Raw genomic sequence first — 56,482 nt, 5'->3', positions numbered from 1 at the left:
CCCCGCGCCTGCCCGACGACCGCATGGTCGACGCCCAGCTCGACCATGACGTCCATGCGGCATCGGCGCCGACGGTGCCCATCCTGATCGGTCGGTAGGCCATAGGTTTTCCCATAGGCTTTCTGGGTGCGGTACTTCTACGACACGGAATTCATCGAGGACGGCCGCACCATCGAGCTGATCTCGATCGGGGTGGTCGCCGAGGATGGCCGCGAGTACTACGCCGTGTCCACCGAATTCGATCCCGAGCGGGCCGGAAGCTGGGTGCGCACCCACGTGTTGCCCAAGTTGCCGCCGCCGGCCTCCCCGTTATGGCGCTCGCGTAAGCAGATTCGCCTGGACCTGGAGGAGTTCTTCGACGTCTTCGGGGCCACCGAGCCGATCGAGCTCTGGGCGTGGGTGGGCGCCTACGATCACGTCGCCCTCTGCCAGTTATGGGGCACGATGCCGGGCCTGCCGAAGGCATTGCCCCGCTTCACCCGGGAACTGCGGCAACTGTGGGAGGATCGCGGGTCGCCCCGGATGCCACCGCGCCCGCGCGAGGTCCACGACGCCCTGGTCGATGCCCGCGACCAGCTACGCCGATTCCGGCTGATCATGGCGGCGGATGAGCGTTCGCCCTGATCAGTCGAGATCAGCGCCGCGCCGTCCCCAGTTACCATGGACCGATGAACTGGACCGTCGACATCCCGATCGAGCAGCTGCCGCCGCTGCCGCCGCTGCCGCCTGACCTGCGCGCCCGCCTGGACGCGGCGTTGGCCAAGCCGGCCGCTCAGCAGCCCAGCTGGCCCGCCGACCGGGCCGAGGCGATGCGCACGGTTCTGGAGAGCGTGCCGCCCGTGACGGTGCCGTCCGAGATCGTCCGCCTGCACGAGCAGCTGGCCCAGGTCGCGCGGGGCGAGGCGTTCCTGCTGCAGGGCGGCGACTGCGCCGAGACGTTCGTCGACAACACCGAACCCCACATCCGGGGCAATGTCCGCGCCCTGCTGCAGATGGCCGTGGTGCTGACCTACGGCGCCAGCCTGCCGGTGGTGAAGGTGGCGCGCATCGCGGGCCAGTACGCCAAGCCCCGCTCCGCCGACATCGACGCGCTGGGCCTGCGGTCCTACCGCGGCGACATGATCAACGGCTTCGCCCCGGATGCCGCGGCGCGCGAACACGATCCCTCGCGGCTGGTGCGGGCGTACGCCAACGCCAGCGCGGCGATGAACCTGGTGCGGGCGCTGACCTCGTCGGGGCTGGCGTCGCTGCACCTGGTGCACGACTGGAACCGCGAATTCGTCCGGACCTCGCCGGCCGGCGCGCGCTACGAGGCGCTGGCCACCGAGATCGACCGCGGGTTGCGGTTCATGAGTGCCTGCGGGGTGGCCGACCGCAACCTGCAAACCGCCGAAATCTATTCCAGCCACGAGGCTTTGGTGCTCGACTACGAGCGCGCCATGCTGCGGCTGTCGGATGTCGAGGGGACGCCGCAACTGTATGACCTGTCGGCACACACGGTGTGGATCGGCGAGCGGACCCGCCAGCTCGACGGCGCGCACGTCGCGTTCGCCGAGGTGATCGCCAACCCGATCGGCGTGAAGCTGGGCCCGACGATGACCCCGGAATTGGCCGTCGAGTACGTCGAGCGGTTAGACCCGCACAACAGGCCCGGGCGGCTGACTTTGGTGAGCAGGCTGGGCAACAACAAGGTGCGCGATCTGCTGCCGCCGATCGTCGAGAAGGTGCAGGCCACCGGTCATCAGGTGATCTGGCAGTGCGACCCGATGCACGGCAACACCCACGAGTCGTCCAACGGGTACAAGACCCGGCACTTCGACCGCATCGTCGACGAGGTGCAGGGGTTCTTCGAGGTGCATCGGGCGCTGGGCACCCATCCGGGCGGCATCCACGTCGAGATCACCGGCGAGGACGTCACCGAATGTTTGGGTGGCGCGCAAGACATCTCGGACACCGACCTGGCCGGCCGCTACGAGACGGCGTGCGACCCGCGGCTGAACACCCAGCAGTCGCTGGAGCTGGCGTTCCTCGTCGCGGAAATGCTGCGCGACTAGGTGCCGTTCGCGGGCCCAGGGTAGCTCGCGCCTATAGCAGGCCGGTTAGGTTGCCGCCGATCGTCCACGCCGCGGTCGCGACCAGCCCGGTGAGCGCCAGCACCAGCGCTACCCAGACCAGCACCATGCGCCGGGCGTGTTGACGCGCCCAGACGAAGTCGCTCATCGCGATGCCGGCGAATTCGCCTGCAACGGGCTCGTATTCGAAGTCGTCATCGTTGAGGCCGGAGTCGAGTTCGGGGCCGGGGCTGGGCTTCGGTTCGGGCCAGCCTTCGGGCCCGCGGGTCAACTGGCGGGTGGGGTGGCGAACGGCGGCCTTGGCGGGCTGGGGTTCCTGACCGGTCGCTCCGCGCTCGCTCATCCGGCTCTGCTGCGCCGCCGCCGAGCGGTGTTGTGCGGAGTTACGCGGGGCCGGCACCCGGAAGTCGGGCAAGCCCAATTCGTCGGCGATAGCGTCGATGTCGGCGGCCATCTCGATCGCGTCGGCGTAGCGGCCGGCCGGGTCGCGGGCGGTCGCGCGCGCCACCAGTGCGTCGAATTGTGGTGGCACACCGTCGATCGCGGCGCCGGCCCGCGGCACGTCGGCATCCAGGCGCTGGTAAGCGATCGACAACGGCGAGTCGCCGGTGAACGGCGTGCGCCCCGTAAGCAACTCATAGGTGAGGATCCCGACTGAGTAGACGTCGCTGCGTGGACTGCTGCTGCCGTTGCGCACCTGCTCGGGAGACAGGTAGGCCGCCGTGCCCAGAATGACGCTGGCGGAGGTGATACCGGCGGCGGCGACGGCACGCACCAGCCCGAAGTCGGCGATTTTGACGTCGCCGTCGTCGGAGATGAGGACGTTCTCGGGCTTGACGTCGCGGTGCACCAGGCCGGCCAGGTGCGCGGCCGCCAGCCCACCGAGCACCGGCCGCAGCACCGCCACCACCGCGTGCGGCGGCATCGGGCCGCGTTCAGAAAGCAGCTCGCGCAGCGTGCCGCCCTCGATGAGCTCCATCACCAAAAACGGGTGCCGGGCGTCGGTGCCCTGGTCGTAGACCGCGACGAGTCCGGGATTCTTCAGGCGCGCCACCGTGCGGGCCTCGAGCTGGAAGCGGGTCAGGAATTGCGCGTCGCCGGCGTAGCGAGAATCCATCACCTTCAACGCCACCGGGCGGTCGAGCCGGGTGTCGAGACCCCGATAGACCGTCGAAGTACCCCCGCTGGCGATCTTGGCCTGCACCAGGTAGCGGCCATCCAGCAACGTGTTCTCCAACGGGTCGCCCGTGCCGGCTCGGCTCACGGGGCCATCGTAGGGGTGGCGGTCCGATTGGCGGCGAAACATTAGCTTCAACGCGCCCACTCGGTCGCGCACCAAGGCCTACACTTGCGCGGTGGGCAGTTTTCCGGCCGGCGACGATGTTCTAGAGCCCGACGAGCCAACCTACGACCTGCCACGGGTCGCCGAGTTGCTCGGGGTGCCGGTAAGCAAGGTGCAACAGCAACTGCGGGAGGGCCACCTGGTCGCGGTGCGGCGCGGCGGGGGCGTGGTGGTGCCGCAGGTCTTCTTCACCAATTCCGGTGAGGTGGTCAAGAGCCTGCCGGGGCTGCTGACGATCCTGCACGACGGCGGATATCACGAGACGGAGATCGTGCGCTGGCTGTTCACCCCCGACCCGTCGCTGACGGTCACGCGCGACGGCAGCCGCGACGCCATGAACAACGCGCGCCCCGTCGACGCGCTGCACGCCCATCAGGCCCGCGAAGTGGTGCGCCGGGCACAGGCGATGGCCTACTGAGCGCTGCTAGCTGGGGCGGGTTCGGGCGCCCGGTACAGCGTGCGCCACGCGATCAGCGCGGCGGCGAGCGCCAGGAAAACGTGCGGCCAGGAGTACATCCCGTGCGATCCATCGGGTTTGAAGATCACCATCACCCAAGTGGAGAACCCGGCGATGGCCGCCAGCGCTCGTCGTGACTGGGTCAGTGGGGCCAGCACCGCCAGCGGCCAGGAGTAGTACCACGGCAGGGCCGCGGGGACGAACAGCACCACGATCAGCATCGACCACGCGATGCCGGCGAGCGCGGCCCGGTCGTCGCGCCGGAATCGCCACCACAACACGGGCAGCGAGACGGCGATGATCGCGATCCCGATGTAGCGGGTGATTCGCAGCGTGGCGTAGAAATTGACCGGGAAAAACCCGCTGCCCAGGGCGTGGATCAGGTTCGCCATCGCGGTCGGAACCGTAAGCCAGTTGATGATCTTCACCGACCCGGCCAGCGCGGTCAGCCACCCCAGCCCGACGCCCGCCACGGCGGACAAGATCGCGAAAACCACGGTGAAGATCAGCAACGACAACGCGCTCGCCGCGACGAACGCCCGCGCGGGCCGGTATCCCCGTTCCTCGCGCAGATGCCGCATCCACACCCACACCAGAAACGGCAATGCGATACCGGCGGTGGCCTTGACCGCGATCGCAACGGTGATCAGCGTGACGCCCAGCACGTGCCGGCCCTGGAAGGTCAGAGCGATGCCGGCGGCCATCAGGCCCACCATCAGCATCTCGTTGTGCACCCCGCCCATCAGATGGATCAGCACCAACGGGTTGAGCACGCAAATCCACAGCGCGGCGGCGCCGCTGGTGCCTAGGTGGTGGGCCAGCCGCGGGGCGGCCCAGATCAGCAGCGCAAGCCCGGGCAGCATGCACAGGCGCAGCAGCATGGTGCCGGCGATGACGTGATTGCCGACCGCCATCGTGACCACTTTGGCAACCAGAATGAAGACCGGGCCGTAGGGGGCCGTGGTGATGCTCCAGATGGGGCTTACGTTGTCCAGCAACGCATTCGGGTTGGCGACCGGGCCGACGGCGTAGGGGTCGAAGCCATCGCGCAGGAGCGCGCCCTGGGCCAGGTACGAGTAGGTGTCGCGACTGAAGACGGGCACCGAGACGAGCAACGGCGCCAACCAGAAGGCGGTGGTGGCTCGCATCGTGAACTCGGTTGCGGCGCCGGCCACCACGCGGCGGCCCAGCGCCAGCCACGCGATCAGCAGCACACCGACACCCGCCCACAACAGAATCGACGACAGCACCAGTCCGTGCCCGAAGCGCAGCCAGGACATGTGAATCGATTCGAGCACGGGGTCGTGCGGCTTGGTGCTGCCGGCGCCCAGCCCGCCCAGCGTGATCAGCACCGAGCCCACGAAGCCCAGCCGCGCCGGCCCGGCGTCCGGAGTGGCAACGAAGGCGCGCAACCGTGAAAAATATTGGACGAGTGAATGTTTCGTCGCCGACGGGCGATCGGCCGGGGTGTCCGTCGGGGTCGTCATCGATTCAGGCGGCCCGGTCCGTGGCCAGCTTGGCCAGTTCGGCCAGCCCCACCTTGGCCGCGGCGTTGATCGGCGCGGCCTCCAGCGTGGCGAGGGCTCGTTGGGTCAGCGCCGCGATGCGTTCCTCGGCCGCGGCCAGGGCACCCACCGACTCGATGATGTCGCGCAGGTTACCCACTTGCGTGTCGGTCAGGTGCTCGCCGATCGAGCCGCGTAACACGTTGGCCGCCAAGGGATCTGACTTATCCGCCAACTCCACTGCCTCGGCTAGCAGCACAGTGCGCTTGCCCGATCTCAGGTCGTCACCGGACGGCTTGCCGGTCACGGCGGGATCCCCGAACACGCCCAGCACGTCGTCACGGAGCTGGAACGCCACCCCGAGGTCGGTCCCGAACCGGTCGAAGACGGCTTGCACATCGGGTCGGTCGGCCGCGGCGGCCACGCCGAGCTGCAGCGGTCGGGTCACGGTGTAACACGCGGTCTTGAAGGTGTCGACGTTCATCGCCGACGCGATCGACTCCGCGGCGCTCGCCTCGGCGACGATGTCGAGGTATTGCCCACCCAGCACCTCGGTACGGATCTCGGCCCACACGCGGTGCACGCGCCGCTGCGCCTCGGGTGATATGTCCGCCCCCAACACGATGTCGTCGGCCCAGGCCAACGCCAGGTCGCCGAGCAGGATGGCCGCCGATACCCCGAACTTCTCGGCCGAGCCACGCCAGCCGCGGTCGCGGTGCAGCGCCGCGAAGTGGACGTGGGCCGTCGGCCTGCCGCGGCGGGTGGAGGAGTCGTCGATCACGTCGTCGTGCACCAGCGCGCACGCGTGCAGCAGCTCCAACGCGGAAAACAGCAGCAGCACTTCGGGATCGGGTTCCGCGGTGGCCACCGCGCGCCAGCCCCAGTACGCGAACGCCGGTCGCAGCCTTTTGCCCCCGCCGACGACGAAATCTTCGAGGGCGGCAATCAGATCGCGGTAGTCGTCACCGATGTAGGCGGTCTCGGTGCGGCGGTCGCGCAGGTACCGCCGAAGCCGGTCGGTCACGGCGCCGGTCAACTCGACGGTTGCCGCTGCTGCCGCTGCATCTAGGCTCAGCGCGGCGCCCCTTTCTTCTCGATGGCTCGGTGCTCCACGGGCCCGACCAGTGTATTCGGCGCGGGCTGAATGCCCCCAGTTGCTGCGCCCCTATGCTGGCGGGGTGCCTCGCCCTGGGCACTCGTCTGATGAAGAGGAGCCGCGTGACCCTCAACACCATCGCGCTCGAGCTGGTGCCCCCCAACGTGGAAGACGGTCGGGAGCGGGCAGAAGAAGACGCGCGAAAAGTGGTGCGGTACTCGACCGAATCGGGTCTCGACGGCCGGATCGGGCACGTGATGATTCCGGGCATGATCGCCGAGGAGGACGACCGTCCCGTCGCGATGAAGCCGAAGCTGGACGTGCTGGACTTCTGGTCGATCATCAAACCCGGGCTGCCCGGGCTCGACGGCCTGTGCACCCAGGTCACCGCGTTCTCCGACGAGCAGTCCCTGCGCAAACGGCTCACGCTGCTATCCGACGCGGGTATGCAGGGCGTGGTGTTCGTCGGCGTACCGCGCACGATGAACGACGGTGAGGGCTCCGGGGTTGCGCCGACGGACGCGCTATCGATCTACCGCGACCTGATCCCGAATCGTGGGGTGATCCTGATTCCGACGCGCGACGGCGAAGAGGGCCGCTTCAACTTCAAGTGCAACCAGGGTGCGACCTACGGCATGACGCAGTTGTTGTATTCCGACGCGATCGTGGGGTTTCTGACCGAATTCGCCAAGAACACCGATCACCGACCGGAGATCCTGCTGTCGTTCGGCTTCGTGCCGAAGGTGGAAAGCCGTGTGGGGCTGATCAACTGGCTCATCCAGGATCCGGGCAACGCCGCGGTGGCCGACGAGCAGTCATTCGTCAAACGCCTGGCCGCCAGCGAGCCCGCGCAGAAGCGTCAGCTCATGGTGGATCTGTACAAGCGGGTGATCGACGGGGTCGGCGACCTGGGCTTCCCGCTGAGCATTCATCTGGAGGCCACCTACGGCGTCTCGGGTCCCGCGTTCGCGACTTTCGCGGAGATGCTTGCGTACTGGTCACCCGACCGGTCACCCGATCGGCGGGTCTAGCTCGGCGGTTGATCCCGGGGCGCGGTGAACCGCTCGGAGCGGTCGCGGCCGACCCAAGCCAGCACCCCCACCACGGCGGCGGCCGCAAACGACGCGATACCCAGCCAGACGCCCGCCCCGGTGAAGGATCGGGTATTGGGATCGGTGTAGCGGGCCTGGGCGGTCATCGTGCTCACCACGCCCGGCTTGAGCTTCCATGACACGACGGTGGGTTCGATGTGATCGCCGTTCGTCGAGGTCACCACACCGGGGAAGGCGACGGTCAACTCGACGTCGGCATCGTTGTCGGTGACCGACGTCAGATCCGCCCGGCCGTCCATGATCACCAAGTTGCCGCTTCGGCGCAGCGACAGATTCACGCCCTGGGCGTCGGCGTTCATGTGGGCCAGCTGCGGCACCTCGGCGAACGTCAGATCGGAGAACACCGCCTGCGAGCCCACGTAGCCGTCGCTGTCGTAGTTCGACACCGCCACCTTCTGGCTGAACGGCAGATCGCCGCCGAGCTGCGGCCCGGGGTCCTTGGGGCTCTTCGGTTTGGCCGCCGCGATGATCTCCCCGGACACCAGGTCGTCGGGTGAGATGGTCAGCGACGCTCGGACCCGCAGGCATCCCGTGGCCAGCGGGACAAGCAGCAGCAGCATCGCGATGACCAGCACGCGGCGCCGGCGGGCGGTGAATCCTTTGACTCTCAGTCGTGCAGAGCTGGCGGGCACGAGGTCATCGTGCCAGATCCGGCACGTCTGCTATAGGGGCAGGGCGCGGCCCAGGATCGCGAATGCCCGTGGGTCACCGGCGAAGTGGTAGCGGCGGATGACGTCGGTGAATCCCAGCCGCCGGTACAACCGCCAGGCGCGGTTGGGCTCACCGTTGGTTTCGGGCGTGGAGAGCAGGACGTTGCGTTCACCGCGGCCGGTCAGCAGCCGCCGGGCCAGTGCCTCGCCCAGGCCGCGGCCCTGCGCGCGGGGGTGGATGTGCAATTCGGTCAGCTCGAAGTAGCTGGTCATCAGCCGGGTGATCTCCTGAGACGGCAGGCCGCCCCGCTGCAAGCCCAGGACGACCTGTTGCTGCCACCACTGACCGGGCGCCCCGGGGTATCCGTAGGCCACGCCGAGCAGCGGCGCGTCGGTCAACTCCGCCGTCGACGGCGCCGCGCCGGTTGCGTCGGCTTCGACGTCGGCTTCAACAACGGCGGCTCCCTGCCACCCTTGTCGCCGAATGTGCTCCAGCCACATGGCGGCGCGCTGGTTCCCGGTGCCCCTTGGGTAGCGCATCGCGTCGACGTAGACGCCGAGGGCATCACCGAGGCGGCGCTCCATATCGTCCGGCGGCAGATCGATGAGGAATATCGCCAACTCGCGGTGTCCTCCTCAGCCGTCCAGTGATTCGGTGTCACGCCGTGCTGAGGCCTCATGGTGCCTCGGCCGTGCGCGCCTATCGCCATTATCGGACTCGGCGATGGACGGCGGTCGAGCGGTCGCGCTAACGGGCCATCGCCGTTGCGGCCCACATGATTGCCGGAATGATCGCCGGGCGGCGCGGGGGATAGAATCGCCGACGAACCAGTGGTACGCCGCAGATAGACCTCGTATCATCTGAGTTAGTTGCCCCCACAACGGGCATCCGCGTGATATCGATAGTTACGTGCCAAGCGGTCGGCAAGGAGGGACGAATGCCACTCTCCGATCATGAGCAGCGGATGCTCGATCAGATCGAGAGCGCTCTCTATGCCGAGGACCCCAAGTTCGCCTCGAGCGTACGTGGCGGAGGGTTCCGGGCGCCGACGGCACGGCGGCGGTTGCAGGGCGCGGCGCTGTTCATCATCGGTTTGGCGATGCTGGTGTCCGGCGTGGCATTCAAGGCGACGATGATCGGGAATTTCCCAATTCTCAGCGTTTTTGGCTTCATCGTGATGTTCGGCGGCGTGGTGTTCGCGATCACCGGCCCGCGGTTGGCCGGCAGGTCGGGCCACTCGGGTTCGGTGCCGGGAAGGCAGCAGCGTCGCGGCAAGGGCGGTGGGGGCTCGTTCACCAGTCGTATGGAGGACCGGTTCCGCCGTCGCTTCGACGATTAGCCGGATCGCCTGAAATAGCATCACCTGACACAGCGGGGTAGCCGATGGCTACCCCGTTTTCGTGTTCGAGCCCAATTCGAGCCCGAAACGATCCCAAACCGAGCCCCACTTAGCCCCACGCGCGCGCCCCACTTGGCCCCACCGACCGACTTTGGCGCCTTGAAATGCGTGTTTCCGACGCCGTGGTTGGGTCCCCGCGCGACCCCAGGCCGCGGTCCGGCGGCCCAACGTGGCGGATGACTCGGAAAACCCGGCGACGACACGGCGGTAATGGGGCGAAGTGGGGGATTGTGGGGTATGGTGGCTGAAGCGTTTGGGCGAGCGTTTGGGTGAGGCGAAAGCCGGGTCTCCATGGGAGGTGAGCTGGTGTTTCTCGGCACCTACACGCCCAAGCTCGACGACAAAGGGCGGCTGACGTTGCCCGCCAAATTCCGCGATGCACTGGCAGGGGGGTTGATGGTCACCAAGAGCCAAGATCACAGCCTGGCTGTGTACCCGCGGACGGAATTCGAGCAGCTGGCCCGGCGGGCGAGCAAGACTTCGCGAAGCAATCCGGAAGCCAGGGCATTCCTGCGCAATCTCGCGGCCGGCACCGACGAGCAGCATCCCGACGCGCAGGGACGCATCACCCTGTCGTCCGACCATCGCCGCTACGCCAACCTTTCCAAGGACTGCGTGGTGATCGGGGCGGTCGACTACCTGGAGATCTGGGATGCGCAGGCCTGGCACGACTACCAGCAAACCCACGAAGAGAACTTCTCCGCGGCCAGCGATGAAGCACTCGGCGACATCATCTGAGGCGCATGCCCGTGCATCGTGGCCTCTGCCCGAACCGACCCTGGCGTACTTCCCCAACGCCAGGTTCGTGCCTTCGGACAGGGACCTCGGTGCCTGGGCGTCTCGCCCGATCCGGGGAGGTGTTGCGGTGGTTGACGATCCAGAAGATTTGGGCCCACGGAAATTCGGGCATGTGCCCGTCCTGGCGCAACGTTGTGTCGACCTGCTCACCCCAGCATTGACCCGCTACCACCCGGGCGGCTCGGGAGCGGTCCTCGTCGACGCCACCATAGGTGCAGGCGGGCACGCGGAGCGGTTCCTCACCGAATTGCCGGGCCTGCGGCTGATCGGGCTCGACCGCGACCCCAGCGCGCTGGACATCGCCCGCAGTCGGCTGAGGCAGTTCGAAGACCGAATCACGTTGGTGCACACGCGCTATGACGGGCTTGCCGCGGCGCTGGCCGAATCAGGTTACGCCCCAGTCGAATCGGTGGACGGTGTGCTGTTCGATCTCGGCGTCTCGTCGATGCAGCTCGACCGCGCGGAGCGGGGCTTTGCGTATGCCCAGGACGCGCCGCTGGACATGCGGATGGACCCGCGCTCGCCGCTCACGGCGGCCGACATCGTCAACACCTACGACGAGCGCGCCCTGACGGACATCCTGCGCCGCTACGGTGAGGAGCGCTTCGCGCGCCGCATCGCCGCCCACATCGTCCGGCAGCGTGCCCGTACCCCGTTGACGTCGACGTCCGAGCTGGTTGCCCTGATCTACCAAGCGATTCCGGCCCCGGCCCGGCGTACCGGCGGGCATCCGGCGAAGCGCACGTTTCAGGCGCTGCGGATCGCGGTCAACGAGGAGCTGGATTCGTTGCGGGGCGCCATTCCCGCCGCGCTGGACGCCCTGACCGCCGCGGGCCGCATCGTGGTGCTGGCCTACCAGTCCCTGGAAGACCGCATCGTCAAGCGCGTGTTCGCCGACGCGATCGCCTCGCGCTCGCCGGTGGACCTGCCGGTCGAGTTACCGGGGCACGCACCGCGATTCAGGTCGTTGACGCGCGGTGCCGAACGCGCCGACGCCGCCGAGATCGAGCGCAACCCGCGCAGCGCCGCGGTGCGATTACGGGCCTTGCAACGGGTGCAACACGGGGTGGAACCGAATGCCGAAGCGCAGACAACCGGGAAGGGCGACGCATGAAGGCAAAGCGCGACACCCAGAAACGCCGCGCTGTCGGTGACCGCCGGGATCGACGCGACGGCGCCGCCCGCAAAAGTCGGCGCGCCGCCGCAGAGTCGGCATCGTCGCGGCGGACCCGGCCGGGCAGGAGCGCCGCGCCCACCCGCGACGCCCGGGTGCCCAAGTCGGGTCCGCAGACCAGCCCGATCGCCCGGCCGGTCGAGCGGCCGGTCCGCCCCAAGAACACGAGTCAGGCCAAGGCCCGGGCCAAGGCGCGAAAAGCCAAGGCGCCCAAGGTTGTCCGGCCTCGCCTGAGTGAACGTTTGGCCACCCGGCTGGCATCGATCGACCTGCGGCCCCGGACGTTGGCACGCAAGGTGCCGTTCGTCGTGCTGGTGATCGGGGCCCTCGGTCTCGGGCTGGGCCTGACGCTGTGGTTGTCCACCGATTCCGCGGAGCGCTCCTACCAATTGAGCCACGCCCGGGAGAAGAACCGGCTGCTGCAGCAGCAGAAGGAGTCACTGGAACGCGATGTGCGCGAGGCGGAGTCGGCGCCCGCTCTCGCCGAGGCGGCCCGCAAGCAGGGCATGATCCCGACGCGGGACACGGCCCACCTGGTCCAGGATCCGGCCGGCAACTGGGTCGTCGTGGGCACGCCCAAGCCGGCCGACGGCGTTCCGCCGCCGCCCCTGAACACCAAGCTTCCCGAGCCGGGCCCGCCGCCACCCCCGAAGCCGGCGGCGCTTCCCCCGGAGGTCCCGGTTCGGGTACAGGCCGTCCCCGCCGGTCCTGGTGTTCCGCCGGCGCCGGCCAGGTCTGGGCCGGAGGCGTTGCTGCGCGCGCCTGATGGCTCGACGACGGTCGGCGGCCAGCACCTGACGCAGCCCACTTCGCCGCTGCCGGGCATGCCCGGCGGGCCGGCCATCGGGCAGTTCCCCGGTGTGCTACCGCTGCCGGGCCTGCCGGCGCCCGCGAGTCCGCCGCCCGTGGGTCCGGCGACAGGAAGCCCTGCGACTGGGCCGCTGCCTGCCGAAGTGTCAGTTCCGTTGGGCGGGCTGCCGATCCCGGCCGCGCCCCGGGTGCCCGCGCCGCTGCCCGCCGAGGTGCCGGTTCCGGTGCAACCGGGGGCGCAAGCGCCCCAGGCTGTGGCGCCGGCGCCGGTGACGGGTGCGCCCCGGTGAGCCGGGGCGAGTCCCGGCGCGCCCGCCGGTCGCCGACGACCCGCGGTCCCGGTAGTGCGCGGGGAGCCAAGGAGGTTGGGAAGACGAGGCGAGCCCGCAAGCCGGAGAAAGCCGCGAAAGCCCAGAAAGCCCCGAAGGCCAAGGAGGCCAACAAGTCCCGCGCGGCCGGACGGTCCGATGCGCCGGGTCGCTCCACACGGGAGCGGCGGACCCGTCAGCTGGTGGACGCCGGCACACGCGGCGCGTCGTTTGTTTTCCGGCATCGAGCCGGCAATGCGGCCATCTTGGCGCTGATGCTGGTGGCGGTGGTCCAGCTGTTCGTCCTGCAGGTGACGAACGCCCCGACGCTGCGGGCCCAGGCGGCCGGCCAGCTCAAGGTCACCGACGTCGAAAAGGCCGTCCGCGGCAGCATCGTCGACCGCAACAGCGAACGCCTGGCGTTCACCATCGAGTCGCGGGCGTTGACGTTCCAGCCGAAGCGGATTCGCAAGCAACTGGAAGAGGCCAAGAACAAGAACTCGGCCGCACCCGATCCGCAGCAGCGGACGCGGGACATCGCCAAGGAGGTCGCGGCCCGGCTGAACAACAAGCCGGACTACCAGACCGTCCTCAAGAAGTTGCAAAGCAACGACAACTTCGTCTACCTGGCTCGCGCCGTCGACCCAGCCGTCGCCGGCGCGATCTCCGACAAGTATCCCGAAGTCGGTTCGGAGCGGCAGGATCTGCGCCAGTACCCAGGCGGATCGCTGGCTGCCAACATCGTCGGCGGCATCGACTGGGACGGGCACGGGCTGCTGGGGCTGGAGGACTCGCTGGACGCCGTGCTGTCGGGAACCGACGGCTCGGTCACCTACGACCGCGGCTCGGACGGCGTGGTCATCCCCGGCAGTTACCGCAACCGGCATCGGGCGGTCAACGGTTCGACCGTCCAGCTCACCATCGACGACGACATCCAGTTCTACGTTCAGCAGCAAGTCCAACTGGCCAAGGACGCCTCTGGGGCGCACAACGTTTCGGCCGTCGTGCTGGACTCCAAGAACGGCGACGTGCTGGCGATGGCCAACGACAACACCTTCGACCCGTCGCAAGACATCGGGCGTCAGGGTGACAAGCAGCTGGGCAACCTGGTGGTGTCCTCGCCGTTCGAGCCGGGCTCGGTGAACAAGGTGATCACCGCGTCCTCGGTCATCGAATACGGCCTGTCCAACCCCGACGAGGTGCTGCAGGTACCCAACTCGATCCAGATGGGCGGGGTCACCGTGCATGACGCCTGGGAACACGGCGTGATGCCCTACACCACCACCGGCATATTCGGAAAGTCGTCGAACATCGGCACCCTGATGCTGGCGCAGCGTGTTGGCCCGGAACGCTTCTACGACATGCTCCGCAAGTTCGGGCTGGGTCAGCGCACCGGCGTCGGGCTGCCCGGTGAGAGCGCCGGCGTGGTGCCGCCCATCGACCAGTGGTCGGGCAGCACCTTCTCGAACCTGCCTATCGGCCAAGGCCTTTCGATGACCCTGCTGCAGATGACAGACATGTACCAGACCATCGCCAACGACGGGGTGCGGGTACCGCCGCGGATCATCAAGGCCACCATCGCGCCCGACGGCACTCGCACCGAAGAACCCCGCCCGGAGGGGATTCGGGTGGTGTCGCAGCAGACGGCGCAGACCGTGCGGGGCATGCTGCGCGCCGTCGTGCAGCGCGACCCGATGGGGTACCAGCAGGGCACCGCGCCGGCGGCCGGTGTACCTGGCTATCAAATTGCCGGCAAGACGGGTACCGCCCAGCAGATCAACCCCGGCTGCGGTTGCTACTTCGACGACGTCTACTGGATCACCTTCGCCGGAATGGCGCCCGCCGACAACCCCCGTTACGTCATCGGCATCATGATGGACAACCCGCAGCGCAACGCCGACGGCACTCCGGGACACTCGGCGGCCCCGCTGTTCCACAACATCGCCGGCTGGCTGATGCAGCGGGAGAACGTCCCGCTGTCACCCGACCCGGGTCCGCCACTGACGCTGCAAGCCACCTAGGGGCCGACCACCCCCTAGCCGTTGAGTGTGCGGTGAGGGCGCCACCAGCGCGCACTGAGAGCCCTCAACGCACACTCGACGGACGAGCCAACCTCGTTGGGCCGTGCGCCTAGGTAGGGTGTCATGGCTGATCATGGGGATCAGGCCGCGTCGTCAGGGAGGTGACACAGGTGGTGGCCACTGGGTTGCGTCCCCGCGATGCTGCGGGCGTGCGGTTGCCCGCGCTGGCCGCCCAGGTGGGCGCCGTTCTGGCGGGCCAGGCCGCGGCCGTGCCGGACGTGGCGATCACCGGTGTGACGCTGCGTGCCCAGGATGTTCAGCCCGGTGACCTGTTCGCCGCCCTGCCCGGCTCGTCCACCCACGGCGCGCGATTTGCCGGCGAGGCGATCGAACGCGGCGCCGTCGCGGTGCTCACCGACGCCGCCGGGCTCGCGGAGATGGGCGCCCAGGGCGGCAGCGTGCCCACCCTGGTGCACCCCGCGCCCCGCAGCGTGCTCGGTGGCCTGGCCGCCACGGTGTATGGAAACCCCTCCGAGAAGATGACCATCGTCGGCATCACCGGAACGTCGGGCAAGACCACCACGACTTATCTGGTCGAGTCCGGTCTGCGGTCGGGCGGGCGCACCCCGGGGCTCATCGGCACCGTCGGCATCCGCATCGACGGCATCGACGTTCCCAGCACGCTGACGACCCCGGAAGCGCCCACGCTGCAGGCGATGCTGGCCGCCATGGCCGAACGCGGGGTCGACACCGTGGTCATGGAGGTGTCCAGCCACGCCCTGACGCTGGGCCGGGTGGACGGCACCGGATTCGCGGTGGGCGCTTTCACCAACCTCTCCCGTGACCACCTCGACTTTCACCCCACCATGGCCGACTACTTCGAGGCCAAGGCGTTGCTGTTCGACCCCGACTCCGCGCTGCGCGCCCGGACGGCGGTGGTGTGCATCGACGACGACGCCGGGCGCGCGATGGCCGCTCGGGCGGGCGCGGCGATCACGGTCAGCGCCGAAGACCAGCCCGCCGATTGGCGAGCCGTCGACGTCGCGCCGATGGGAGCCGGGGGACAGGAGTTCACCGTCGTCGACCCCGGCGGCGGCCGGCACCGGGTCGGCATCCGGCTGCCCGGGCGCTACAACGTCGCCAATTGCCTTGTCGCGCTGGCCATTCTCAACGCCGTCGGGGTCTCCGTCGAACAGGCGTCGCCGGGACTACTCGAAACCCGGGTCCCCGGGCGGCTGGAAGAGATCGACTGCGGCCAGGATTTCCTCGCGCTGGTCGACTACGCCCACAAGCCGGGCGCGCTGCGGGCCGTGCTGACCACGCTGCTGCGGCCGGGTCGACGGCTGGCCGTGGTGTTCGGCGCCGGCGGCGACCGCGACCCGGGCAAGCGGCGGCCGATGGGCGAAATCGCCGCCGAGCTGGCCGATTTGGTCGTCGTAACCGACGACAACCCGCGCGACGAGGACCCCGCGGCAATCCGCCGCGAAATCCTCGCGGGAGCGGCCGAGGGCAGGGCCAAGGTCGTTGAGATCGGCGACCGTCGCGCGGCGATCGACCACGCCGTCGCCTGGGCCGGCCCTGGTGATGTGATCGTGATCGCCGGCAAGGGCCACGAGACCGGGCAGCGCAGCGCGGGCCATACTCGGCCCTTCGACGATCGGGTGGAGCTCGCCGACGCGATACGGGCCCGCGGGGCCGCGCGATGATCGACCTGACTGTCGCCCAGATCGCCGAGATCGTCGGCGGCACGCTCGCGGACATCTCGCCCGAGGCCGCCGCCGAACTCCGCATCACCGGGAGCGTCGAATTCGACTCGCGCGCAATCGGTCCCGGGGGGCTGTTCCTGGCTCTGCCCGGGGCCCGCTCGGACGGGCACGACCATGCCGGCTCGGCGGTCGCCGCCGGCGCGGTCGCCGTGCTGGGCGCCCGGCCCGTCGGGGTCCCCGCCATCGTCGTGCCCCCGGCGGGCCCCGCGGATTCGCGCGCCAGCGTGCTCGAGCATGACGCCGACGGGTCGGGCGCCGCGGTCCTGGCCGCGCTGGCCAAGCTGGCCACGGCGGTGGCCGCGGAGCTGGTCGCCGGCGGGCTGACCATCATCGGGATAACCGGCTCGTCGGGAAAGACCTCCACCAAAGACTTGGTGGCGGCCGTCCTCCGGCCGCTGGGCGAGGTGGTGGCCCCACCCGGATCGTTCAACAACGAACTGGGCCATCCGTGGACGGTGTTGCGCGCGACGCGGGGCACCGACTTCTTGATCCTGGAGATGTCGGCCCGGCACCCCGGCAACATCGCCGAGCTGGCGCGCATCGCCCCGCCCGCCATCGGGGTAGTCCTCAACGTCGGCACCGCCCACCTGGGTGAGTTCGGCTCGCATGAGGCTATTGCCCGCACCAAAGCCGAACTGCCACAAGCTGTTCCGGAATCCGGCGTGGTCATCCTCAACGTCGACGACCCGACGGTGGCCGCGATGGCCCATGTCACCGCGGCCTGGGTGGTCCGGGTGAGCCGGGCCAGCCAGACCGACTCCGGGCCCAGCGACGTCTGGGCGGAAAACGTGTCGTTGGACGAATTGGCCAGGCCGCGTTTTACCCTGCACGCGATGGACCCGCGAGGCGCTGTTGAGGCGGAGGTGCAGCTCGGCGTGTATGGCGATCACCAGGTCACCAACGCGCTGTGCGCCTCCGCCGTCGCGCTGCAATGCGGCGCCAGCGTCGGGCAGGTGGCCGCCGCGCTCGCCGAAGCCGGGCCCGTGTCGAGGCACCGGATGCAGGTGACCACCCGCGCCGACGGGGTGACGGTGATCGACGACGCCTACAACGCCAACCCCGACTCGATGCGGGCCGGGCTGCAGGCGCTGGCGTGGATCGCCCATGGCGGCGAAGAGCGGGCCCGGCCCCGGCGCAGCTGGGCCGTGCTGGGCGAAATGGCCGAGCTCGGCGACGACGCGATAACCGAGCACGATCGCATCGGCCGGCTGGCGGTGCGCTTAGATGTGTCTCGACTCGTTGTGGTGGGAATGGGGAGGTCGATGAGCGCCATGCACCACGGAGCGGTCATGGAGGGCTCGTGGGGCTCGGAGACCGGTCCGGGGGCCGATAGAGGGGCCGTGAACGTCGCCGACGGCGACGCCGCCCTGGCCTTGCTGCGGGCCGAAGTGCAACCCGGCGACGTGGTGCTGGTCAAGGCGTCGAACGCGGCCGGACTCGGCGGCCTGGCCGACGCTCTGGCCGCCGATAACGCCGCCGGCGGGGCGCGCCCATGAGACAGATCCTCATCGCCGTCGCCGTCGCGGTGGCCGTCTCAATCCTGTTGACTCCAGCGCTGATTCGGCTGTTCACCAAGCAGGGCTTCGGCCACCACACCCGCGAGGACGGGCCCCCCAGCCACCACACCAAGCGCGGCACGCCGTCGATGGGCGGGGTGGCGATCGTGGCCGGCATCTGGGCCGGCTATCTGGGCGCGCACCTCGTCGGGCTGGCATTCGACGGCGGGGGGATCTCCGCGTCTGGGCTGCTGGTGCTGGGCCTGGCCACCGTGCTCGGAGGCGTCGGATTGGTCGATGACCTGATCAAAATCCGCAGGTCGCGCAACCTTGGGCTGAACAAGACGGCCAAGACGGTCGGGCAGATCACCGCCGCGGTGTTGTTCGGCGTGCTGGTGTTGCAGTTCCGCAACGCCAACGGCTTGACACCGGCCAGCGCGGATTTGTCCTACGTCCGCGAAATCGCCACCGTCACACTGGCTCCCGGACTGTTCGTGCTGTTCTGCGTGGTCGTCGTCAGCGCCTGGTCCAACGCGGTCAATTTCACCGACGGCCTGGACGGGCTGGCCGCCGGAACCATGGCGATGGTCACCGGGGCCTACGTTTTGATCACCTTCTGGCAGTACCGCAACGCCTGCGTCACCGCGCCGGGGCTGGGCTGCTACAACGTGCGGGATCCGTTGGACCTGGCGATCATCGCGGCCGCGACCGCGGGCGCGTGCATCGGCTTTCTGTGGTGGAACGCTGCGCCGGCCAAGATCTTCATGGGGGACACCGGGTCGCTGGCGCTGGGCGGCATCATCGCGGGGCTGTCGGTCACCAGCCGCACCGAGATCCTCGCCGTCGTGCTGGGTTCGCTGTTCGTCGCCGAGGTCACCTCGGTTGTCCTGCAAATCCTGGCTTTTCGCACCACCGGGCGCCGGGTGTTCCGGATGGCGCCCTTCCATCACCATTTCGAGTTGGTCGGCTGGGCCGAAACCACGGTGATCATCCGCTTCTGGCTGCTCACCGCGATCACCTGCGGTCTGGGCGTGGCCCTTTTCTACGGTGAGTGGCTCGCCGCGATCGGTGCCTGACATGTCCGGGCTCGAGCCGCTGGCGCCGGGCGCGCCGGTGCTGGTGGCCGGCGGCGGCGTCACGGGCCGGGCGGCCCTGGCGGCCCTGAAGCGTTTTGGTGCGGCCGCGACCCTGTGTGACGACGATCCCGCCACGCTGCGCGACTACGCCGAGAGCGGGGTAGCCAGCATGGCCACATCGGCTGCCACGCAACGGATCTCGGACTTCCCCTTGGTCGTCACCAGCCCCGGCTTTGCACCGACCACGCCGCTACTGGCGGCCGCCGCGGCGGCCGGCGTGCCCGTTTGGGGCGACGTGGAGCTCGCCTGGCGGCTGGAGGCGGCGGGCTACTACGGGCCGCCGCGCCGCTGGCTGGTCGTCACCGGCACGAACGGCAAGACCACGACGACGTCGATGCTGCAGGCCATGTTGATGGCGGCGGGCCGGCGCAGCCTGCTGTGCGGCAACATCGGCACCCCGGTGCTGGACCTCCTGGAGGAAGACTCGGCCGAGCCCGCCGAGCTGCTGGCCGTCGAGCTGTCGAGTTTCCAGCTGCACTGGGCGCCGTCGCTGCGGCCCGAGGCGGGCGTGGTGCTCAACATCGCCGAAGACCACCTGGACTGGCATGGCACTCTGGCCGACTACGCCGCGGCCAAGGCCCGGGTGCTGAACGGCACGGTGGCGGTCGTTGGTCTGGACGACGCCCGGGCCGCCGCCCTGCTGGATGCCGCGGCTGCGCCGGTGCGGGTGGGCTTTCGGCTCGGTGAACCGGCCGCGGGCGAACTCGGCGTGCGCGACGGCCAGCTGGTCGACCGCGCCTTCTCCGACGACCTGACGCTGTTGCCGGCCGAGTCGATACCGGTGCCCGGCCCGGTCGGGGTTCTCGATGCCCTGGCCGCCGCGGCGCTGGCCCGTAGCGTCGGTGTGCCCGCCGAGGCGATCGCCGCCGCGATCGCCTCGTTCCGGGTGGGCCGGCATCGGGCTGAGGTGGTGGCCGTCGCCGACGGGATCACCTACGTCGACGACTCCAAGGCCACCAACCCGCACGCCGCCGAAGCGTCGGTGTTGGCCTACCCGCGGGTGGTCTGGGTGGCTGGTGGTTTGCTGAAGGGCGCATCCATCGACGCCGAGGTCGCCAGGATCGCATCTCGGCTGGTCGGAGCGGTGCTAATCGGCCGAGATCGCGGAGAGGTTGCAGAGGCGTTATCGCGACACGCGCCGGATGTCCCCGTCGTCCACGTTGTGACAGGCGAGGATGCTGATATGCATGCGACTGCTGTGGTCTCTGGTACCTATGTGACAGAAGTGAAACATTCGAGCGACGATCTCGGCATTCGCGTCATGACCGCGGCCGTGGGGGCGGCCCGCGACATGGCAAAGCCCGGCGACACGGTGCTGCTGGCACCGGCCGGCGCGTCGTTTGACCAGTTCACCGGATACGCCGACCGTGGCGACGCTTTCGCCGCCGCCGTGCGCGCGGCGATCCGGTAGGCGGGTATGGGTCACGCGCTGAACCGGTTCTTACGCCGGGACAAGGGTCGGGACAAGGGCCGGGACAAGGGAACGAACGCAACCCCGGCCAAGCGGGCCGAGGCCGAAGAACCGGCCGCCGCGACGGACGCGGCCGAACCAGACGCCATGCTCGACGAGGAACCCTACGACGCAGGCCCCGACGACGCCGGTTCCGACGACGCGGCCTTTGAGGCCCCGGCCGAGCCCGAAACCAAGGCGGAAGTAGCAACGCCGCAGGCTAAGGCTTCGGGGAGCGAAGATGGCGGCCCGCGCAACCGGTTCCGCAACCGGTTCGGCGCCTGGCTCGGCCGGCCGCTGACCTCGTTCCACCTGATCATCGCCGTCGCCGGTTTGCTGACCACGCTCGGGCTGATCATGGTGCTGTCGGCCTCCGGCGTGCGGTCCTACGGCGACGACGGCTCCGCCTGGATCATCTTCGGCAAGCAGGTCCTGTGGACGGTCATCGGGGTCATCGGCGCCTACTTCGCGATGCGGATGCCGGTGCGGTTCATCCGCCGCGTCGCGTTCCCCGGATACGTGGTCACCATCATCCTGCTGGTGCTGGTGCTGGTGCCGGGAATCGGCAACCTGGCCAACGGCTCTCGCAAGTGGTTCGTGATCGCCGGCTTTTCCATGCAGCCCTCCGAGCTGGCGAAAATCGCGTTCGCCATCTGGGGTGCGCATCTGCTGGCGGCGCGACGAATGGAGCGGGCCTCGCTGCGCGAGATGCTGATCCCGTTGGTGCCGGCGGCGGTCATCGCGCTGGCGCTGATCGTGGCCCAGCCCGACCTCGGGCAGACGGTCTCGCTGGGCATCATCCTGTTGGCCCTGCTGTGGTATGCCGGGTTGCCGCTGCGGGTCTTCGTCACGTCGCTGTTCGCGGTGTTCATCGCCGGCGCGATCCTGGCGATGTCCGCCGGTTACCGCTCGGACCGGGTGCGCTCCTGGATGAACCCGGAAACCGACCCCCAGGACACCGGTTACCAGGCGCGGCAGGCGAAATTCGCGCTGGCCCACGGCGGCATCTTCGGCGACGGTCTGGGCCAGGGTGTGGCCAAGTGGAATTACCTGCCCAACGCGCACAACGACTTCATCTTCGCGATCATCGGCGAGGAACTCGGCTTCGTCGGGGCGTTCGCGCTGCTGGTGCTGTTCGGGTTGTTCGCGTACACCGGCATGCGGATCGCGCGCCGCTCCGCCGACCCGTTCCTGCGGCTGCTGACCGCCACCACCACGATGTGGGTGCTGGGCCAGGCGTTCATCAACATCGGCTACGTGATCGGCGTGCTGCCGGTCACCGGTTTGCAGCTGCCGCTCATATCTGCCGGCGGAACATCAACGGCCGCAACACTTTTCATGATTGGAATCGTCGCCAACGCGGCGCGCCATGAACCCGAGGCGGTCGCCGCGCTGCGAGCCGGCCGCGACGACAAGATGAACCGGCTGCTGCGGTTGCCGCTGCCCCAGCCGTATGTGCCGACCCGCATCGAGGCGTTCCGCGATCGCAAGCGGACCCGTCCCGCCGCCGGGGGCCGAAAGGCCGCCCAGGGGCCCGCGCGGAAGGCTGCCCGGAACCCCGACCCGCCGCTGCGGCCGGCTTTCCCCCGTACGGCTGGCCGCCCGGCCCGTCGCTCAGGGCATCATGGATCTGGCCAGCGCCGCGCCAGTCAGGCCGCCGGCCAGCGTCAACCACGGCGCGCTCGTGCATTGGAAGGTCAGCGTTACGGGTGAACAACACGGTCAGGAAGGCGACCGGCGGGCGGGGGAAAAATTCCTCGCCCGCCGGTGCCGCTTTGTCGGTCGTACTGGCCGGGGGCGGCACCGCGGGGCACGTCGAGCCCGCGATGGCAGTCGCCGACGCGCTGTCCGCCCTGGATCCGCAGGTCCGGATCACCGCGCTGGGCACCGCGCGCGGGCTCGAGACCAGGCTGGTGCCCGAGCGCGGCTACCACCTCGAGCTGATCACGCCGGTCCCGCTGCCGCGTAAGCCCACGGGCGACCTGGCGCGGCTGCCGACGCGGGTGTGGCGCGCCGTTCGAGAGACCCGCGCGGTGCTCGACGCCGTCGACGCCGACGTGGTCATCGGGTTCGGCGGTTACGTGGCCCTGCCCGCCTACCTCGCCGCGCGCGGCATTCCCGGGCCGCTACGTCGCAGGCGCCGCATTCCGGTGGTGATCCACGAGGCCAACGCCCGCGCCGGGCTGGCCAATCGCGTCGGCGTGCGCGGCGCGGACCGGGTGCTGTCCGCGGTGCCGGATTCCGGGCTGCGCCGCGCCGAGGTCGTCGGCGTCCCGGTCCGCGCGGCCATCACCGCGCTGGACCGCGCGGCACTGCGCGCCGAAGCGCGCCGGCACTTCGGCTTCGCTCCCGACGCTCGGGTGCTGCTGGTTTTCGGGGGTTCCCAGGGCGCGGTCTCGCTCAACCGCGCGGTCTCGGGCGCCGCCGCCGAGCTGGCCGCCGCGGGCGTGTCCGTGCTGCATGCGCACGGCCCCAAGAACACCCTCGAACTGCGCACACCCGAGCCCGGCGATCCGCCCTACGTGGCGGTGCCGTATCTGGACCGGATGGACCTGGCCTACTCCGCCGCCGACCTGGTGATCTGCCGCTCCGGCGCGATGACGGTCGCCGAAGTGTCGGCGGTAGGCCTGCCGGCCATCTACGTGCCGTTGCCGATCGGCAACGGCGAGCAGCGGCTCAACGCCCTGCCGGTGGTCGACGCCGGCGGCGGCGTGCTCGTCGCCGACGCGGATCTGACGCCGAGCCTGGTCGCCCGGCGGGTGATCGGCCTGCTCACCGATCCGCGGCGGCTCGCTGCGATGACCGCGGCGGCCGCCCGGGTGGGGCATCCGGACGCGGCGCGGCGGGTGGCCCAGGCGGCGCTAGACGTCGCGCGGTTGGCGGCCGGGGGCCGGCGGTGAGCGGCACCGAGCCGTTGCCCCCCGAGCCACGCCCCGAGCTGCCTCCCGAGCTGCAGAGGGTGCACATGGTGGGTATCGGGGGTGCCGGCATGTCCGGCATCGCCCGCATCCTGCTGGACCGCGGCGGCCAGGTATCCGGCTCGGACGCCAAGGAATCGCGCGGCATCCACGCGTTGCGGGCCCGCGGGGCGCTGATCCGGATCGGACACGACGCGTCGTCGCTGGATCTGCTGCCCGGCGGCGCCACCGCGGTCATCACCACCCACGCCGCGATCCCGAAGACCAACCCGGAGCTCGTCGAGGCCCGGCGCCGCGGCATTCCCGTGGTGCTGCGACCGGTGGTGCTGGCCAAGCTGATGGCTGGGCGCACCACGCTGATGGTCACCGGCACGCATGGCAAGACCACGACGACCTCGATGCTGATCGTCGTCCTGCAGCACTGCGGGCTGGACCCGTCGTTCGCGGTCGGCGGGGAGCTCGGCGAGGCCGGCACGAACGCCCACCATGGCAGCGGCACCTGTTTCGTTGCCGAGGCCGACGAAAGCGACGGCTCGCTACTCGAGTACACGCCCAACGTCGCGGTGGTCACCAACATCGAGACCGACCACCTCGACTTCTATGGCAGCGCCGACGCCTACGTCGGGGTGTTCGACACCTTCGTGGAGCGGCTCGCCCCGGGGGGAGCGCTGGTGGTGTGCACCGACGACCCCGGCGCGGCGGCGCTGGCCCAACGCAGCGCGGAGTTGGGAATTCGGGTGCTGCGCTACGGGTCCGGGCCGCAAGGGCAGTCGGACCAGGACCTGGCCGGCGCGCTGCTGTCGTGGGAGCAGCAGGGCACCGGGGCCGTTGCGGACATCCAGTTGGCCGGCGAATCGCACCCGCGCGTTATGCGGCTTTCGGTGCCCGGGAGACACATGGCGCTCAACGCGCTGGGCGCGCTGCTGGCGGCGGTCGAGGTCGGCGCCCCGGCCGACGCCGTGCTCGACGGGCTCGCCGGCTTCGAAGGGGTGCGGCGCCGATTCGAACTCGTCGGGTCGGCAAGCGTCGGCAAGGGGTCGGTGCGGGTATTCGACGACTACGCCCACCATCCGACGGAGATCAGCGCGACTCTGGCGGCGGTGCGCACGGTGCTCGAGCAGAGCGGTGAGGGCCGCGCGCTGGTGGTGTTCCAGCCCCATTTGTATTCGCGGACAAAGGCTTTCGCGGCGGATTTCGGACATGCGCTGGACGCCGCCGACGAGGTGTTCGTGCTCGACGTCTACGGGGCACGCGAACAACCCCTTGCGGGTGTCAGCGGGGCAAGCGTTGCCGAGCACGTCAGCGTGCCGGTGCGCTACCTCCCGCACTTCTCGGCGGTTGCCCAGGAGGTGGCCGCGGCCGCCGGGCCGGGCGATGTCATCGTGACGATGGGTGCCGGCGACGTGACCATGCTGGGGCCGGAGATCGTGACCGCGCTGCGGGTGCGGGCCAACCGCGAGGCGCCCGGTCAGCCCGGGGTGCCGCAATGAGCGAACCCGACGACGCCCCGCCGACCGACCTGGCGGCCGGCTCTGCCTCGGATGCTGACAGCGCGGTGACCGAACCCCTCGGAGCGCAAAACAGTGAAACCCAAGCGGAGGAACCCGAATTCGAGGGGCCGCGGCGGCGCGCCCGCCGCGAACGGGCCGAGCGCCGTGCCGCCCAGGAGCGCGCCCGCGCGATCGAGGAAGCGCGCCGCGAGGCCAAGCGCCGTGTCAGTGGCCGCATCGTCAACCAGCCCAAACCCGTTGCGCGGGGCGTTGTTCGAGGCCTGAAAATGTTGTTGGTGTCGGTGGTGATCGCCGTCGTCGGGGTGGGGCTCGGGCTGATTCTGTACTTCACGCCCGCGATGTCGGCCCGCAACATCGTTGTCACCGGGCTTTCGGTGGTGACCCGCGAGGAGGTCCTCGACGCCGCGCGGGTGCGGCCCGGCACACCGCTCTTGCAGATCAACACCAACCAGGTCGCCGACCGGGTGGCGACGATTCGCCGGGTGGCCAGCGCGCGGGTGCAGCGTCAGTACCCGTCGGCGCTGCGGATCACCATCGTCGAGCGAGTCCCAGTGGCAGTGAAGGATTTTGCCGACGGCCCACACCTGTTCGATCGCGACGGCGTTGACTTCGCGACGGCTCCGCCACCGCCGGCGTTGCCGTACCTCGATGTGGCCAATCCGGGGCCGACCGACCCGGTGACCAAGGCCGCGCTGCAGGTTTTGTTGGCGCTGCGGCCCGAGGTCGCGAGTCAGGTCGGTCGGGTCGCGGCGCCCTCGGTGGCGTCGATCACCCTGACCCTGGCCGATGGGCGGGTGGTGATCTGGGGGACCACCGACCGCACCGAGGAGAAGGCCGAAAAGCTGGTGGCGTTGTTGACGCAGCCCGGCAAGACCTACGACGTGTCCAGTCCCGATCTGCCGACCGTGAAATAGCGGCGACGGCCCGAATGTGCGGCCAGCCGCACGCCCGGCGCCGAATGTGCGGCCAGCCGCACGTTCGACGTCACAAAATTTGCGCGTGCCGCGTCGGCGCGCCTGCGAGATTCGCGCGCGTGATGCCCATACCGTTCTGGTTGCGGAACTACTTGACATAACTCTAAATCTATGGTTGAGGTTGAGAGTTTGCCAGGCGGAGACACCGAGTCCCACCAGGGAGGAAGAGAAATGATGACCCCCCCGCACAACTACTTGGCCGTCATCAAGGTCGTGGGTATCGGTGGCGGCGGCGTCAACGCCGTCAACCGGATGATCGAGCAGGGCCTCAAGGGCGTGGAGTTCATCGCGATCAACACGGACGCGCAGGCGTTGTTGATGAGCGATGCCGACGTCAAGCTCGACGTCGGCCGCGACTCCACCCGCGGATTGGGCGCCGGCGCGGACCCCGAGGTGGGCCGCAGGGCCGCCGACGACGCCAAGGACGAGATCGAGGAGCTGCTGCGCGGGGCGGACATGGTGTTCGTCACCGCCGGCGAAGGCGGCGGCACCGGCACCGGCGGGGCACCCGTCGTCGCCAGCATCGCCCGCAAACTCGGGGCGTTGACCGTCGGCGTCGTCACTCGGCCGTTCTCGTTCGAGGGCAAGCGGCGCAGCAACCAGGCCGAAACCGGCATCAATTCGCTGCGCGAGAGCTGCGACACCCTGATCGTGATCCCCAACGACCGGCTGTTGCAGATGGGCGATGCCGCGGTGTCGCTGATGGACGCGTTCCGCAGCGCCGACGAGGTGCTGCTCAACGGCGTGCAGGGCATCACCGACCTGATCACCACGCCGGGGTTGATCAACGTCGACTTCGCCGACGTCAAGGGCATCATGTCGGGCGCGGGTACGGCGCTGATGGGCATCGGCTCGGCGCGAGGCGAGGGCCGCTCGCTCAAGGCCGCCGAGATCGCGATCAACTCGCCACTGCTGGAGGCATCGATGGAGGGCGCGCAGGGCGTGCTGATGTCGATCGCCGGCGGCAGCGACCTGGGCCTGTTCGAGATCAACGAGGCGGCATCGCTGGTGCAGGACGCCGCCCACCAGGACGCCAACATCATCTTCGGCACCGTCATCGACGACTCGCTGGGCGACGAGGTGCGGGTCACCGTCATCGCGGCGGGCTTCGACGCGTCCGGCCCGGGTCGCAAACCCCTGCTCGGCGGGAGTGCCGACAAGGGGGAGAAGACCGGCGCGCACCGCATCGAGTCGGCAAAGGCCGGCAAGCTCACCTCGACGTTGTTCGAGCCTGTCGACGCCGTCAGTGTGCCGGTGCACACCAACGGTTCGACGCTGAGCATTGGCGGCGACGACGACGACGTCGACGTGCCGCCGTTCATGCGCCGCTGAGGGTCTCATTTTGCTTGCCAGTCCGCGACAAACCGGCCGCGGCGGAACGTCGCTGACACCTGAACGGCAAGGGCGTCCGGATACTGGGCATGTGAGCGTTCGCATCCGGCGGGTGACCACCACCCGCGCGGGCGGCGTCTCGGTGGCGCCGTTCGACTCCTTCAACCTCGGCGACCACGTCGGCGACGACCCGAAGGCCGTCGCCGCCAACCGCGCCCGGCTGGCCGCCGCCATCGGCCTGAGTGTTCAGGGGGGCGCCGACCGGGTGGTGTGGATGAACCAGGTGCATGGCGATCGAGTCGAGGTGGTCGACGAGCCGCGGGATGCCGCCGTCGACGAGACCGACGCGTTGGTGACCACCACGCCCCGCCTGGCGCTGGCGGTGGTGACCGCCGACTGCGTACCGGTGCTGCTGGCCGACGCGCGCGCCGGTGTGGCCGCGGCGGTGCATGCCGGCCGCGTCGGGGCTCAGCGGGGCGTGGTCGCGCGCGCGGTGGAGGCAATGCTGCGGCTGGGCGCCCACGCGGGCGACATTTCGGCCCTGCTCGGCCCGGCGGTCAGCGGCCGTCACTACGAGGTGCCCGCGGCCATGGCCGACGAGGTCGAGGCGGCACTGCCGGGCAGCCGCACCACGACGGCGGCCGGGACGCCCGGACTCGACCTTCGTGCCGGAATCGCTTGTCAGCTAAGGGATTTGGGCGTCACTTCGATCGACATCGATCCGCGCTGCACGGTGGCCGACCCGACACTGTTCAGCCATCGCCGGGGTGCGCCGACCGGGCGGCTGGCATCGCTGGTCTGGATGGAGTGACCGCCGTGGCGGTGGACATGGGGGCGGCGGGGTCGAGTCAAGGAAACCGGGAATCGGAATTGACTCATGCGTTGGCAGCGGTCCGTTCGCGACTCGCGATGGCCGCGGAAGCGGTGGGTCGCAATGTCGGCGAAATTGAACTTCTCCCCATTACCAAATTCTTTCCAGCAACCGATGTTGCGATTTTGTCTCGATTGGGTTGTCGATGCGTTGGCGAATCGCGGGAGCAGGAAGCCGCGGCAAAGGTGGCCGAACTCACTCGATTGTCGGAAGCTCGGGGTCGAACGGATACCGGGCGCGCGGATTGGCTGGAACTGCACTGGCACATGGTTGGGCGGATTCAGCGGAAGAAAGCCCGTTCCCTGGCTCGCTGGGCCCACACCGCCCACTCGGTCGACAGCGCGCAGCTGGTGACCGCGCTGGACCGAGCCGTCGCGGCGGCCCTGGCCGAGGGGAGTCGCGACAACCCGCTGCGGGTCTACGTGCAGGTGAGCCTCGACGGCGACGCGTCGCGCGGCGGCGTCGACATTCGGGCGCCGGGGGCCGTCGACGACGTCTGTCGGCAGGTTCAGCAGTCGAAATGCCTGGAGCTGGTCGGATTGATGGGCATCCCGCCGCTGGACTGGGACCCGGACGAGGCCTTTGACCGCCTGCAATTGGAGCACCGTCGAGTCCTCGAATCGCACCCGAACGCGGTGGGCCTGTCCGCCGGCATGTCCGACGATCTGGAAATTGCCGTCAAACATGGTTCGACGTGTGTGCGTGTCGGTACCGCGCTATTGGGTCCGCGGCAGTTACCGTCACCGTGAGTAGTCACTGTAGTCACATCTTCATCACGGACACCAATAATCCCAGGGGCTAGAAGGGGTCAACGCAATGAGCACACTGCATAAGGTCAAGGCCTACTTCGGTATGGCCCCGATGGACGACTACGACGACGAGTACTACGACGACCACGCCCCGTCTCGCGGCTTCCCGCGCCCTCGCTTCGACGACGGGTACGGCCGCTACGAGGGACGGGACTACGACGACCCACGCGGCGAGCCGGACTACCCACCGCCCGGTGGCTATCGCGGTGGCTACGGCGACGAACCGCGCTACAGCCCCGTCCATCCCCGCGACTTCGACCGGTCCGACATGAGCAGGCCGCGCGTCGGGTCGTGGTTGCGCAATTCCACCCGCGGCGCACTGGCGATGGACCCACGCCGCATGGCGATGATGTTCGAAGAAGGCCACCCGCTGTCGAAGATCACCACGCTGCGGCCCAAGGACTACAGCGAGGCCCGCACCATCGGCGAGCGGTTCCGGGATGGCACCCCCGTCATCATGGACCTGGTGTCGATGGACAACGCCGACGCGAAGCGACTGGTCGACTTCGCGGCCGGCCTGGCCTTCGCGCTGCGCGGCTCGTTCGACAAGGTCGCGACCAAGGTCTTCCTGCTGTCGCCCGCCGACGTCGACGTCACACCGGAGGAGCGTCGCCGGATCGCCGAAACCGGCTTCTACGCTTACCAATAACCCGTAGACCAACAGCCAGGTCACCCGCTTGAGCTGCGATGCCGCCCACACTTGATGTGTGACGCTGTATGCAGTCGGTACGCTGGCCATTGCCGCGCTAGCGTGCGGCGACTGACATCAGGCGACTGACACCGTCAGTCTTCGTCAGTCTTCATTATCGGTAAGGTCGGGCTCTCGTTGGTGCTGTTCTTTCAGATCCTTGGGTTTGCGCTGTTCATCTTCTGGCTGCTGCTCATCGCTCGGGTCGTCGTCGAGTTCATCCGCTCGTTCAGCCGTGACTGGCGTCCCACCGGCATCACCGTGGTGATCCTGGAGATCATCATGTCGATCACCGATCCACCGGTGAAGCTGCTACGTCGGCTGATCCCCCAACTCACCATCGGAGCCGTGCGCTTCGACCTGTCCATCATGGTGCTGCTGCTGGTCGCGTTCATCGGCATGCAACTGGCGTTCGGCGCCGCGGCATGACCCACCCGCATGCGACCGGGCGACGGTTCGGCCACGGTTCGACGTCGGTTTGATGCGCGCAATTTTAAAATTTTAAGGATTGGGATTTTATTGCTCTTAGTCTGTGAAATTGGTTCTTATTTATCGGCCTAATCGGCAACCGCCGAGTCTGGTGTGACAGGATGGGCGGCAGTTGCACAACGGCTACCACTCCGTTCTACACTTTCCAGAACGTTTGACAGGAACTTGAGGGGAACGAACAATGCCGCTTACACCAGCCGACGTCCACAATGTGGCGTTCAGTAAGCCACCAATCGGCAAGCGCGGTTACAACGAGGACGAGGTCGACGCCTTCCTCGACTTGGTGGAGAACGAGCTGACGCGGCTCATAGAAGAGAACTCCGATCTGCGACAGCGGATCGAGGAGCTCGACCGGGAGCTGGCCGCCGGCGGCGGCGCCGGTGCTGGCCCCTCCGTTGCGGCTCAGCCGACTCAGGCGATTCCTGTCCGCGAACCCGAACCCGAGCCCGTCAAGCCGGCGCCTGTGGCGGCGCCCGAACCGGCGGCGTTCGCGGGAACCACCGAGGAGCAGGCCATGAAGGCCGCTCGGGTGCTGAGCCTCGCTCAGGACACCGCCGACCGGCTGACCAGCACCGCCAAGGCCGAGTCGGACAAGATGCTGGCCGATGCCCGCGCCAACGCCGACCAGATCCTGAGCGAGGCCCGCAGCACCGCCGACAGCACTGTCGCCGAGGCCCGGCAGCGCGCCGACGCGATGCTGGCCGACGCCCAAACCCGCTCCGAGACGCAGTTGCGGCAGGCCCAGGAGAAGGCCGACGCCCTGCAGGCCGACGCGGAACGCAAGCACTCCGAGATCATGGGAACCATCAACCAGCAGCGCACGGTGCTGGAAGGCCGGCTCGAGCAGCTGCGCACTTTCGAACGCGAGTACCGCACCCGACTCAAGACCTACCTGGAATCTCAGCTCGAGGAACTCGGCCAGCGCGGATCGGCGGCGCCCGTCGACTCCAGCGCGGATGCCGGCGGGTTCGACCAATTCAATCGGGGTAACAACTAGCCCGCCATCCGTGCCGGACTGCAGGGTTGGCACACTGGACCCGCACTAGGCAGTCCCGCCCGTTGCTGGAGGATGACCGATGCTGATCATTGCGCTCGTATTGGCCCTGATCGGGCTCGTTGCGCTGGTGTTCGCGGTCGTGACCAGCAACGAGCTGGTGGCCTGGGTGTGCATCGGCGCCAGCGTCCTTGGCGTGGTGCTGCTGATCGTCGACGCGTTGCGGGAGCGCCAGCGGCGTGACATGGGCGAACAAGCCGTTGCCGAAGAAGAGACCGGGGATGGCGAGGATGCCGCCGTCGACTACCCGGAGGAAGTCCCCGAGGAGTCGGCGAAGGACGCCGGCACCAAGGCGGATGGGGAATCTACCCAGTAGTCAGCTGGTTGGTCTGGCGAGCAGCTCGCGCACCTCGTCGTCACTGACCTGATGAAAATCGTCGTAGACCTGTCCGACGGCCTCGAACGCGGGCGGCATGGTCGCGCACACCACGTCGTCCGCCTCGCGGGCGAGCTCCTGGCAGACTGACTCCGGCCCGACCGGAACCGCGACGACGATCGATTGCGGTTTGGCGGCACGTATCGCCCGGACCGCCGCCATCATGCTGGCGCCGGTGGCGATGCCGTCGTCGACCAGGATCACGATCTTGCCTGCCGGATCGGAGAGCGGGCGCCCGCCCCGGTATGCACGTTCGCGCCGCGCGAGCTCGGCCGTCTCGCTGTCGATCACCTCGCGCACCTGATCGTCGGTGATGTGCAGGCTGGAAATCACGTTGTCGTTCATCACCACGCCGCCGCCGCTGGCCAACGCGCCCATCGCCAGCTCGGACCAGCGCGGCACCCCGAGCTTGCGAACCAGGAACACGTCAAGCTCAGCGTGCAGGGCCGAAGCGATTTCGAAGGCGACTGGCACGCCGCCCCGCGCCAGCCCGAGGACCAGTACGTTGCCGTCGTTGCGGTCCTTGTCGCGGTAGGACGTCAGCTCCTCGGCGAGCGCGCGGCCGGCCTCGCGGCGGTCGCGGAACGTCCGCGTCGCCGTTCGCCGAAGAAAGCCACTAGGTGGGTTCATCGGTTGCACTCCAGGGTCAGCACTCCCGGCCATTGGGCTCTTTCCAGCCTACGTGTGCCCGCAAGCTCGGCGAAGCGTCTTTCGGCCCGAACGATAATCGGAAACCGGATAGCGTTGTACCTGAACAAGATCGAGAGGATTTGCGCGATGAAACGGCGTTTCCACACCTACACGGCATACAGCGTTGGTTGTGCGATGGTATGGGTCCTCATCCTGGCCGGCGTTTCCGCGACGGCCGACAGCGTCACCACGCACAAGATCGTCATGGTGTTCGGCGGATGGGTCATCGGGTGGCTATCGGCGACGATCGCCCGAGCCGTTTACCCACCGCCGAAGCGACGCATCCAGTCGTGAAACGGTGTGATCGCGGCTTCGCCGCTCAACACACTCCATCGGCTCGGAAATGAACGCGAGCGTCCATTTCGCTCGCCTCAGTCGTGTGTCCGAGGGGGGACTTGAACCCCCACGCCCATTAGTAGGGCACTAGCACCTCAAGCTAGCGCGTCTGCCATTCCGCCACTCGGACCGACCAACGAGAGTTGGCAGCTAAGGCTATCGGATCGGCCCGCGCGCTCCCAACCCAGCTCGTGGCTCTGCGTCGCGCCCACCGGCCCGGTCAATTGTGGGAGGCAGTGGTAGGAAAGGGGGTTGTGACCGGTGAGACCGACGTTCCCCGCGCCGCCCCAGACGAGGCCACCGATGACGTGGTCGAAGTTGTGAGCAGGTTGATCCGGTTCGACACCACCAATACCGGCGATCCCGAGACCACGCAAGGTGAGGCGGAGTGCGCTCACTGGGTGGCCGAGCAGCTCGCGGATGCCGGCTATCGGCCCGAATACCTCGAATCCGGTGCGCCGGGACGGGGAAATGTGTTCGCCCGACTCGAGGGCGCGGACCGCTCGCGCGGCGCGCTGCTCATCCACGGGCATCTCGACGTGGTCCCGGCCGAACCGGCCGAGTGGAGCGTGCACCCGTTCTCCGGAGCGGTCGAGGACGGCTATGTCTGGGGCCGCGGGGCGGTCGACATGAAGGACATGGTCGGCATGATGATCGTGGTCGCTCGCAAGCTGAAGCGCGACGGCATCGTGCCGCCGCGAGACCTCGTGTTCGCGTTCGTCGCCGACGAGGAGCATGGCGGTCACTACGGCGCGCAGTGGTTGGTCAACAATCGGCCCGATCTGTTCGACGGCATCACCGAGGCCATCGGTGAAGTGGGCGGGTTTTCCCTCACGGTGCCGCGCGCCGACGGCGGTGATCGCCGCCTGTACCTGATCGAGACCGCCGAGAAGGGCATCCAATGGATGCGCCTGACCGCCCGGGGCAAGGCTGGGCACGGCTCGATGGTGAATGATCAGAACGCGGTGACCGCCCTTGCCGAGGCCGTCGCGCGGGTGGGCCGCCATCAGTTTCCGCTCGTCCTCACCGACACCGTCGTCGAGTTCCTGGCCGCCATCAGCGAGGAGACCGGCCTGACATTCGACACCGACTCGGCCGACCTGGAGGGGACGATCGAAAAGTTGGGGTCGATGGCCCGCATGCTGAATGCGGTGCTGCGCGACACCGCAAACCCGACGATGCTCAAGGCCGGGTACAAGGCCAACGTCGTCCCGGCGACTGCGGAAGCGGTAGTGGACTGCCGCGTGCTGCCCGGCCGGCAGGCGGCGTTCGAGGCCGAAATCGACGAGTTGCTCGGCCCCGACGTGACTCGAGAGTGGATCAGGGATTTGCCGGCGTATCAGACCAGCTTCGACGGGGACCTGGTCGACGCGATGAACGCCGCCGTGCTCGCGGTTGACCCGGACGGCCGGACGGTTCCCTACATGCTTTCCGGTGGCACCGACGCGAAATCCTTCGCGCGCTTGGGTATTCGTTGTTTCGGGTTCAGCCCGTTGCGACTCCCGCCGGATTTGGACTTCTCTTCGTTGTTCCACGGCGTCGACGAACGGGTACCCATCGACGCGTTGCGGTTCGGCACCGACGTGCTGACCCACTTCCTGACACATTGCTAGGACACATTGCTAGGACACGTTGCTAGGACACGTTGCTAGGACACATTGCTAGGAGAGAGGATCGCCATGAGCTTGCCGACCGACCCGTACGACGCGCTGCCCAAGCTGCCGTTTTTCAGCCTGAGCTCGGATTCGATTACCAATGGCCAGCCGCTCGCCACACCGCAGATCAGCGGGATCCTGGGTGCCGGGGGCGAAGACGTCAGTCCGCAGTTGAGCTGGTCGGGATTCCCCGACGAGACGCGTAGCTTCGCGGTCACCGTCTACGACCCCGACGCCCCGACGCTGTCCGGGTTCTGGCACTGGGCGGTGGCCAACCTGCCCGCCGACGTCACCGAATTGCCCGACGATGCCGGTAACGGCGGCGAGTTGCCCGGCGGCGCCCTGCAATTGGTCAACGATGCGGGGATGCGCCGCTACGTCGGTGCGGCGCCGCCCCCCGGTCATGGCGCGCATCGCTACTACGTTGCGGTGCATGCCGTCGACGTCGACAAGCTCGACCTTCCCGAGGACGCCAGCCCCGCCTTCCTCGGGTTCAATCTGTTCCAGCACGCGATCGCGCGGGCCTACATCTACGGGACGTACGAACAGACTTAAGGATTCTGCAGTCGGGAATCGTGTCCGCGTCGACGTCGGCTCCGAATAAATATTGTGGAACCGCGCGGGTGTGTATTGGTCCTGCCGGGCGGCAAGGCGCGAAGCGAAGAGGCCTCGCGGTGGTGGCAACTGGCCAACGTCCGGATGATGTTGGTCGCCAAGGCATTGCGGCGCCGGCTCGGGCCCGATGTCGAGGTGCGTCGCGTCCAGTATCGGTATCGCGGCTGGAATGGGCCTCGCTTGGACGCGCTGCGCGACGCCAAGCATGTGCTCGACGGAGTCCGCAACCGGTTTGAGCCGAAAAGCGTTGTGTTGGTGGGTCATTCGATGGGCGGCCGGGTCGCGGCGCACCTGGCCGGCGGGGCTGAGGTGGGCGCGGTGGTGGCGCTCGCGCCGTGGTGGGTGGGCGGCGACGGCGAGCTGATTCCGCCGCCCACTCGACTGCTGGTGCTGCACGGCACTGCGGATACCTGGACCGATCCGGGCGCATCGCGCGCGCAGACGGTGCGGGCTGGTCAGCGCGGGCTGGCCGCTCAGTGGGTGGGCGTCGAGGGTGCGGGCCATTACATGGTCCGGCGGTGGGCCGAATGGCATCGCCGAACCGTCGATTTCGTCGCCGACTACCTGCAGCGGTGAAGGTGTCGGTGGGCGGCGATAGCATTCGAACATGCGTTCGAGTAGTCGCGAGGAGATCGAGGCGGATTACGCCGCGCTGCGCGAGGTGATATCGCGGATTGTCGCCCACCGCTACGACGCGCTCACCACGCCGGAGCGGTTGACCTACCTGGCGAAGCTCGAGCTCGAGGCGCGGCGGCTGCCTGTGCCGGGACATGAGTTGATCAATCAGATCGCCGAGCAAGCCGGCCCAGAAGAACTCGGGGGCAAGCTGTCCCATGTGCTCGCCGACCGGCTGCACATTACCCGCGCCGAGGCGACCCGGCGGGTGGCCGAGGCGGCCGATCTGGGTCCGCGACGGGCGCTAACTGGCGAACCGCTGCCCCCACTCTTGGCCCGGGCGTCGGCCGCCCAGCGCAGTGGGCGCATCGGTTCTGGCCACGTGCGAGTGCTGCGGGATTTCGTCCATGGGCTACCCTGCGGTGTCGATCTGGACACCCGCCAAACCGCTGAAGTCCATCTGGCCGACCTGGCCACCGAGTACCGGCCGGATGAACTCGCCAAACTCGCCGAACGGCTCGCCGCCTACCTCAATCCGGACGGGAACTTCAGCGACGAGGACCGCGCGCGACGCCGGGGCCTGACCCTGGGCAATCAGGACCTCGACGGGATGTCGCGGCTCTGCGGCTGGTTGACCCCCGAGGCCCGCGCCACCTTCGAGGCGGTGCTGGCGAAACTCGCCGCCCCCGGCATGGCTAACCCCGACGACGACACACCGACCGTCGACGGGCCACCCGCCGAGGAAGCGGCACGGCGCGACACGCGCAGCACCGCGCAACGCAACCATGACGGCCTGAACGCCGCGCTGCGCGCGCTGCTGGCATCGGGAAAACTGGGCCAGCACAACGGTTTACCGGCCTCTATCATCGTGACGACCACGTTGAAAGACCTTGAGTCGGCATCCGGTCGGGGGCTCACCGGCGGCGGCACCCTGCTGCCCATGTCCGACGTCATTCGCCTGGCCCGCCATGCGCATCAATACCTTGCGATCTTCGACAAGGGCGAAGCCCTGGCCCTGTATCACACCAAACGCCTGGCCTCGCCCGGTCAGCGAATTGTGCTCTACGCCAAGGACCGTGGTTGCACGCGGCCCGGCTGCGATGTGCCCGGCTACATGTGCGAGGTGCACCACGTCGAAGACTGGGCGACCACCCACCGCACCGACATCAACGGGCTCACCCTGGCCTGTGGCCCCGACCACAAGCTCGTCCAACCGGGCGGCTGGACCACCCGAAAACGCAAAAATGGTGACACCGACTGGATCCCACCGCCCCACCTCGACTACGGCCAACCCCGCACCAACACCTTCCACCACCCGGAGAAGGCGCTCTACGAGGAAGCCGGCGCGGAAGAGGACGAAGACGACGAAGACGGGGCGGCCTGAGATCTAGCCCGGCGGCCGCTCCGGATTCCTCGCCGCCGAGCCGACCGCGTCGGCGAGCGAGGTGAACCCACCGTCGCGCAACCGCCGGGCGATGCCGTCGTGAATGTGCTTGGGCCACAAGCCCCCGCCATAGATGAAGCCGGTGTAGCCCTGCAGCAACGACGCGCCCGCGGTGATCCGCTCCCAGGCGTCGTCGGCCGTCTCGATGCCCCCGACGCTGATCAGCACCATGCGGTCGCCGACCCGCGCATAGAGTCGGCGCAGCACCTCGGCGGCGCGGGCCGCGACCGGCGGCCCCGAAATGCCGCCGCTGCCCAGCTCGTCGACCCCGGCTGTGATCAGGCCGTCACGCGACACCGTCGTATTGGTGGCCACAATGCCGGCCAGGCCCAATTCGGCTGCAAGGTCGGCGATGTCGTCGATGTCGGAGTCGGAGACATCGGGCGCGATCTTCACCAGCACCGGGACAGACGTCTCGGCGAGTACGCCCGACAGGATGGGCCGCAGCGACTCGACCGCCTGCAGATCGCGCAGCCCCGGAGTGTTCGGCGAGCTGACATTGACCACCAGATACGACGCCAGCGGGCCGACCAGCCGCGCGCTTGCCCGATAGTCGTCGACGGCGTCGACGGCCGGGGTCGCCTTCGTCTTACCGATGTTCACCCCGATCGGCACCTCGGGCCGGTGACGGGCCAGCCGGATCGCCAGCTCGCCGGCACCGCGGTTGTTGAACCCCATCCGGTTCAGCAGGGCCCGGTCGGCCGGCAGCCGGAACAGCCGCGGGGCCGGGTTGCCGGGTTGCGGGTGGGCGGTCACCGTCCCCACTTCGGCGTAGCCGAAACCCATCGCACCCCACGTCAACAGCCCCATGCCGTCCTTGTCGAAACCGGCGGCCAGGCCCAGCGGTCCGGGGAAGCGCACGCCGAACACCGTGCTGGCCAGCACCGGGTCTCGCGGCCCCAGCAGCCGGTGCAGCAATCGCCGTGTCAACGCGAGGGCAGTGCCGGCGCGCAGCACGGCAAAAACCAGCGTGTGGATGCGCTCCGGCGGCACCACGAAAAACAGCCGGCGTGCAAGGCGATACATCACAGCTCGGGCTGGTCGGGCCGCCGACCCGGGGAGCCCGCACCGTCCAGACGAGATTTCTTGCGGCGCAACAAAACCCGCCTACTGCCGTCGGTATACAGCCGCACCCGGGTGAGTTCCCAGCCGCGGTATTCGGCCTCGATGGACAGCCGGGTGGACGCGCTCAGTCGGGTCACTTCGGGCGGGAGGCGCAACGGTATCCACTCGTACTCGTCGGACATCTCGGCGACCCAGCCCGCTGGCAGCCGACTCCACCGCGGCGCGGCCCGACTCGTCATGGGGCGCCCGCCGCGCGCTCGATGATCTGAACGCCCGCTCCCGACCCCGACACCACGTACAAGGTGTCCGACGCTTCGTCAAAGCTCAGCGAGTTGGGCTGCTGCACGGTTGGGTATCGCACCCTTTCGACGGGAATTCCGGTTGACAGATCGTAACCAATGACCGTGTTCGACGCGGTTTGGGACACCCAGGCCAACGCGCGCGAGCCGGCTAGGCCGTAGGGGGCCTGGCGCACCGGATAGGCCTGACGCAGGATCAGGGGGTCCACGCCGTAGACCAGGAGCTCGCCGCCGCGAGTGTCGGCGACCAGGACCCGGCCCAGCGGGTCCGCGGCAAGGGTCGTTGCGCCTTGGCCGGCCCGCAGCGCAAGCTCGGGACGACCGTCGGCGCCGATGGTGGTCACCGAGGTTTGTCCCCGATCCAGAACTACCGTCGTATTTCCTTGTGTTACAAGGGAATCGACGCGCGCGAAGATCTTATTCCGGTTTTCAACCTTCGCGGTGCTAGCGGCACCGCCACCGCTGCCCGGCGCGGCGAGCACGTAGACGGCGCCGTCGGCGCTGCCCAACACGAGCTTGCCGTCGGCGCGCCGCGCGATCGCGGTGAAGTCGACCTGTTCGGCACCGCCGACATTGACCTGCGACGTGCGCCCGGCGGCCAGATCGACCGCGAAATATCCGCCGCGGGTCGCCAGGTAGACCGTGCCATGGCCGTCGCCGGTCAAGGCGGTGGCCGGACCAGGCAGCACGATCGCACGCGCCGCGGACTGCGCGGCACCGAACACCGCGACACTCGCCGGCGCCGCGAGATCGGCGCCGGGGACCAGCACCGCCAGCTGGTGAGTGTTGCCGTCGAAGATCGCGGCCTGAGCCTGACCGGGCAGCGGTCGCACCGCGCCGGCTGGAGTCGCCGACACCGGCGGCGATTCGGCGGCACGCGCCGGCTCGATCGTGGGCGGCGTCGGTGACGTGAGCGGATTCGACGAACAACCGGCGAGCAGCGCCAGCAAAAGCAATAAACCGACAAAGCGGCAGCTCTTTACGCAGCTATGCCGTGACAGCAACAATCGACCTTCGAATGGGGGGCATGGAGTTCACATTTTAAGGAACGGTTTCGCATCCAATATCGCATCCAATCTGCCACGTCGCCCACATGCGGTCGTTCTGGAGAGGTATGGTCGCGATATGACCGTCATCGTTGACCGGCATACCGCAGACAAAGAGTTTGCTATCGAAGACATCTCGACAGGCATTTTTGCCAGCGGGTATGGACAAGTCGGTGATGGACGCAGTTTTTCCTTCCACATTGAGCATCGGTCGCTCGTCGTCGAAGTTTACCGGCCGCGGCTTTCCGGGCCGGTTCCGCAGGCTGAAGAGGTGGTCGCGAGGGCGGTTCGCAGCCTGTTCGACATCGATGTCACCGACGTGCGCAGCCTGACCGCGGCGGTGCGCGACTCCGTCGCGCACGCGGTGCCCGTCCCGCGCTAGGCACGTCAGCTAGTCACTCAACTAGTCACATCCGGTAGCAGTCACCCGCAGCGGGTACGGTCGTCGTGACATGACCGTCATCCTGTTGCGCCACGGCCGGTCCACCTCGAACACCGCCGGGATTCTGGCGGGCCGTTCCGAGGGTGTCGACCTCGACGACAAGGGACGCGAGCAAGCCGCGGGGTTGATCGACCGGATCGGCGACCTGCCGATCCGCGCGGTCGTGACATCCCCGCTGCTGCGTTGCCGACGCACCGTCGAACCCCTCGCAGAATTGTTGTGCCTCGAGCCGGTCATCGACGAGCGGATCGCCGAAGTGGACTACGGCGAATGGACGGGCCGCAAAATCGGCGAGCTGGCGAAAGAGGCGTTGTGGCGGGTGGTTCAGGCCCACCCCAGCGCGGCGGTGTTTCCCGGCGGTGAGGGTTTGGCGCAGGTGCAGGCGCGTGCCGTGGCCGCCGTCCGCGAACACGACAAGCGGCTCGCCTTGGAATACGGGGGAGAACACGGCGGCGACGCGTTATGGGTGGCGTGTACCCACGGCGACGTCATCAAGGCGGTGATCGCCGACGCCTACGGGATTCATCTGGACGGGTTCCAGCGCGTCACCGCCGACCCCGGGTCGGTGAGCGTGGTCAGTTACACCCCGCTGCGTCCGTTCGTGTTGCACGTCAACCACACTGGGGCGCGGTTGTCGGCGGCGTTGCGCGCCGGGCCCCAGAAGGACGAACGGCCGAAGGACGAAGAGTCCAAAAAAGACGAGCCCCAAAAAGACGAACCCCAAAAAGACGAACCCCAGAAACACGAGCCGGTCAGCGAACTGCCGCCGAGCGACGCCGTGGTCGGCGGCTCCACCGACTAGTTCGGCGCGGACAACCGAATCGGATCGCACGGCCAGGGCAACTGCCGGTATTTTGGAAGTGCCATGTCCCGCGCAATTCATGTCTTCCGCACCCCCGACCGTTTCGTGGCCGGCACCGTTGGCCAGCCGGGAAACCGCACCTTCTACATCCAAGCGGTCGGCGATTCGCGCGTGGTTTCGGTGGTGTTGGAGAAGCAACAGGTCGCGGTGCTCGCTGAGCGCATCGGTGCGCTGCTGCTCGAGGTGAATCGCCGGTTCGGCACGCCGGTTCCACCAGAGCCCGCCGAGGTCGACGACCTCAACCCGCTGATCACTCCGGTCGACGCGGAGTTCCGCGTCGGGACTATGGGTCTGGGCTGGGATTCGGAGGCACAGACCGTGGTGGTCGAATTGCTTGCCGTCACCGACGCCGAATTCGACGCCTCGGTAGTGCTCGACGACACCGAAGAGGGACCCGACGCGGTGCGGGTGTTCCTGACGCCGGAGTCGGCGCGGCAGTTCGCGACCCGCTCCAATCGGGTGATCTCGGCGGGGCGCCCACCTTGCCCGCTGTGCGACGAACCGTTGGACCCGGACGGCCACATCTGCGCGCGCACCAACGGCTATAAGCGCAGCGCGCTGCTCGGGCCCGACGATGAACCCGAGCAATGACGACGCGGTGGCCGAACGTGAGGTGCTGCGGGACGGCGAGCTGACGGTTCTCGGACGCATCCGATCGGCCAGCAACGCCACCTTTCTGTGCGAGTCGACGCTCGGTGAGCACAGTGTGCATTGCGTCTACAAGCCGATCGCCGGTGAGGCGCCGCTATGGGATTTTCCCGACGGAACGCTGGCGGGCCGTGAACTCGGCGCATATCTGGTGTCGACGCAGCTGGGTTGGAACATAGTGCCCTACACCGTGATTCGTCACGGGCCGGCGGGCCCCGGCATGTTGCAGCTGTGGGTGGAGCAGCCGGGCGACACCGCCGAATCCGATGTAGGGCCAGGACCCGATCTGGTCGACCTGTTTCCCGCCGGCGAACCGCAGCGGGGTTACCTGCCCATCCTGCGGGCCTACGACTACGCCGGCGACGAGGTCGTCCTGATGCACGCCGACGACATCCGGCTGTGGCGGATGGCGGTCTTCGACGTGCTGATCAACAACGCCGATCGCAAGGGCGGCCACGTGCTGCGCGACATCGAGGGCCACATCTTCGGCGTCGACCACGGGGTGTGTCTGCACGTCGAGAACAAGCTGCGCACGGTGTTGTGGGGCTGGGCGGGCAAGCCGATCGACGACAAAACCCTCGACGCGGTCGCCGCGCTTGCCGACGCTCTCGGCGACTCGTTCGGCGACGAGCTGGCGGTACACATCACCCGGGCCGAAATCGCGGCGCTGCGCAGGCGCGCGCACGCGCTGCTGGACAACCCGGTGATGCCGGAACCGAACCGTCATCGCCCCATTCCCTGGCCGGCGTTCTAAGTCAGATTTACCGGTCGGCAATCCGGTCGGCAATACTGAACCGGTGACCCCGACGGACGCCGCGCTGGCCGCCGATCTGGCCGCGGACGCGGGGGAGCTGCTACTGAAGGTGCGCGAGGAGATCGGTTTCGATTCACCCTGGGCGCTGGGCGACGCGGGCGACAGCCTGGCCAACGAGCTGATCCTGCGGCGGCTGCGGGCCGAACGACCCGGCGATGCGGTGCTCAGCGAGGAAGCCTACGACGATCTCTCCCGGGTGAATCACGACCGGGTGTGGATCATCGACCCGTTGGACGGCACCCGCGAGTTCTCCACGCCGGGGCGCGACGACTGGGCGGTACACATCGCGCTGTGGCAACGCCCCACCGGAGGTCACACTGACGAGCACCGCGAAATCACCGACGCGGCAGTGGCTTTGCCCGCGCGCGGCAATACGGTCTATCGCAGCGATACCGTGACCGACGGCGCCGCGCGCACCGGCATTCCTCACACCTTCCGGATCGCGGTAAGCGCCACCCGACCACCCGCGGTTCTCTACCGCATGCGCCAGACGCTGCACATTCAGCCGGTGGCAATCGGTTCGGCGGGCGCGAAGGCGATGGCCGTCATCGACGGCGACGTCGACGCCTACGTGCATGCGGGGGGTCAGTGGGAATGGGACTCGGCGGCCCCGGCCGGAGTGCTGATGGCAGCGGGGATGCACGCGTCGCGGCTCGACGGCTCGCCGCTGCGCTACAACCAGCTCGACCCGTACCTGCCCGACTTCGTGATGTGCCGGGCCGAGGTGGCACCGATCCTGCTCGGTGCCATCCGCCAGGAATTTCCCTGATTCCGCACGCGTTTAGAGTCGACGTTATGCAGGCGTGGTCTTCCGCACAGGTCCCGGTGGTTCCGGGACGCGGCCCGGAGCTGCGGCTCTACGACACCTCCGACCGGCAGGTGCGCCCGGTGGCGGCCGGCACTCAGCCCGGTTCGACCGCGTCGATGTACGTCTGCGGGATCACCCCGTACGACGCAACGCACCTCGGCCACGCGGCCACCTATCTGGCATTCGACCTGGTCCATCGCGTGTGGCTGGACCTCGGTCATGACGTGCACTACGTGCAGAACGTCACCGACGTCGACGACCCGTTGTTCGAACGGGCCGAGCGTGATGGCGTCGATTGGCGCGAGCTCGCCGACCGCGAGGTCGCCCTTTTCCGCGAGGACATGGCGGCGCTGCGCATCTTGCCGCCACGCGAATACGTCGGGGCGACCGAGGCGATTCCCGAAGTGGTCGAACTCGTCGAGAAAATGCTCGCCTCCGGGGCGGCGTACATCGTCGACGACGAGCACCCCGACATCTATTACCGCGCCGACGCCACATCGCAGTTCGGCTACGAGTCCGGCTATGACCGCGACACCATGCTCCGGCTGTTCGCCGAGCGCGGTGGCGACCCGGACCGGCCGGGCAAGACCGACGAGCTCGATGCGTTGCTGTGGCGGGCAGCACGTCCGGGCGAACCGAGTTGGCCGTCGCCGTTCGGCGCGGGCCGGCCGGGCTGGCATGTCGAATGCGCGGCCATCGCGCTGAGCCGCATCGGCAGCGGCCTGGACATCCAGGGCGGCGGCAGCGACCTGATCTTTCCGCACCACGAGTTCACCGCCGCCCACGCCGAATGTGTAAGGGGCGAAAGGCGATTCGCCCGGCATTATGTGCATGCCGGGATGATCGGTTGGGACGGGCAGAAGATGTCCAAGAGCCGGGGCAACCTGGTACTGGTGTCGGCCTTGCGGGCGCAAAGCGTTGAGCCATCGGCGATTCGGCTTGGTCTGCTGGCCGGGCACTATCGCGCGGATCGGTTCTGGAGCCAGCAGGTGCTCGACGATGCGATCGCACGGCTACATCGCTGGCGCACCGCGACTGCGCTGCCCGCCGCTCCGGACGCCGCCGACGTCATCGCCCGGGTGCGCCGCTACCTTGCCGACGACCTGGACACTCCCAAAGCGATCGCCGCACTTGATGGTTGGGCCACCGACGCCCTGGAATACGGCGGCCACGACGCGAGCGCGCCGAAGCTGGTGGCCACCGCGATCGATGCACTCCTCGGAGTGGCCCTGTAGGAGTGGCCTGCAAGAGTGGCCCTGTAAGTCACTAAACGGCAACTGCTGGGTCTCGATCCGCACAACAATCTGGGTGGACGGCGTGTCATAGGTCACCATCGACGGAGCAACGCGTAGCGCGCGTCAACCGCAAAGGTGATTGCTTGATGCTCAGTCGTTTTCGCCGTGTGGCTGGCGTGGTCAGCGCCGTCGGCATGCTAATCCTTGCGCTTGACACCGCGCACGCATCGGCGGCGGCCACGGAGAGCCCGAACCTGCTCGTGAATCCCGGCGCCGAGCTCGGCGACCCTTCGCTGTCGGGATACAGTTCGGTGACCATCCCGGGCTGGACCGTGACCGGCACACCGACGGTGATCAAGTACGGCACCCTGCGCCGCCTGCCATGGCCTCTCGGGTCGCCGGGGCCGATGCTGCCGGCGGCCGCAGGCTATCCCCGCGCCCAGAACGGGCCCCCGGACGGCGGCGTGCAGTTCTTCGGTGGCGGACCTGTCGCCACATCCACGCTCGCCCAGATCGTCGACCTGTCCGGCGCGGCGCAACAGATCGACACCAGCACAGTGCCCTACACACTGAGCGGATGGCTCGGAGGCTGGCTACAAGACCCGTCAGAAGCGTCGGTCACCGTCACCTTCCTGGCCGCTAACGGATCGCAGCTGGGCACCCCCGGCAAGATCGGGCCGGTCGGTCTGCTCGATCGCGGGTTGAATGCCAAACTCCTGCAACGCCAGACCACCGGGCCGGTTCCCGCGGGCACCCGCAGTGCACGTGTGGTCGTGACTCTCAAAGACAAAAATCCGTTGTTCGGCGCCTACAACAACGCCTACGCGGACAACATCTCGTTCACGATCGGCGCCCCGTTGCCCAACCCACCGCCACCTACACCACCGGCGTCGAAAGTCGGCCCCCTCGACCATGTGTTCCTGATCTATCTGGAGAACCATGGCGTGAAAGACATTGTCGGCAGCCCCAACGCGCCGTACACCAACGGCCTCATCAACAACTACGGATACGGCTCGAACTACTACGCCCAAACCCATCCCAGCCTTCCGAACTACTACCCGATCCTCGGCGGCTCCGACTTCGGCTTCAACTACAACTGCGAGCTGGACTGCTTCGACGAACACAACCTCGTCGACAACATCGAGGCGGCGCACGGGGGATGGGCCGCCTACGAGCAATCCATGCCACAGCCATGCTTCAAGCAGTCCGCGGGTCCCTATGGTCCCGGCGAACTACCGTTCCTCGCCTTCCACGACATCGCCGCCAACGACGCTCGCTGCCAGGCGCACGTGCTGCCGCTGCAGCGGATGGCCACGGATCTCGCTTCGACGTCCACCACCCCGAACTTCGTCTGGTGGGCTGCGGACGAAAACCACAACCAGGAAGGCCCCGTCAACCTCGAGTTCATCATCAGCCTGCTGACGAATCATCAGTACAACATCAAGGCCGGCGACCAGTTTCTCGCGGACACGCTGCCCACGATCCTGAACTCGCCCGCATTCCAAACGCAGCGCAGTGCCGTCTTCATCACCTGGGACGAGGACTACAACAACATCTCGCTGGGCGTCGGCAACGAGGGCAACCACATCCCCATGATCGTTATCCCATCGCCGAATTCCGGTATGCGCCAAGGCCACCTCGTTGCCGTCAACTTCAACAACCACTACAGCCTGCTGCGCACCATTGAGGACTCCCTCGGAATGCCCCGGCTCACAAACAACGACAAGTTCGCGCAACCGATGAACGACTACTGGCCGTAGCTTTGCGCGCCCACAGTCGACATTCGGCGCGGGGTTTGTGGGGATCTAGCGCCCGAAACCCGGGCGGCGGCGGCGCAGATACTTTTCGAACTCGGCGGCCAGCGCGTCGCCGTCGATCTTGCCCAGCGCTTCGTTCATGTCCACCTCGGCGTCGCCGCGCTGCTCCAGCGACACCACGTATTCGGCGAGGTCCTCGTCCTCGGCGGTCATCTCGGTGACCGCCTGTTCCCACTCCTCGGCTTGCGCCGGCAGGTCGGCCAGGGGGACCTCGATGTCCAGCACGTCTTCGACCCGGCGCAGCAGCGCCACCGTTGCCTTCGGGTTCGGCGGCTGAGACACGTAGTGCGGCACGGCAGCCCAGAACGTCACTGCCGGAATCCCGGCGGCCACGCAGGCGTCCTGGAACACGCCCGCGATCCCGGTCGGTCCCTCGTAGCGGGTTTCCTCCAGGCCGAATCGTTTCGCCGACTCGGGGGAGTAGGCCGCTCCCGACACGGGCACCGGCCGGGTGTGGGGTGTGTCGGCCAGCAACGCGCCCAGGATCACGACGGTGTCGACGTTGAGCTTGTCGGCGATGGCCACCAATTCGGCACAGAACGTGCGCCAGCGCATGTTCGGCTCCACCCCGTGCATCAGGACCACGTCGCGGTCGCTGCCCGGCGGGCGGCAATGTGTGATCCGCATCGCAGGCCACACCAGCTCGCGGGTGACTCCGTCGACCTGGCGGATGACCGGGCGATTTACCTGGTAGTCGTAGTACGCCTCGTCGTCGATCTCGACGATCGGGTCGGCTTCCCAGATGGCATCGAGGTGCTCCAGCGCGTCGCTTGCCGCGTCGCCCGCGTCGTTCCAGCCCTCGAAAGCCGCCACGACGATCGTGTTGTGCAGTTCGGGCAGCTTGCCGCCATCCGGGCCGCCATCGGGCTGAGTCACAGAATCAGCCTACGGCTTGCCGTCAGCCGGAGGGCGTTTGCATAGCTCGACTATCCTTGTGGCGTGACCGCCGAATACATTCGGCTGCAAACTGGTTAACCTTGGTAACTACCACGTCGCCGACAAGATCCGCGAACTGTCCTTTACGGGCACCGCGATCGCGGCGATGAGTTGGGCGTCCAGACGTCGATCGGGTGACGACGTAGACTTTTCTGGTCGAGAGGCGTTGCAACGGATACGGGTGCATCCCGGTATCCGCCACGCTCGGCAGAGTCAAGGACGCCTTCCGTTACGGAAGGAGTGCACGTGACCGCATTCGCGCCCAATATCCGCCCGGACTGCACCGACGAGCTGACGGCCGCTCTGCGCCAGCGGATCATGGTGATCGACGGCGCGATGGGCACGGCGATCCAGCGCGACCGGCCGGACGAGGCTGGCTACCGCGGCGACCGGTTCACGGAGTGGCCGACCGCTCTTCAGGGCAACAACGACCTGCTCACCCTGACGCAGCCACAGATCATCGAGGGGATCCACCGCGAGTACCTCGAGGCGGGCGCCGACATTCTGGAGACCAACACGTTCAACGCGAACGCGATCTCGCTCTCCGATTACGACATGGCGGACCTGAGCTACGAGTTGAACTACGCCGGCGCCGCGCTGGCCCGCAAGGCCGCCGACGAATACAGCACCCCGGTGAAGCCCCGCTACGTCGCCGGCGCGATCGGGCCGACCACGCGGACCGCGTCGATCTCGCCGGACGTCAACGACCCCGGGGCCCGCAACGTCTCCTACGACCAGCTGGTCGCCGCCTATCTCGAATCCGCCAACGGCCTGGTCGACGGTGGTGCCGACCTGCTCATCATCGAGACGATCTTCGACTCGTTGAACGCCAAGGCGGCGGTGTTCGCCGTCGAGACGCTGTTCGAGGACCGCGGACGCCGCTGGCCGGTCATCATCTCGGGCACCATCACGGATGCTTCGGGGCGGACGTTGTCCGGTCAGGTCACCGAAGCATTCTGGAACGCGATCAGGCACGCGAAGCCGATCGCGGTCGGCCTTAACTGCGCCCTGGGCGCGCCGGAGATGCGGCCCTACATCGCCGAGATGTCGCGGATCGCAGACACTTTCGTCTCCTGCTACCCGAACGCCGGCCTGCCTAACGCCTTCGGCGAGTACGACGAGACCCCGGAGCGCCAGGCGAGCTACATCGCCGACTTCGCCGAGGCAGGTCTGGTCAACCTGGTCGGCGGTTGCTGCGGGACGGCGCCGCCGCACATCGCCGAGATCGCCAAGGTCGTCGAGGGCAAGCCGCCGCGCGAGCTGCCGAAGATCCCGGTGGCTACCCGTCTCTCGGGCCTGGAGCCGCTCAACATCACCGACGACTCCCTGTTCGTGAACATCGGTGAGCGCACCAACATCACCGGCTCCGCGCGGTTCCGCAACCTGATCAAGGCCGAGGACTACGACACCGCGCTGTCGGTCGCCCTGCAGCAGGTCGAGGTCGGTGCGCAGGTCATCGACATCAACATGGACGAGGGCATGATCGACGGTGTCGCCGCGATGGACCGGTTCACCAAACTGATCGCGGCCGAGCCGGACATCAGCCGCGTCCCGGTGATGATCGACTCCTCCAAGTGGGAGGTCATCGAGGCGGGCCTGAAGAACGTGCAGGGCAAGCCGATCGTCAACTCGATCTCCATGAAGGAGGGCGAGGAGAAGTTCATCCGCGAGGCCCGGTTGTGCCGCAAGTACGGCGCGGCCGTCGTCGTGATGGCCTTCGACGAGCAGGGCCAGGCCGACAACCTGGAGCGCCGCAAGGAGATCTGCGGGCGCGCCTACCGCATCCTGACCGAAGAGGTTGGCTTCCCGCCCGAGGACATCATCTTCGACCCGAACTGCTTCGCGCTGGCGACCGGTATCGAGGAGCACGCGACGTACGGGATCGACTTCATCGAGGCCTGCGCTTGGATCAAGGAAAACCTGCCGGGGGTGCACATCTCCGGCGGCATCTCGAACGTGTCGTTCTCGTTCCGCGGCAACAACCCGGTCCGCGAGGCGATCCACTCCGTGTTCTTGTTCCACGCCATCAAGGCCGGCCTGGACATGGGCATCGTCAACGCCGGTGCGCTGGTGCCCTACGACTCGATCGACCCCGAGCTGCGGGACCGCATCGAGGACGTTGTCCTCAACCGTCGCGAGGATGCGGCCGAACGGCTCCTGGAGATCGCGGAGCGGTTCAACAGCACGGAGAAGGGCGAGGACCCGGCGGCGGCCGAGTGGCGCGGGCTTCCGGTCCGCGAGCGGATTACGCACGCCCTCGTCAAGGGCATCGACGCCCACGTCGACGACGACACCGAGGAATTGCGGGCCGAGATCGCCGCCGCGGGCGGTCGCCCGATCGAGGTGATCGAGGGTCCGCTGATGGACGGCATGAACGTCGTCGGTGACCTGTTCGGCTCGGGCAAGATGTTCCTGCCCCAGGTCGTGAAGTCGGCCCGGGTGATGAAGAAGGCCGTTGCGTACCTGCTGCCGTTCATCGAGGCGGAGAAGGCTGAAAACGGCACGGCGGATTCCAAGGACACCAACGGCACGATCGTGATGGCGACCGTGAAGGGCGACGTCCACGACATCGGCAAGAACATCGTCGGGGTCGTGTTGCAGTGCAACAACTTTGAGGTGATCGACCTCGGTGTGATGGTGCCCGCCGAGAAGATCCTGGCCGCGGCGAAGGAGCACGACGCCGACATCATCGGGCTGTCCGGCCTGATCACCCCGTCGCTGGACGAGATGGTCAACTTCGCCGTCGAGATGGAACGCGAGGAACTCGAGATCCCGCTGCTGATCGGCGGCGCGACCACCTCGCGCGCCCACACGGCCGTGAAGGTGGCGCCGCGTCGTAGCGGTCCGGTGGTCTGGGTCAAGGACGCGTCCCGCTCGGTGCCGGTTGCCGCCGCGCTCCTCGACGACAAGCAGCGTCCCGCCCTCCTGGAGGCCACCGAAAAGGATTACGCATCGCTTCGCGAACGGCACTCCCAGAAGAACGAGCGGCCGATGCTGACGCTGGAGAAGGCCCGCGCGAACCGGACGCCGATCGACTGGGACGGCTACACGCCGCCTGTGCCCGCCCAGGGCCTCGGCGTGCGGGAGTTTCTCGACTACGACCTCCAAGAGCTGCGGGAGTACATCGACTGGCAGCCGTTCTTCAACGCGTGGGAGATGAAGGGCAGGTTCCCCGACATCCTCAACAACCCGGCCACCGGCGAGGCCGCCCGCAAGTTGTACGACGACGCGCAGGAGATGCTCGACACCCTGATCAAGGAGAAGTGGCTGAGGGCCAACGGGGTGATCGGCTTCTTCCCGGCGAACGCCGTGGGTGACGATGTTGAGGTCTACACCGACGAGACCCGCACCGAGGTGCTGACCACGTTGCACAACCTGCGCCAGCAGGGCGAGCACCGCGACGGCATCCCGAACCGGTCGCTGGGCGATTACATCGCGCCCAAGGACACCGGTCTGGCCGACTACGTCGGCGCCTTCGCCGTCACCGCGGGGCTCGGCAGCCAGGAGAAGATCGCGGAATTCAAGGCTGCCCTAGACGATTACAGCGCGATCCTGCTGGAGTCGGTCGCCGACCGGCTGGCGGAGGCGTTCGCCGAGCGGATGCACCAACGGGTCCGCAAGGAGTTCTGGGGATTCCAGCCGGACGAACAGCTGGACAACGAGGCGCTCATCGATGAGAAGTACCAGGGAATCCGCCCGGCACCCGGCTACCCGGCCTGCCCGGAGCACACCGAGAAGATGACGCTCTGGAAGCTGATGGACGTGAAGGAGCGGACCGGCATCGAGCTGACCGAGTCGATGGCGATGTGGCCAGGTGCGGCCGTCAGCGGCTGGTATTTCTCGCACCCGCAGTCGCAGTACTTCGTGGTCGGCCGGTTGGCGCAGGACCAGGTCGCCGACTACGCGAAGCGCAAAGGCTGGACCCTGGCCGAAGCCGAGCGTTGGCTCAGCTCCAACCTCGGCTACAACCCGGAGGACTGAGACGTTTTCTCCGCGAGCGTGCGTGTTTGTACGCCAACACGCCGCTGAGCTTGGCAATTTGCGCACCCTTGCGAGCGGCGGGGCCGCACGCAAAACCGCCGTGACTTTGCTGACCGGCGCATGAAACAATCGCTGGCCGTGAAGACCTTCGAGGATCTGTTCGCCGAACTGGGCGATCGTGCCCGCAACCGGCCGGCCGGCAGTGCGACCGTCGCCGCGCTGGACGGTGGGATCCATGGGCTGGGCAAAAAGATCCTCGAGGAGGCCGGCGAGGTGTGGCTGGCGGCCGAACACGAACCCGACGACGCGCTGGCCGGCGAGATCAGCCAGTTGCTGTACTGGACGCAGGTGCTGATGATCGCGCGCGGCCTGACCCTCGACGACGTCTACCGGAAGTTGTGAGGGCTGTGGGCATGTTGCGCGTTGCGGTTCCCAACAAAGGTGCGCTCAGCGAGCCGGCCACCGAGATCCTGTCGGAGGCCGGCTATCGGCGCCGCACCGACCCCAAGGATCTGACGGTCATCGACCCTGTCAACCAGGTCGAGTTCTTCTTTTTGCGGCCCAAAGACATTGCGATCTATGTCGGTTCGGGCGAGCTGGACTTCGGCATCACCGGGCGCGACCTGGTGCTCGACTCCGGTGCGCCGGTGCGAGAGCGCCTGGCGCTGGGCTTCGGATCGTCCAGCTTCCGCTACGCCGCCCCGGCCGGACGCAACTGGGCGACGGCAGATCTGGCCGGCAAGCGTATCGCCACCGCCTATCCGAATCTGGTCCGAAAAGACCTGGCCGAGAACGGGATTGACGCGACGGTGATCGGGCTCGACGGGGCGGTGGAGATCTCGGTACAGCTCGGTGTTGCCGACGCCATTGCCGATGTCGTGGGGTCCGGCCGCACCTTGAGCCTGCACGATCTGGTGGCCTTTGGTGAGCCGTTGTGTGATTCGGAGGCCGTGCTGATCGAGCGCACCGATCACGAGGGTCGCGGTGAAACCGAAGCGGCCCGCGATCAACTGGTGGCCCGGGTCCAAGGTGTGGTGTTCGGTCAGCAATACCTGATGCTCGACTACGACTGCCCGCGCTCGGTGTTGGACAAGGCCACCTCGATCACGCCGGGATTGGAGTCTCCGACCATCGCCCCGCTGGCCGACCCGGACTGGGTCGCCATCCGCGCACTGGTCCCGCGTCGCGGCGTCAACGAGATCATGGACGAGCTCGCCGCCATCGGTGCCAAAGCGATTCTGGCTTCCGATATCCGGTTCTGCCGATTCTGATCGCCCTATCGGCGGGACGCCCGCTGTGTTAGCGTCCGCCTTTGGGGGAGGCCGGCCGAGTTCGAGGGTCGGCACCCCTTTTCGGTGCTCGGGCAGTTCGTCCTCCAGGAGGGGTCTCCGTGACGCATGCACTAATTCTGCTGATGGCTTTGTTGATTGGCGTGGTCGCCGGGTTGCGCTCGCTGACGGCGCCGGCCGTCGTCGCCTGGGCGGCGTTTATCGGCTGGATCGACTTGCACGGCACCTGGGCGTCGTGGATGGCCAACCTCATCACCGTCATCGCCCTGACCGTTCTCGCCGTCGGCGAACTGGTCAACGACAAGCTGCCCAAGACGCCGGCGCGCACCGCGCCGCCGATCTTCGCCGCCCGGATCGTCACCGGCGCGTTTGCCGGCGCGGTGCTGGGCGCATGGCCGCACTGGACGTTCAGCGCGCTGGGGGCCGGCGTCATCGGCGCGGTACTCGGCACCCTCGGCGGTTATCAGGCGCGCAAGCGACTGGCAGGGGCGACCGGCGGCAAGGACCTGCCGATCGCGCTGCTCGAAGATGCGGTCGCGATCGCGGGCGGCTTCGCCATCGCCGCGTGGACGGGTCACGTGTTGACGGAGTACATACTGACGGGGATTAAGTGACTGCGGTTAAGTGACTGCGGCTAAGTGACAGCGGTTCAATGACAAAGCATTTCGACGCGATCATCGTCGGCGCCGGCCAAGCCGGCCCGCCCCTGGCCGGGCGGTTGACGGCCGCCGGGCAGCGTGTCGCGATAGTCGAACGCAAACTGATCGGCGGCACCTGCGTCAACACGGGATGCATCCCGACCAAGACGCTGGTGGCCAGCGCGCACGCCGCGCAGCTGGCCCGGCGGGGTGCGGAATACGGCGTCGGGACCGGACCTGTCACCGTGGACATGGCGAAAGTCAAAGCGCGCAAAGACGACATCATGCTCAGCGACCGCAAGGGCGTCGAGGATTGGCTTGACGGCATGGACGGCTGCACCGTTTTTCGCGGCCACGCCCGCTTCGAAGATCCGCACACCATCAGCGTCGACACGCAGGACGGTGAAGAGCGGCTGCAGGCCGACCGGATTTTCCTCAACGTCGGTGGCCGTGCGGTGGTGCCGGAGATCCCGGGGCTGTCCGATGTCGAGTTCCTCACCAACGTGTCCATCCTCGAACTCGACACGCTGCCATCCCATCTCGTCATCGTCGGGGGTAGCTACATCGCCCTGGAGTTCGCGCAGATGTACCGGCGATTCGGGGCGCCCGTAACCGTCGTCGAACGCGGCCCGCGGCTGGCCTCCCGCGAAGACGAGGACGTCTCGACCGCCGTCAGGGACATCCTGGAAGCCGAGGGCATCGACGTGATCCTTGGCGCCGACGACGTGCGAATCAGCAAGAGCGACAACGGATTCGAACTCACACCTTGCGCCGGCGCGGCGCCCATTCGGGGCAGTCATCTGTTGCTGGCCGTAGGACGGCAACCCAACACCGACGACCTGGGCCTGGAAGCGGCCGGGGTGCGTACCGACGCCCGCGGTTACATCGTGGTGGACGACCAGCTCAAGACCAGCGTCGACCACATCTGGGCGATGGGCGATTGCAACGGCAAGGGCGCCTTCACCCACACCTCGTACAACGATTTCGAGATCGTCGCCGCCAACCTGCTCGATGACGACCCGCGCCGGGTGAGCGACCGCGTCAGCACCTATGCGCTCTACATCGACCCGCCGCTGGGGCGGGCAGGCATGACCGTGAGCCAGGTCCGCGAGTCGGGCCGCAAGGCGCTGGTCGGCAAGCGACCCATGACCCGGGTCGGCAGGGCGGTGGAAAAGGGTGAGACGCAAGGCTTTATGAAGGTCGTGGTGGACGCGGAAACCCACGAGATCCTGGGAGCGGCCATCCTCGGCGTCGGCGGCGACGAGGCGATCCACGCCATCCTGGACGTCATGTCGGCCAAAGCCCCGTACACGACGCTGTCGCGCACGATGCACATCCATCCCACGGTGAGCGAGCTCGTCCCCACGATGCTGCAGGAGATGTCGCCGCTCGATTAGCGGGTGGTCATGCCGCCGGTTCGGCGTCTCCGGCAAGCGGGTGGTGCCCCGAATGCAGCACCGCGTCCGCACCGCCTTCGGCGGGGTCTTGCGGCCACCCGGGGTAGGGCGGCGGCGTCCCGCCGAAGGTCGGACAATGCGCCTGATGCGGACACCAGTCGCACAACCGCGACGGGCTGGGGCGGAAATCGCCCGTCGGCGCGGCGGATTGGATGGCACGCCAGATCGCCATCAAGGTCTTCTCGAAGCGCAGCAGCTCGTCGTGATCCGGCGAGTAGTCCAAGACCTGGCCGTCGGCAAGGTAGATGAGGCGCAGCCGGGCGGGCAGCACCCCGCGTGACCGCAGCAACGCCACCGCATAGAACTTCATCTGGAACATCGCCTTGAACTCGGCCAGGGCGCGTGCTTCCGGCGGGGCCTTGCCGGTTTTGTAGTCGACCACCCGTAGCTCGCCGGTGGCGGCGACGTCGATCCGATCGATGAAGCCACGCAGCAGCGTGCCGTCGGCGAGCTCGACCTCCACCCGCTGCTCGCAGCATTCGGGCTCGAACCGGGTCGGGTCTTCCAGCCGGTAATAGCCGGACAGCAACGCGCGGGCTTCCTCGAGTAGCTCGGTCCGCTGCTCGGGCTCCAGCTCGGCGGCCAGGTCGGGCGCGGCGGCAATCACCCGTTCCCACGCGGGTTCCACCAACGATCGCGCGGTGTCCGGGACGCGCGACGCGGCGGGCAGGCCGTAGAGCTGCTCCAGCGCCGCGTGCACCACAGAGCCACGGAGCTGGGCCGTCGACGGCGCCTCGGGCAGGCGGTCGATGGCCCGGAACCGGTACAGCAGCGGGCACTGCTTGAAGTCCGCTGCGCGCGACGGCGACAGAGCCGGGCGGGAAGGCGGCCGCGTGCCGTCCTCCGGCTGCTCGCTCCCGGGCTCAGTCATCGGCTCCTCATGTCCGCAGCGTAAGACCGGGCGGCGACAACCCCCAAGCACCGGCTACGGCGAGTCGGCTGGCAGGCTAGATGGCGTGTCCGCAACCGGCCCGTTTACCGTCGGCGAACGCGTCCAACTCACCGATGCCAAGGGCCGTCACTACACGATGGAGCTCACCGAAGGCGGTGAGTTCCACACCCATCGCGGGGCCATCGCCCACGATGACGTGATCGGGCTGGAGCAGGGCAGCGTGGTCAAATCCAGCAGCGGCGCCGCGTTCCTGGTGCTGCGTCCGCTGCTGGTCGACTACGTGATGTCGATGCCCCGCGGGCCGCAGGTCATCTACCCCAAGGACGCCGCGCAGATCGTGCACGAGGGCGACATCTTTCCCGGCGCCCGCGTCCTGGAGGCCGGCGCCGGATCGGGCGCGCTGACCTGCTCGCTGCTGCGTGCCGTCGGACCCGACGGGAGGGTGGTCTCCTACGAGCAGCGCGCGGATCACGCCGAGCATGCCCGCCGCAATGTGTCGGTGTTCTTCGGGCAGGCGCCCGACAACTGGCAGCTGATCGTCAGCGATGTCGCGGACTCCGAGCTCCCCGACGCATCTTTCGACAGGGCCGTCCTGGACATGCTCGCGCCCTGGGAGGTGCTCGACTCGGTGTCGAGGCTGACGGTCGCCGGCGGTGTGCTGATCATCTACGTGGCCACCGTCACCCAGCTCTCGCGGGCGGTCGAGGCACTGCGGGCCCAGCAATGCTGGACCGAACCGCGGGCTTGGGAAACGCTGCAGCGGGGCTGGAATGTGGTCGGGCTGGCCGTTCGGCCGCAGCACTCGATGCGCGGGCACACCGCCTTCTTGATCGCGGCGCGCCGGCTGGCGCCCGGCACAATCGCGCCGGCGCCGTTGGGGCGTAAGCGTGAGGGGCGCGACGGCTAGTTCGATTAAAAGTCGTCGCTGCGACGCAGCAAGCGCCGCACCGCCAGGAGCTCGAATTCGGGGTGCGCGGCCACCAGGCGTTCGGCCGCGTCAAGGACTTCGACGGCATGCGCGCGCTCACCGGAGACGACGGCCACGCCAATGCCGGCTCGTCGATACAGCTCCTGAGAACCAATCTCCGCCGCCGACACGCCGAACTTGCGGCGCAGCTCGGCCACGACGGGACGGATCACCGATCGCTTTTCTTTGAGCGATCGCACGTCGCCCAGCAGGACGTCGAACTCGAGCCAGCCGATCCACATCCCGCGTGTCAGCCCGGTGGAGGTTGATCGGGCGGCGGCGGCTCCGGGGGTGGAGGCGGCGGAGGAGGTGGCTC

Annotated in this window: 54 protein-coding genes, 1 tRNA gene and 2 pseudogenes (1 of these 57 cut by a window edge); 44 read left to right on the top strand and 13 right to left on the bottom strand. The window is 68.1% G+C overall.

The genetic code is table 11. The features are described from left to right. The 3 genes in view from ACQI5H_RS19850 to ACQI5H_RS19840 are tightly spaced (at most 44 nt apart) and all read left to right on the top strand, a layout consistent with a single transcriptional unit that may run on beyond the window. A protein-coding gene (locus ACQI5H_RS19850) for a hypothetical protein (RefSeq protein WP_427081058.1) crosses the window boundary here: on the top strand, positions 1 to 98 show its final stretch. 763 nt of this gene lie to the left of the window's left edge; the window shows 98 of its 861 coding nt (coding positions 764-861); its start codon lies off the left edge, out of view; its stop codon occupies positions 96 to 98. A 28-nt stretch (positions 99 to 126) separates the two neighbouring features. Continuing rightward, complete coding sequence (locus tag ACQI5H_RS19845; RefSeq protein ID WP_427081023.1) at positions 127 to 624, top strand: polyadenylate-specific 3'-exoribonuclease AS; 498 nt, start codon at positions 127 to 129, stop codon at positions 622 to 624. Between the two features lie 44 nt (positions 625 to 668). After that, a complete protein-coding gene (locus ACQI5H_RS19840; RefSeq protein WP_427081022.1) occupies positions 669 to 2,054 on the top strand; it encodes a class II 3-deoxy-7-phosphoheptulonate synthase in 1,386 nt (461 codons plus the stop codon). 31 nt (positions 2,055 to 2,085) lie between these two features. On the opposite strand, the gene ACQI5H_RS19835 is transcribed toward ACQI5H_RS19840, so the two are convergent. After that, positions 2,086 to 3,336, bottom strand: a complete 1,251-nt coding sequence (locus ACQI5H_RS19835) for a protein kinase domain-containing protein (RefSeq protein ID WP_427081021.1) — start codon at positions 3,334 to 3,336, stop codon at positions 2,086 to 2,088. A gap of 91 nt (positions 3,337 to 3,427) precedes the next feature. Between ACQI5H_RS19835 and ACQI5H_RS19830 the strand changes: the two genes are divergently transcribed. Next, the gene (locus ACQI5H_RS19830; RefSeq protein ID WP_076124563.1) at positions 3,428 to 3,832 is read left to right on the top strand and encodes an Rv2175c family DNA-binding protein; all 405 of its coding nucleotides are present in this window, start codon (positions 3,428 to 3,430) and stop codon (positions 3,830 to 3,832) included. Here ACQI5H_RS19830 and ACQI5H_RS19825 read toward each other — a convergent pair. Both ACQI5H_RS19825 and idsA2 read right to left on the bottom strand, forming a co-directional pair. Further along, positions 3,826 to 5,358: an alpha-(1->6)-mannopyranosyltransferase A gene (locus ACQI5H_RS19825; protein WP_427081020.1), complete on the bottom strand. Its 1,533-nt coding sequence runs from the start codon at positions 5,356 to 5,358 to the stop codon at positions 3,826 to 3,828. The genes ACQI5H_RS19830 and ACQI5H_RS19825 overlap by 7 nt on opposite strands. Before the next feature lie 4 nt (positions 5,359 to 5,362). Continuing rightward, on the bottom strand, positions 5,363 to 6,412 hold the full coding sequence (gene idsA2, locus ACQI5H_RS19820) for a bifunctional (2E,6E)-farnesyl/geranyl diphosphate synthase (RefSeq protein WP_427081019.1): 1,050 nt from the start codon (positions 6,410 to 6,412) through the stop codon (positions 5,363 to 5,365). Between the two features lie 182 nt (positions 6,413 to 6,594). Between idsA2 and ACQI5H_RS19815 the strand changes: the two genes are divergently transcribed. Further along, the gene (locus ACQI5H_RS19815) at positions 6,595 to 7,503 is read left to right on the top strand and encodes a mycobacterial-type methylenetetrahydrofolate reductase (protein ID WP_427081018.1); all 909 of its coding nucleotides are present in this window, start codon (positions 6,595 to 6,597) and stop codon (positions 7,501 to 7,503) included. On the opposite strand, the gene ACQI5H_RS19810 is transcribed toward ACQI5H_RS19815, so the two are convergent. Then, positions 7,500 to 8,144, bottom strand: a complete 645-nt coding sequence (locus ACQI5H_RS19810; protein WP_427081057.1) for an LppM family (lipo)protein — start codon at positions 8,142 to 8,144, stop codon at positions 7,500 to 7,502. The two genes, ACQI5H_RS19815 and ACQI5H_RS19810, sit on opposite strands and share 4 nt — an antisense overlap. 102 nt (positions 8,145 to 8,246) lie before the next feature. Then, positions 8,247 to 8,855 carry a GNAT family N-acetyltransferase gene (locus ACQI5H_RS19805; protein ID WP_427081017.1) on the bottom strand — a complete coding sequence of 203 codons (609 nt, stop codon included), beginning with the start codon at positions 8,853 to 8,855 and terminating at the stop codon, positions 8,247 to 8,249. A 317-nt stretch (positions 8,856 to 9,172) separates the two neighbouring features. Here ACQI5H_RS19805 and ACQI5H_RS19800 point away from each other — a divergent pair, with 317 nt between their 5' ends. The 20 genes from ACQI5H_RS19800 to ACQI5H_RS19705 all read left to right on the top strand — a co-directional run bounded on the left by ACQI5H_RS19800 (position 9,173) and on the right by ACQI5H_RS19705 (position 31,555). Then, positions 9,173 to 9,574 (top strand): DUF3040 domain-containing protein, encoded by a 402-nt coding sequence (locus tag ACQI5H_RS19800; RefSeq protein ID WP_427081016.1) that lies wholly within the window; start codon positions 9,173 to 9,175, stop codon positions 9,572 to 9,574. A 366-nt stretch (positions 9,575 to 9,940) separates the two neighbouring features. Next, entirely contained in the window at positions 9,941 to 10,372 is a 432-nt protein-coding gene (mraZ, locus tag ACQI5H_RS19795; RefSeq protein ID WP_076062437.1) for a division/cell wall cluster transcriptional repressor MraZ, read from the top strand. After that, positions 10,347 to 11,546, top strand: a complete 1,200-nt coding sequence (rsmH, locus tag ACQI5H_RS19790) for a 16S rRNA (cytosine(1402)-N(4))-methyltransferase RsmH (RefSeq protein WP_427081015.1) — start codon at positions 10,347 to 10,349, stop codon at positions 11,544 to 11,546. The genes mraZ and rsmH overlap by 26 nt, the downstream gene beginning before the upstream one ends. Continuing rightward, positions 11,543 to 12,706: a hypothetical protein gene (locus ACQI5H_RS19785; RefSeq protein ID WP_427081014.1), complete on the top strand. Its 1,164-nt coding sequence runs from the start codon at positions 11,543 to 11,545 to the stop codon at positions 12,704 to 12,706. Before rsmH ends, ACQI5H_RS19785 begins: the two co-directional genes overlap by 4 nt. After that, positions 12,703 to 14,745, top strand: a complete 2,043-nt coding sequence (locus ACQI5H_RS19780) for a peptidoglycan D,D-transpeptidase FtsI family protein (RefSeq protein ID WP_427081013.1) — start codon at positions 12,703 to 12,705, stop codon at positions 14,743 to 14,745. The genes ACQI5H_RS19785 and ACQI5H_RS19780 overlap by 4 nt, the downstream gene beginning before the upstream one ends. A gap of 161 nt (positions 14,746 to 14,906) precedes the next feature. Next, positions 14,907 to 16,451, top strand: a complete 1,545-nt coding sequence (locus tag ACQI5H_RS19775) for a UDP-N-acetylmuramoyl-L-alanyl-D-glutamate--2,6-diaminopimelate ligase (protein ID WP_427081012.1) — start codon at positions 14,907 to 14,909, stop codon at positions 16,449 to 16,451. Then, entirely contained in the window at positions 16,448 to 18,007 is a 1,560-nt protein-coding gene (locus ACQI5H_RS19770) for a UDP-N-acetylmuramoyl-tripeptide--D-alanyl-D-alanine ligase (protein ID WP_427081011.1), read from the top strand. The genes ACQI5H_RS19775 and ACQI5H_RS19770 overlap by 4 nt, the downstream gene beginning before the upstream one ends. After that, positions 18,004 to 19,083: a phospho-N-acetylmuramoyl-pentapeptide-transferase gene (mraY, locus tag ACQI5H_RS19765; RefSeq protein WP_427081010.1), complete on the top strand. Its 1,080-nt coding sequence runs from the start codon at positions 18,004 to 18,006 to the stop codon at positions 19,081 to 19,083. Before ACQI5H_RS19770 ends, mraY begins: the two co-directional genes overlap by 4 nt. Before the next feature lies 1 nt (position 19,084). Next, positions 19,085 to 20,554: a UDP-N-acetylmuramoyl-L-alanine--D-glutamate ligase gene (murD, locus tag ACQI5H_RS19760; RefSeq protein WP_427081009.1), complete on the top strand. Its 1,470-nt coding sequence runs from the start codon at positions 19,085 to 19,087 to the stop codon at positions 20,552 to 20,554. 6 nt (positions 20,555 to 20,560) lie between these two features. Next, entirely contained in the window at positions 20,561 to 22,306 is a 1,746-nt protein-coding gene (gene ftsW, locus ACQI5H_RS19755) for a putative lipid II flippase FtsW (protein ID WP_427081008.1), read from the top strand. Next, positions 22,303 to 23,493, top strand: coding sequence for an undecaprenyldiphospho-muramoylpentapeptide beta-N-acetylglucosaminyltransferase (murG, locus tag ACQI5H_RS19750; RefSeq protein ID WP_427081007.1), 1,191 nt, complete (start codon positions 22,303 to 22,305; stop codon positions 23,491 to 23,493). Before ftsW ends, murG begins: the two co-directional genes overlap by 4 nt. Before the next feature lie 65 nt (positions 23,494 to 23,558). Then, complete coding sequence (murC, locus tag ACQI5H_RS19745; protein WP_427081056.1) at positions 23,559 to 25,001, top strand: UDP-N-acetylmuramate--L-alanine ligase; 1,443 nt, start codon at positions 23,559 to 23,561, stop codon at positions 24,999 to 25,001. After that, positions 24,998 to 25,936 carry a cell division protein FtsQ/DivIB gene (locus tag ACQI5H_RS19740; RefSeq protein WP_427081006.1) on the top strand — a complete coding sequence of 313 codons (939 nt, stop codon included), beginning with the start codon at positions 24,998 to 25,000 and terminating at the stop codon, positions 25,934 to 25,936. The genes murC and ACQI5H_RS19740 overlap by 4 nt, the downstream gene beginning before the upstream one ends. Before the next feature lie 234 nt (positions 25,937 to 26,170). Further along, positions 26,171 to 27,328, top strand: a complete 1,158-nt coding sequence (gene ftsZ / locus ACQI5H_RS19735) for a cell division protein FtsZ (protein ID WP_076062373.1) — start codon at positions 26,171 to 26,173, stop codon at positions 27,326 to 27,328. A 91-nt stretch (positions 27,329 to 27,419) separates the two neighbouring features. After that, positions 27,420 to 28,139: a peptidoglycan editing factor PgeF gene (pgeF, locus tag ACQI5H_RS19730; protein ID WP_427081005.1), complete on the top strand. Its 720-nt coding sequence runs from the start codon at positions 27,420 to 27,422 to the stop codon at positions 28,137 to 28,139. Positions 28,140 to 28,156: 17 nt separating this feature from the next. Further along, positions 28,157 to 28,948, top strand: a complete 792-nt coding sequence (locus ACQI5H_RS19725; protein ID WP_427081055.1) for a YggS family pyridoxal phosphate-dependent enzyme — start codon at positions 28,157 to 28,159, stop codon at positions 28,946 to 28,948. Between the two features lie 67 nt (positions 28,949 to 29,015). Then, positions 29,016 to 29,657: a cell division protein SepF gene (locus ACQI5H_RS19720; RefSeq protein WP_427081004.1), complete on the top strand. Its 642-nt coding sequence runs from the start codon at positions 29,016 to 29,018 to the stop codon at positions 29,655 to 29,657. Positions 29,658 to 29,834: 177 nt separating this feature from the next. Then, entirely contained in the window at positions 29,835 to 30,125 is a 291-nt protein-coding gene (locus ACQI5H_RS19715; protein ID WP_067007636.1) for a YggT family protein, read from the top strand. Positions 30,126 to 30,366: 241 nt separating this feature from the next. Continuing rightward, entirely contained in the window at positions 30,367 to 31,182 is an 816-nt protein-coding gene (gene wag31, locus ACQI5H_RS19710) for a DivIVA-like cell division protein Wag31 (protein WP_427081003.1), read from the top strand. A gap of 79 nt (positions 31,183 to 31,261) precedes the next feature. After that, positions 31,262 to 31,555 (top strand): hypothetical protein, encoded by a 294-nt coding sequence (locus tag ACQI5H_RS19705; protein ID WP_427081002.1) that lies wholly within the window; start codon positions 31,262 to 31,264, stop codon positions 31,553 to 31,555. On the opposite strand, the pseudogene ACQI5H_RS19700 reads toward ACQI5H_RS19705, so the two are convergent. Then, a pseudogene (locus ACQI5H_RS19700) lies at positions 31,556 to 32,260 on the bottom strand (phosphoribosyltransferase); the annotation flags it as partial. It abuts the gene before it with no gap. Between the two features lie 132 nt (positions 32,261 to 32,392). On the opposite strand from ACQI5H_RS19700, the gene ACQI5H_RS19695 reads away from it, so the two are divergent. Next, positions 32,393 to 32,599, top strand: a complete 207-nt coding sequence (locus ACQI5H_RS19695) for a hypothetical protein (protein WP_427081001.1) — start codon at positions 32,393 to 32,395, stop codon at positions 32,597 to 32,599. An 86-nt stretch (positions 32,600 to 32,685) separates the two neighbouring features. On the opposite strand, the gene ACQI5H_RS19690 is transcribed toward ACQI5H_RS19695, so the two are convergent. Then, a tRNA-Leu gene (locus ACQI5H_RS19690) sits at positions 32,686 to 32,771 on the bottom strand. Positions 32,772 to 32,895: 124 nt separating this feature from the next. Here ACQI5H_RS19690 and ACQI5H_RS19685 point away from each other — a divergent pair. The 4 genes from ACQI5H_RS19685 (at position 32,896) to ACQI5H_RS19670 (ending at position 36,910) form a co-directional block, all read left to right on the top strand. After that, positions 32,896 to 34,254: a M20/M25/M40 family metallo-hydrolase gene (locus tag ACQI5H_RS19685; protein WP_427081000.1), complete on the top strand. Its 1,359-nt coding sequence runs from the start codon at positions 32,896 to 32,898 to the stop codon at positions 34,252 to 34,254. Between the two features lie 66 nt (positions 34,255 to 34,320). Further along, positions 34,321 to 34,851 carry a YbhB/YbcL family Raf kinase inhibitor-like protein gene (locus ACQI5H_RS19680; protein WP_427080999.1) on the top strand — a complete coding sequence of 177 codons (531 nt, stop codon included), beginning with the start codon at positions 34,321 to 34,323 and terminating at the stop codon, positions 34,849 to 34,851. 54 nt (positions 34,852 to 34,905) lie between these two features. Next, positions 34,906 to 35,487 (top strand): alpha/beta fold hydrolase, encoded by a 582-nt coding sequence (locus ACQI5H_RS19675; protein ID WP_427080998.1) that lies wholly within the window; start codon positions 34,906 to 34,908, stop codon positions 35,485 to 35,487. A 31-nt stretch (positions 35,488 to 35,518) separates the two neighbouring features. Further along, the gene (locus ACQI5H_RS19670; protein WP_427080997.1) at positions 35,519 to 36,910 is read left to right on the top strand and encodes an HNH endonuclease signature motif containing protein; all 1,392 of its coding nucleotides are present in this window, start codon (positions 35,519 to 35,521) and stop codon (positions 36,908 to 36,910) included. Between the two features lie 3 nt (positions 36,911 to 36,913). Here ACQI5H_RS19670 and ACQI5H_RS19665 read toward each other — a convergent pair whose 3' ends face one another. From ACQI5H_RS19665 to ACQI5H_RS19655, 3 genes are read right to left on the bottom strand one after another with little or no spacing between them, the layout of a single operon-like run. Further along, the gene (locus ACQI5H_RS19665) at positions 36,914 to 37,996 is read right to left on the bottom strand and encodes a quinone-dependent dihydroorotate dehydrogenase (RefSeq protein WP_427080996.1); all 1,083 of its coding nucleotides are present in this window, start codon (positions 37,994 to 37,996) and stop codon (positions 36,914 to 36,916) included. Then, entirely contained in the window at positions 37,996 to 38,274 is a 279-nt protein-coding gene (locus tag ACQI5H_RS19660; protein WP_427080995.1) for a DUF5703 family protein, read from the bottom strand. The genes ACQI5H_RS19665 and ACQI5H_RS19660 overlap by 1 nt, the downstream gene beginning before the upstream one ends. After that, entirely contained in the window at positions 38,271 to 39,335 is a 1,065-nt protein-coding gene (locus ACQI5H_RS19655) for a YncE family protein (RefSeq protein ID WP_427081054.1), read from the bottom strand. The genes ACQI5H_RS19660 and ACQI5H_RS19655 overlap by 4 nt, the downstream gene beginning before the upstream one ends. A gap of 124 nt (positions 39,336 to 39,459) precedes the next feature. Between ACQI5H_RS19655 and ACQI5H_RS19650 the strand changes: the two genes are divergently transcribed. The 7 genes from ACQI5H_RS19650 (at position 39,460) to ACQI5H_RS19620 (ending at position 45,949) form a co-directional block, all read left to right on the top strand. Then, on the top strand, positions 39,460 to 39,762 hold the full coding sequence (locus tag ACQI5H_RS19650; protein ID WP_427080994.1) for a hypothetical protein: 303 nt from the start codon (positions 39,460 to 39,462) through the stop codon (positions 39,760 to 39,762). Positions 39,763 to 39,832: 70 nt separating this feature from the next. After that, entirely contained in the window at positions 39,833 to 40,624 is a 792-nt protein-coding gene (locus ACQI5H_RS19645; RefSeq protein WP_427080993.1) for a histidine phosphatase family protein, read from the top strand. A 63-nt stretch (positions 40,625 to 40,687) separates the two neighbouring features. Continuing rightward, positions 40,688 to 41,275, top strand: a complete 588-nt coding sequence (locus tag ACQI5H_RS19640) for a DUF3090 domain-containing protein (RefSeq protein ID WP_427080992.1) — start codon at positions 40,688 to 40,690, stop codon at positions 41,273 to 41,275. Next, positions 41,259 to 42,086, top strand: a complete 828-nt coding sequence (locus ACQI5H_RS19635; protein ID WP_427080991.1) for an SCO1664 family protein — start codon at positions 41,259 to 41,261, stop codon at positions 42,084 to 42,086. Before ACQI5H_RS19640 ends, ACQI5H_RS19635 begins: the two co-directional genes overlap by 17 nt. A 43-nt stretch (positions 42,087 to 42,129) precedes the next feature. Then, positions 42,130 to 42,915: a 3'(2'),5'-bisphosphate nucleotidase CysQ gene (locus ACQI5H_RS19630; protein ID WP_427080990.1), complete on the top strand. Its 786-nt coding sequence runs from the start codon at positions 42,130 to 42,132 to the stop codon at positions 42,913 to 42,915. A 26-nt stretch (positions 42,916 to 42,941) separates the two neighbouring features. Further along, entirely contained in the window at positions 42,942 to 44,189 is a 1,248-nt protein-coding gene (gene mshC, locus ACQI5H_RS19625; protein WP_427080989.1) for a cysteine--1-D-myo-inosityl 2-amino-2-deoxy-alpha-D-glucopyranoside ligase, read from the top strand. 146 nt (positions 44,190 to 44,335) lie between these two features. Then, complete coding sequence (locus tag ACQI5H_RS19620) at positions 44,336 to 45,949, top strand: alkaline phosphatase family protein (protein ID WP_427080988.1); 1,614 nt, start codon at positions 44,336 to 44,338, stop codon at positions 45,947 to 45,949. Between the two features lie 45 nt (positions 45,950 to 45,994). Here the strand turns inward: ACQI5H_RS19620 and ACQI5H_RS19615 are convergent, their stop codons facing one another. After that, on the bottom strand, positions 45,995 to 46,882 hold the full coding sequence (locus tag ACQI5H_RS19615) for a PAC2 family protein (RefSeq protein ID WP_427080987.1): 888 nt from the start codon (positions 46,880 to 46,882) through the stop codon (positions 45,995 to 45,997). Positions 46,883 to 46,955: 73 nt separating this feature from the next. Here ACQI5H_RS19615 and ACQI5H_RS19610 point away from each other — a divergent pair. The 6 genes and pseudogenes from ACQI5H_RS19610 to ACQI5H_RS19585 form a co-directional block, all read left to right on the top strand. Next, positions 46,956 to 47,045 (top strand): annotated as a pseudogene (locus ACQI5H_RS19610) (hypothetical protein); the annotation flags it as partial. A gap of 137 nt (positions 47,046 to 47,182) precedes the next feature. Further along, on the top strand, positions 47,183 to 50,923 hold the full coding sequence (gene metH, locus ACQI5H_RS19605) for a methionine synthase (protein ID WP_427080986.1): 3,741 nt from the start codon (positions 47,183 to 47,185) through the stop codon (positions 50,921 to 50,923). Between the two features lie 120 nt (positions 50,924 to 51,043). Continuing rightward, the gene (locus ACQI5H_RS19600) at positions 51,044 to 51,325 is read left to right on the top strand and encodes a phosphoribosyl-ATP diphosphatase (RefSeq protein ID WP_427080985.1); all 282 of its coding nucleotides are present in this window, start codon (positions 51,044 to 51,046) and stop codon (positions 51,323 to 51,325) included. 11 nt (positions 51,326 to 51,336) lie between these two features. Further along, entirely contained in the window at positions 51,337 to 52,194 is an 858-nt protein-coding gene (hisG, locus tag ACQI5H_RS19595) for an ATP phosphoribosyltransferase (protein WP_427080984.1), read from the top strand. A gap of 119 nt (positions 52,195 to 52,313) precedes the next feature. Next, the gene (locus tag ACQI5H_RS19590) at positions 52,314 to 52,826 is read left to right on the top strand and encodes a DUF4126 domain-containing protein (protein WP_427080983.1); all 513 of its coding nucleotides are present in this window, start codon (positions 52,314 to 52,316) and stop codon (positions 52,824 to 52,826) included. Between the two features lie 38 nt (positions 52,827 to 52,864). Then, a complete protein-coding gene (locus ACQI5H_RS19585; RefSeq protein ID WP_427080982.1) occupies positions 52,865 to 54,247 on the top strand; it encodes an FAD-containing oxidoreductase in 1,383 nt (460 codons plus the stop codon). A 7-nt stretch (positions 54,248 to 54,254) separates the two neighbouring features. Here ACQI5H_RS19585 and ACQI5H_RS19580 read toward each other — a convergent pair whose 3' ends face one another. Continuing rightward, a complete protein-coding gene (locus tag ACQI5H_RS19580) occupies positions 54,255 to 55,178 on the bottom strand; it encodes a RecB family exonuclease (RefSeq protein WP_427080981.1) in 924 nt (307 codons plus the stop codon). A gap of 85 nt (positions 55,179 to 55,263) precedes the next feature. On the opposite strand from ACQI5H_RS19580, the gene trmI reads away from it, so the two are divergent. After that, positions 55,264 to 56,106: a tRNA (adenine(58)-N(1))-methyltransferase TrmI gene (gene trmI, locus ACQI5H_RS19575; RefSeq protein ID WP_427080980.1), complete on the top strand. Its 843-nt coding sequence runs from the start codon at positions 55,264 to 55,266 to the stop codon at positions 56,104 to 56,106. A gap of 5 nt (positions 56,107 to 56,111) precedes the next feature. Here the strand turns inward: trmI and ACQI5H_RS19570 are convergent, their stop codons facing one another. After that, positions 56,112 to 56,408: a DUF503 domain-containing protein gene (locus ACQI5H_RS19570; RefSeq protein WP_427081053.1), complete on the bottom strand. Its 297-nt coding sequence runs from the start codon at positions 56,406 to 56,408 to the stop codon at positions 56,112 to 56,114. Positions 56,409 to 56,482 lie beyond the last annotated feature (74 nt).

Source organism: Mycobacterium heidelbergense, from assembly GCF_050205645.1.
Lineage (GTDB): Bacteria > Actinomycetota > Actinomycetes > Mycobacteriales > Mycobacteriaceae > Mycobacterium > Mycobacterium heidelbergense_A.
This window is presented reverse-complemented; position numbering and strand designations above follow the sequence as displayed.

What these genes read in the sequence shown, in the direction of transcription:
- ACQI5H_RS19800 (WP_427081016.1), top strand. Translation starts at nt 9,173, where the DNA reads ATGCCACTCTCCGATCATGAGCAGCGGATGCTCGATCAGATCGAGAGC.
- ACQI5H_RS19695 (WP_427081001.1), top strand. Translation starts at nt 32,393, where the DNA reads ATGAAACGGCGTTTCCACACCTACACGGCATACAGCGTTGGTTGTGCG.
- ACQI5H_RS19640 (WP_427080992.1), top strand. Translation starts at nt 40,688, where the DNA reads ATGTCCCGCGCAATTCATGTCTTCCGCACCCCCGACCGTTTCGTGGCC.
- ACQI5H_RS19840 (WP_427081022.1), top strand. Translation starts at nt 669, where the DNA reads ATGAACTGGACCGTCGACATCCCGATCGAGCAGCTGCCGCCGCTGCCG.
- ACQI5H_RS19650 (WP_427080994.1), top strand. Translation starts at nt 39,460, where the DNA reads ATGACCGTCATCGTTGACCGGCATACCGCAGACAAAGAGTTTGCTATC.
- ftsW (WP_427081008.1), top strand. Translation starts at nt 20,561, where the DNA reads ATGGGTCACGCGCTGAACCGGTTCTTACGCCGGGACAAGGGTCGGGAC.
- ACQI5H_RS19740 (WP_427081006.1), top strand. Translation starts at nt 24,998, where the DNA reads ATGAGCGAACCCGACGACGCCCCGCCGACCGACCTGGCGGCCGGCTCT.
- murD (WP_427081009.1), top strand. Translation starts at nt 19,085, where the DNA reads ATGTCCGGGCTCGAGCCGCTGGCGCCGGGCGCGCCGGTGCTGGTGGCC.
- ACQI5H_RS19770 (WP_427081011.1), top strand. Translation starts at nt 16,448, where the DNA reads ATGATCGACCTGACTGTCGCCCAGATCGCCGAGATCGTCGGCGGCACG.
- ACQI5H_RS19620 (WP_427080988.1), top strand. Translation starts at nt 44,336, where the DNA reads ATGCTCAGTCGTTTTCGCCGTGTGGCTGGCGTGGTCAGCGCCGTCGGC.
- ACQI5H_RS19785 (WP_427081014.1), top strand. Translation starts at nt 11,543, where the DNA reads ATGAAGGCAAAGCGCGACACCCAGAAACGCCGCGCTGTCGGTGACCGC.
- rsmH (WP_427081015.1), top strand. Translation starts at nt 10,347, where the DNA reads ATGAAGCACTCGGCGACATCATCTGAGGCGCATGCCCGTGCATCGTGG.
- mshC (WP_427080989.1), top strand. Translation starts at nt 42,942, where the DNA reads ATGCAGGCGTGGTCTTCCGCACAGGTCCCGGTGGTTCCGGGACGCGGC.
- ACQI5H_RS19660 (WP_427080995.1), bottom strand. Translation starts at nt 38,274, where the DNA reads ATGACGAGTCGGGCCGCGCCGCGGTGGAGTCGGCTGCCAGCGGGCTGG.
- ftsZ (WP_076062373.1), top strand. Translation starts at nt 26,171, where the DNA reads ATGACCCCCCCGCACAACTACTTGGCCGTCATCAAGGTCGTGGGTATC.
- ACQI5H_RS19680 (WP_427080999.1), top strand. Translation starts at nt 34,321, where the DNA reads ATGAGCTTGCCGACCGACCCGTACGACGCGCTGCCCAAGCTGCCGTTT.
- ACQI5H_RS19665 (WP_427080996.1), bottom strand. Translation starts at nt 37,996, where the DNA reads ATGTATCGCCTTGCACGCCGGCTGTTTTTCGTGGTGCCGCCGGAGCGC.
- mraY (WP_427081010.1), top strand. Translation starts at nt 18,004, where the DNA reads ATGAGACAGATCCTCATCGCCGTCGCCGTCGCGGTGGCCGTCTCAATC.
- ACQI5H_RS19810 (WP_427081057.1), bottom strand. Translation starts at nt 8,144, where the DNA reads ATGCTGCTGCTGCTTGTCCCGCTGGCCACGGGATGCCTGCGGGTCCGA.
- wag31 (WP_427081003.1), top strand. Translation starts at nt 30,367, where the DNA reads ATGCCGCTTACACCAGCCGACGTCCACAATGTGGCGTTCAGTAAGCCA.
- ACQI5H_RS19720 (WP_427081004.1), top strand. Translation starts at nt 29,016, where the DNA reads ATGAGCACACTGCATAAGGTCAAGGCCTACTTCGGTATGGCCCCGATG.
- ACQI5H_RS19670 (WP_427080997.1), top strand. Translation starts at nt 35,519, where the DNA reads ATGCGTTCGAGTAGTCGCGAGGAGATCGAGGCGGATTACGCCGCGCTG.
- ACQI5H_RS19725 (WP_427081055.1), top strand. Translation starts at nt 28,157, where the DNA reads ATGGGGGCGGCGGGGTCGAGTCAAGGAAACCGGGAATCGGAATTGACT.
- ACQI5H_RS19645 (WP_427080993.1), top strand. Translation starts at nt 39,833, where the DNA reads ATGACCGTCATCCTGTTGCGCCACGGCCGGTCCACCTCGAACACCGCC.
- ACQI5H_RS19705 (WP_427081002.1), top strand. Translation starts at nt 31,262, where the DNA reads ATGCTGATCATTGCGCTCGTATTGGCCCTGATCGGGCTCGTTGCGCTG.
- ACQI5H_RS19825 (WP_427081020.1), bottom strand. Translation starts at nt 5,358, where the DNA reads ATGACGACCCCGACGGACACCCCGGCCGATCGCCCGTCGGCGACGAAA.
- ACQI5H_RS19635 (WP_427080991.1), top strand. Translation starts at nt 41,259, where the DNA reads ATGAACCCGAGCAATGACGACGCGGTGGCCGAACGTGAGGTGCTGCGG.
- ACQI5H_RS19570 (WP_427081053.1), bottom strand. Translation starts at nt 56,408, where the DNA reads ATGTGGATCGGCTGGCTCGAGTTCGACGTCCTGCTGGGCGACGTGCGA.
- hisG (WP_427080984.1), top strand. Translation starts at nt 51,337, where the DNA reads ATGTTGCGCGTTGCGGTTCCCAACAAAGGTGCGCTCAGCGAGCCGGCC.
- ACQI5H_RS19580 (WP_427080981.1), bottom strand. Translation starts at nt 55,178, where the DNA reads ATGACTGAGCCCGGGAGCGAGCAGCCGGAGGACGGCACGCGGCCGCCT.
- ACQI5H_RS19600 (WP_427080985.1), top strand. Translation starts at nt 51,044, where the DNA reads ATGAAACAATCGCTGGCCGTGAAGACCTTCGAGGATCTGTTCGCCGAA.
- murC (WP_427081056.1), top strand. Translation starts at nt 23,559, where the DNA reads ATGGTGGGTATCGGGGGTGCCGGCATGTCCGGCATCGCCCGCATCCTG.
- ACQI5H_RS19585 (WP_427080982.1), top strand. Translation starts at nt 52,865, where the DNA reads ATGACAAAGCATTTCGACGCGATCATCGTCGGCGCCGGCCAAGCCGGC.